The 54,577-nt window shown below is 70.8% G+C and carries 57 protein-coding genes and 1 pseudogene (1 of these 58 cut by a window edge); 35 read left to right on the top strand and 23 right to left on the bottom strand.

Features of this window, described 5'->3' with window-relative positions; all coding sequences use genetic code 11:
- On the bottom strand, positions 1 to 722 hold the 5' portion of the coding sequence (thrS, locus tag MKK54_RS18025; RefSeq protein ID WP_244012680.1) for a threonine--tRNA ligase. 1,306 nt of this gene lie to the left of the window's left edge; 722 of the gene's 2,028 nt are visible here — the first part of the coding sequence; its start codon is at positions 720 to 722; its stop codon lies off the left edge, out of view.
- 366 nt (positions 723 to 1,088) lie between these two features.
- On the opposite strand from thrS, the gene MKK54_RS18020 reads away from it, so the two are divergent.
- Positions 1,089 to 2,513: a 2-hydroxycarboxylate transporter family protein gene (locus MKK54_RS18020; RefSeq protein ID WP_244012678.1), complete on the top strand. Its 1,425-nt coding sequence runs from the start codon at positions 1,089 to 1,091 to the stop codon at positions 2,511 to 2,513.
- On the opposite strand, the gene yidD is transcribed toward MKK54_RS18020, so the two are convergent.
- Complete coding sequence (gene yidD, locus MKK54_RS18015; protein WP_244012676.1) at positions 2,458 to 2,838, bottom strand: membrane protein insertion efficiency factor YidD; 381 nt, start codon at positions 2,836 to 2,838, stop codon at positions 2,458 to 2,460. The genes MKK54_RS18020 and yidD overlap by 56 nt on opposite strands.
- Positions 2,839 to 2,842: 4 nt before the next feature.
- Positions 2,843 to 3,286 carry an iron-sulfur cluster assembly scaffold protein gene (locus MKK54_RS18010; protein WP_244012674.1) on the bottom strand — a complete coding sequence of 148 codons (444 nt, stop codon included), beginning with the start codon at positions 3,284 to 3,286 and terminating at the stop codon, positions 2,843 to 2,845.
- A gap of 264 nt (positions 3,287 to 3,550) precedes the next feature.
- Here MKK54_RS18010 and folE point away from each other — a divergent pair, with 264 nt between their 5' ends.
- From folE to MKK54_RS17995, 3 genes are all read left to right on the top strand, one after another.
- On the top strand, positions 3,551 to 4,402 hold the full coding sequence (gene folE, locus MKK54_RS18005) for a GTP cyclohydrolase I FolE (RefSeq protein ID WP_244012672.1): 852 nt from the start codon (positions 3,551 to 3,553) through the stop codon (positions 4,400 to 4,402).
- Positions 4,403 to 4,412: 10 nt separating this feature from the next.
- The gene (gene hisI / locus MKK54_RS18000) at positions 4,413 to 4,829 is read left to right on the top strand and encodes a phosphoribosyl-AMP cyclohydrolase (RefSeq protein WP_244012669.1); all 417 of its coding nucleotides are present in this window, start codon (positions 4,413 to 4,415) and stop codon (positions 4,827 to 4,829) included.
- Between the two features lie 96 nt (positions 4,830 to 4,925).
- On the top strand, positions 4,926 to 5,972 hold the full coding sequence (locus MKK54_RS17995) for a patatin-like phospholipase family protein (RefSeq protein WP_409564205.1): 1,047 nt from the start codon (positions 4,926 to 4,928) through the stop codon (positions 5,970 to 5,972).
- Between the two features lie 36 nt (positions 5,973 to 6,008).
- Here the strand turns inward: MKK54_RS17995 and MKK54_RS17990 are convergent, their stop codons facing one another.
- Both MKK54_RS17990 and MKK54_RS17985 read right to left on the bottom strand, forming a co-directional pair.
- Positions 6,009 to 6,440: a CBS domain-containing protein gene (locus tag MKK54_RS17990; protein WP_244012667.1), complete on the bottom strand. Its 432-nt coding sequence runs from the start codon at positions 6,438 to 6,440 to the stop codon at positions 6,009 to 6,011.
- Positions 6,441 to 6,620: 180 nt separating this feature from the next.
- A complete protein-coding gene (locus MKK54_RS17985) occupies positions 6,621 to 7,436 on the bottom strand; it encodes a rhomboid family intramembrane serine protease (protein ID WP_244012665.1) in 816 nt (271 codons plus the stop codon).
- 347 nt (positions 7,437 to 7,783) lie between these two features.
- Between MKK54_RS17985 and MKK54_RS17980 the strand changes: the two genes are divergently transcribed.
- Together MKK54_RS17980 and MKK54_RS17975 are read left to right on the top strand one after the other, a co-directional pair.
- The gene (locus MKK54_RS17980; RefSeq protein ID WP_244012663.1) at positions 7,784 to 8,386 is read left to right on the top strand and encodes a PAS domain-containing protein; all 603 of its coding nucleotides are present in this window, start codon (positions 7,784 to 7,786) and stop codon (positions 8,384 to 8,386) included.
- 130 nt (positions 8,387 to 8,516) lie between these two features.
- Positions 8,517 to 9,143 carry a PilZ domain-containing protein gene (locus tag MKK54_RS17975; protein ID WP_244012661.1) on the top strand — a complete coding sequence of 209 codons (627 nt, stop codon included), beginning with the start codon at positions 8,517 to 8,519 and terminating at the stop codon, positions 9,141 to 9,143.
- Between the two features lie 10 nt (positions 9,144 to 9,153).
- Here MKK54_RS17975 and MKK54_RS17970 read toward each other — a convergent pair whose 3' ends face one another.
- Positions 9,154 to 10,428 carry a deoxyguanosinetriphosphate triphosphohydrolase gene (locus tag MKK54_RS17970; RefSeq protein ID WP_244012659.1) on the bottom strand — a complete coding sequence of 425 codons (1,275 nt, stop codon included), beginning with the start codon at positions 10,426 to 10,428 and terminating at the stop codon, positions 9,154 to 9,156.
- Positions 10,429 to 10,615: 187 nt separating this feature from the next.
- Between MKK54_RS17970 and erpA the strand changes: the two genes are divergently transcribed.
- Both erpA and MKK54_RS17960 read left to right on the top strand, forming a co-directional pair.
- Positions 10,616 to 10,942, top strand: a complete 327-nt coding sequence (gene erpA / locus MKK54_RS17965; protein ID WP_244012656.1) for an iron-sulfur cluster insertion protein ErpA — start codon at positions 10,616 to 10,618, stop codon at positions 10,940 to 10,942.
- A gap of 129 nt (positions 10,943 to 11,071) precedes the next feature.
- Complete coding sequence (locus MKK54_RS17960; RefSeq protein ID WP_244012653.1) at positions 11,072 to 12,892, top strand: hypothetical protein; 1,821 nt, start codon at positions 11,072 to 11,074, stop codon at positions 12,890 to 12,892.
- Positions 12,893 to 12,929: 37 nt separating this feature from the next.
- Here the strand turns inward: MKK54_RS17960 and MKK54_RS17955 are convergent, their stop codons facing one another.
- From MKK54_RS17955 to MKK54_RS17940, 4 genes are all read right to left on the bottom strand, one after another.
- Positions 12,930 to 13,643 (bottom strand): amino acid racemase, encoded by a 714-nt coding sequence (locus MKK54_RS17955; protein ID WP_313898396.1) that lies wholly within the window; start codon positions 13,641 to 13,643, stop codon positions 12,930 to 12,932.
- Positions 13,644 to 13,719: 76 nt separating this feature from the next.
- Complete coding sequence (locus MKK54_RS17950) at positions 13,720 to 14,616, bottom strand: LysR family transcriptional regulator (RefSeq protein ID WP_244012651.1); 897 nt, start codon at positions 14,614 to 14,616, stop codon at positions 13,720 to 13,722.
- Between the two features lie 16 nt (positions 14,617 to 14,632).
- Positions 14,633 to 15,784 (bottom strand): ribonuclease D, encoded by a 1,152-nt coding sequence (gene rnd / locus MKK54_RS17945; protein ID WP_244012649.1) that lies wholly within the window; start codon positions 15,782 to 15,784, stop codon positions 14,633 to 14,635.
- 104 nt (positions 15,785 to 15,888) lie between these two features.
- Entirely contained in the window at positions 15,889 to 16,245 is a 357-nt protein-coding gene (locus MKK54_RS17940) for a hypothetical protein (RefSeq protein WP_244012648.1), read from the bottom strand.
- 272 nt (positions 16,246 to 16,517) lie between these two features.
- Here MKK54_RS17940 and aspS point away from each other — a divergent pair, with 272 nt between their 5' ends.
- From aspS to MKK54_RS17915, 5 genes are all read left to right on the top strand, one after another.
- Positions 16,518 to 18,332 carry an aspartate--tRNA ligase gene (gene aspS, locus MKK54_RS17935; protein WP_244012724.1) on the top strand — a complete coding sequence of 605 codons (1,815 nt, stop codon included), beginning with the start codon at positions 16,518 to 16,520 and terminating at the stop codon, positions 18,330 to 18,332.
- 127 nt (positions 18,333 to 18,459) lie between these two features.
- Positions 18,460 to 19,332, top strand: a complete 873-nt coding sequence (locus MKK54_RS17930; RefSeq protein WP_244012647.1) for a glycosyltransferase family 2 protein — start codon at positions 18,460 to 18,462, stop codon at positions 19,330 to 19,332.
- A complete protein-coding gene (locus MKK54_RS17925; RefSeq protein ID WP_244012646.1) occupies positions 19,329 to 19,646 on the top strand; it encodes a hypothetical protein in 318 nt (105 codons plus the stop codon). The genes MKK54_RS17930 and MKK54_RS17925 overlap by 4 nt, the downstream gene beginning before the upstream one ends.
- Before the next feature lie 120 nt (positions 19,647 to 19,766).
- Positions 19,767 to 20,759, top strand: a complete 993-nt coding sequence (locus MKK54_RS17920) for a hypothetical protein (RefSeq protein WP_244012645.1) — start codon at positions 19,767 to 19,769, stop codon at positions 20,757 to 20,759.
- A complete protein-coding gene (locus tag MKK54_RS17915; protein ID WP_244012644.1) occupies positions 20,756 to 21,451 on the top strand; it encodes a hypothetical protein in 696 nt (231 codons plus the stop codon). The genes MKK54_RS17920 and MKK54_RS17915 overlap by 4 nt, the downstream gene beginning before the upstream one ends.
- A 3-nt stretch (positions 21,452 to 21,454) precedes the next feature.
- On the opposite strand, the gene MKK54_RS17910 is transcribed toward MKK54_RS17915, so the two are convergent.
- Complete coding sequence (locus MKK54_RS17910) at positions 21,455 to 21,709, bottom strand: DUF3297 family protein (protein WP_243913194.1); 255 nt, start codon at positions 21,707 to 21,709, stop codon at positions 21,455 to 21,457.
- A gap of 392 nt (positions 21,710 to 22,101) precedes the next feature.
- Between MKK54_RS17910 and MKK54_RS17905 the strand changes: the two genes are divergently transcribed.
- From MKK54_RS17905 to MKK54_RS17890, 4 genes are all read left to right on the top strand, one after another.
- Positions 22,102 to 24,435 (top strand): NADP-dependent malic enzyme, encoded by a 2,334-nt coding sequence (locus tag MKK54_RS17905; RefSeq protein ID WP_279597422.1) that lies wholly within the window; start codon positions 22,102 to 22,104, stop codon positions 24,433 to 24,435.
- A gap of 158 nt (positions 24,436 to 24,593) precedes the next feature.
- Positions 24,594 to 25,568: a phosphogluconate dehydrogenase (NAD(+)-dependent, decarboxylating) gene (gene gnd, locus MKK54_RS17900; RefSeq protein WP_244012643.1), complete on the top strand. Its 975-nt coding sequence runs from the start codon at positions 24,594 to 24,596 to the stop codon at positions 25,566 to 25,568.
- 84 nt (positions 25,569 to 25,652) lie between these two features.
- Positions 25,653 to 26,381: a 6-phosphogluconolactonase gene (pgl, locus tag MKK54_RS17895; RefSeq protein ID WP_244012642.1), complete on the top strand. Its 729-nt coding sequence runs from the start codon at positions 25,653 to 25,655 to the stop codon at positions 26,379 to 26,381.
- 214 nt (positions 26,382 to 26,595) lie between these two features.
- The gene (locus tag MKK54_RS17890; RefSeq protein ID WP_244012641.1) at positions 26,596 to 27,006 is read left to right on the top strand and encodes a hypothetical protein; all 411 of its coding nucleotides are present in this window, start codon (positions 26,596 to 26,598) and stop codon (positions 27,004 to 27,006) included.
- Between the two features lie 85 nt (positions 27,007 to 27,091).
- Here the strand turns inward: MKK54_RS17890 and MKK54_RS17885 are convergent, their stop codons facing one another.
- From MKK54_RS17885 to oxlT, 3 genes are all read right to left on the bottom strand, one after another.
- On the bottom strand, positions 27,092 to 27,259 hold the full coding sequence (locus MKK54_RS17885; RefSeq protein WP_244012640.1) for a hypothetical protein: 168 nt from the start codon (positions 27,257 to 27,259) through the stop codon (positions 27,092 to 27,094).
- A 160-nt stretch (positions 27,260 to 27,419) separates the two neighbouring features.
- Positions 27,420 to 27,617: a hypothetical protein gene (locus MKK54_RS17880; RefSeq protein ID WP_244012639.1), complete on the bottom strand. Its 198-nt coding sequence runs from the start codon at positions 27,615 to 27,617 to the stop codon at positions 27,420 to 27,422.
- Between the two features lie 173 nt (positions 27,618 to 27,790).
- Entirely contained in the window at positions 27,791 to 29,089 is a 1,299-nt protein-coding gene (gene oxlT / locus MKK54_RS17875; RefSeq protein ID WP_279597421.1) for an oxalate/formate MFS antiporter, read from the bottom strand.
- Positions 29,090 to 29,692: 603 nt separating this feature from the next.
- Here oxlT and MKK54_RS17870 point away from each other — a divergent pair.
- The 7 genes from MKK54_RS17870 to MKK54_RS17840 all read left to right on the top strand — a co-directional run bounded on the left by MKK54_RS17870 (position 29,693) and on the right by MKK54_RS17840 (position 34,534).
- Complete coding sequence (locus tag MKK54_RS17870; protein ID WP_244012638.1) at positions 29,693 to 29,848, top strand: hypothetical protein; 156 nt, start codon at positions 29,693 to 29,695, stop codon at positions 29,846 to 29,848.
- Positions 29,849 to 29,947: 99 nt separating this feature from the next.
- Positions 29,948 to 30,142 (top strand): CsbD family protein, encoded by a 195-nt coding sequence (locus MKK54_RS17865; RefSeq protein WP_244012637.1) that lies wholly within the window; start codon positions 29,948 to 29,950, stop codon positions 30,140 to 30,142.
- A 61-nt stretch (positions 30,143 to 30,203) separates the two neighbouring features.
- Positions 30,204 to 30,704, top strand: coding sequence for a CsbD family protein (locus tag MKK54_RS17860; RefSeq protein ID WP_244012636.1), 501 nt, complete (start codon positions 30,204 to 30,206; stop codon positions 30,702 to 30,704).
- 87 nt (positions 30,705 to 30,791) lie between these two features.
- Positions 30,792 to 31,709 carry a PhnA-like protein gene (locus tag MKK54_RS17855; protein WP_244012634.1) on the top strand — a complete coding sequence of 306 codons (918 nt, stop codon included), beginning with the start codon at positions 30,792 to 30,794 and terminating at the stop codon, positions 31,707 to 31,709.
- A 243-nt stretch (positions 31,710 to 31,952) separates the two neighbouring features.
- Complete coding sequence (locus MKK54_RS17850; protein ID WP_244012632.1) at positions 31,953 to 32,336, top strand: CsbD family protein; 384 nt, start codon at positions 31,953 to 31,955, stop codon at positions 32,334 to 32,336.
- Positions 32,337 to 32,556: 220 nt separating this feature from the next.
- Entirely contained in the window at positions 32,557 to 33,966 is a 1,410-nt protein-coding gene (locus MKK54_RS17845) for a TAXI family TRAP transporter solute-binding subunit (protein ID WP_244012630.1), read from the top strand.
- 55 nt (positions 33,967 to 34,021) lie between these two features.
- Entirely contained in the window at positions 34,022 to 34,534 is a 513-nt protein-coding gene (locus MKK54_RS17840) for a YidB family protein (protein WP_244012628.1), read from the top strand.
- Positions 34,535 to 34,571: 37 nt separating this feature from the next.
- Here the strand turns inward: MKK54_RS17840 and MKK54_RS17835 are convergent, their stop codons facing one another.
- On the bottom strand, positions 34,572 to 35,657 hold the full coding sequence (locus tag MKK54_RS17835; RefSeq protein ID WP_244012626.1) for a 2'-deoxycytidine 5'-triphosphate deaminase: 1,086 nt from the start codon (positions 35,655 to 35,657) through the stop codon (positions 34,572 to 34,574).
- A gap of 112 nt (positions 35,658 to 35,769) precedes the next feature.
- Positions 35,770 to 36,201, bottom strand: coding sequence for a hypothetical protein (locus MKK54_RS17830; protein ID WP_244012624.1), 432 nt, complete (start codon positions 36,199 to 36,201; stop codon positions 35,770 to 35,772).
- Between the two features lie 160 nt (positions 36,202 to 36,361).
- Between MKK54_RS17830 and apaG the strand changes: the two genes are divergently transcribed.
- The 4 genes and pseudogenes from apaG to MKK54_RS24550 all read left to right on the top strand — a co-directional run.
- Entirely contained in the window at positions 36,362 to 36,754 is a 393-nt protein-coding gene (gene apaG / locus MKK54_RS17825; RefSeq protein WP_244012622.1) for a Co2+/Mg2+ efflux protein ApaG, read from the top strand.
- A gap of 4 nt (positions 36,755 to 36,758) precedes the next feature.
- Entirely contained in the window at positions 36,759 to 37,931 is a 1,173-nt protein-coding gene (argE, locus tag MKK54_RS17820) for an acetylornithine deacetylase (protein WP_244012620.1), read from the top strand.
- Entirely contained in the window at positions 37,928 to 38,512 is a 585-nt protein-coding gene (gene speG, locus MKK54_RS17815; protein WP_244012618.1) for a spermidine N1-acetyltransferase, read from the top strand. The genes argE and speG overlap by 4 nt, the downstream gene beginning before the upstream one ends.
- Before the next feature lie 23 nt (positions 38,513 to 38,535).
- Positions 38,536 to 38,691: pseudogene (locus tag MKK54_RS24550) on the top strand (glyoxalase superfamily protein); the annotation flags it as partial.
- 69 nt (positions 38,692 to 38,760) lie between these two features.
- Here the strand turns inward: MKK54_RS24550 and MKK54_RS17805 are convergent.
- The 3 genes from MKK54_RS17805 to MKK54_RS17795 all read right to left on the bottom strand — a co-directional run bounded on the left by MKK54_RS17805 (position 38,761) and on the right by MKK54_RS17795 (position 42,300).
- The gene (locus MKK54_RS17805; RefSeq protein ID WP_244012616.1) at positions 38,761 to 39,789 is read right to left on the bottom strand and encodes an Hsp33 family molecular chaperone; all 1,029 of its coding nucleotides are present in this window, start codon (positions 39,787 to 39,789) and stop codon (positions 38,761 to 38,763) included.
- A gap of 310 nt (positions 39,790 to 40,099) precedes the next feature.
- A complete protein-coding gene (gene argF / locus MKK54_RS17800) occupies positions 40,100 to 41,053 on the bottom strand; it encodes an ornithine carbamoyltransferase (RefSeq protein WP_244012614.1) in 954 nt (317 codons plus the stop codon).
- A 53-nt stretch (positions 41,054 to 41,106) separates the two neighbouring features.
- Positions 41,107 to 42,300, bottom strand: coding sequence for an aspartate aminotransferase family protein (locus MKK54_RS17795; protein WP_244012612.1), 1,194 nt, complete (start codon positions 42,298 to 42,300; stop codon positions 41,107 to 41,109).
- 283 nt (positions 42,301 to 42,583) lie between these two features.
- Between MKK54_RS17795 and MKK54_RS17790 the strand changes: the two genes are divergently transcribed.
- From MKK54_RS17790 to MKK54_RS17770, 5 genes are all read left to right on the top strand, one after another.
- Positions 42,584 to 43,057, top strand: coding sequence for a RidA family protein (locus MKK54_RS17790; RefSeq protein WP_244012610.1), 474 nt, complete (start codon positions 42,584 to 42,586; stop codon positions 43,055 to 43,057).
- Positions 43,054 to 43,818: a glycerophosphodiester phosphodiesterase family protein gene (locus tag MKK54_RS17785; RefSeq protein WP_244012608.1), complete on the top strand. Its 765-nt coding sequence runs from the start codon at positions 43,054 to 43,056 to the stop codon at positions 43,816 to 43,818. Before MKK54_RS17790 ends, MKK54_RS17785 begins: the two co-directional genes overlap by 4 nt.
- A gap of 88 nt (positions 43,819 to 43,906) precedes the next feature.
- Positions 43,907 to 45,244 (top strand): GNAT family N-acetyltransferase, encoded by a 1,338-nt coding sequence (locus MKK54_RS17780; RefSeq protein ID WP_244012606.1) that lies wholly within the window; start codon positions 43,907 to 43,909, stop codon positions 45,242 to 45,244.
- Positions 45,241 to 46,401, top strand: coding sequence for a M20 aminoacylase family protein (locus MKK54_RS17775; RefSeq protein WP_244012604.1), 1,161 nt, complete (start codon positions 45,241 to 45,243; stop codon positions 46,399 to 46,401). Before MKK54_RS17780 ends, MKK54_RS17775 begins: the two co-directional genes overlap by 4 nt.
- A 63-nt stretch (positions 46,402 to 46,464) precedes the next feature.
- Entirely contained in the window at positions 46,465 to 46,959 is a 495-nt protein-coding gene (locus MKK54_RS17770) for a glutathione peroxidase (protein ID WP_244012601.1), read from the top strand.
- A 3-nt stretch (positions 46,960 to 46,962) separates the two neighbouring features.
- Here MKK54_RS17770 and MKK54_RS17765 read toward each other — a convergent pair whose 3' ends face one another.
- Positions 46,963 to 47,925 carry a cation diffusion facilitator family transporter gene (locus tag MKK54_RS17765; RefSeq protein ID WP_244012599.1) on the bottom strand — a complete coding sequence of 321 codons (963 nt, stop codon included), beginning with the start codon at positions 47,923 to 47,925 and terminating at the stop codon, positions 46,963 to 46,965.
- A gap of 207 nt (positions 47,926 to 48,132) precedes the next feature.
- Between MKK54_RS17765 and MKK54_RS17760 the strand changes: the two genes are divergently transcribed.
- Positions 48,133 to 48,579 carry an HIT family protein gene (locus MKK54_RS17760; RefSeq protein ID WP_244012596.1) on the top strand — a complete coding sequence of 149 codons (447 nt, stop codon included), beginning with the start codon at positions 48,133 to 48,135 and terminating at the stop codon, positions 48,577 to 48,579.
- A 10-nt stretch (positions 48,580 to 48,589) separates the two neighbouring features.
- On the opposite strand, the gene MKK54_RS17755 is transcribed toward MKK54_RS17760, so the two are convergent.
- The 3 genes from MKK54_RS17755 to MKK54_RS17745 form a co-directional block, all read right to left on the bottom strand.
- Positions 48,590 to 49,006: a PilZ domain-containing protein gene (locus MKK54_RS17755; RefSeq protein ID WP_244012718.1), complete on the bottom strand. Its 417-nt coding sequence runs from the start codon at positions 49,004 to 49,006 to the stop codon at positions 48,590 to 48,592.
- Positions 49,007 to 49,193: 187 nt separating this feature from the next.
- Positions 49,194 to 49,421, bottom strand: coding sequence for a hypothetical protein (locus tag MKK54_RS17750; protein ID WP_244012594.1), 228 nt, complete (start codon positions 49,419 to 49,421; stop codon positions 49,194 to 49,196).
- A 67-nt stretch (positions 49,422 to 49,488) separates the two neighbouring features.
- Entirely contained in the window at positions 49,489 to 51,558 is a 2,070-nt protein-coding gene (locus MKK54_RS17745) for an NAD(+) synthase (RefSeq protein ID WP_244012716.1), read from the bottom strand.
- Positions 51,559 to 51,904: 346 nt separating this feature from the next.
- Here MKK54_RS17745 and MKK54_RS17740 point away from each other — a divergent pair.
- Positions 51,905 to 54,577: DNA translocase FtsK (locus MKK54_RS17740; protein ID WP_244012592.1), on the top strand; the 2,673-nt coding region annotated here is incomplete at its 3' end.

The raw sequence follows: 54,577 nt of genomic DNA, 5'->3' as shown, positions 1-54,577 counted from the left end.
CGCTCGGCCTCCTCCAGGCGGTGCAGGTAGGCGTCGAGATCCTCCTTCGTGGCCCAGGCGGTGCCGTAGATGCGCGTCAGCATCGGGTTGTTGGAATCGCCCCGCCAATAGGCGCCCGCCACCTTCATCAGCTTGAAGGCGGTGCCGACCTTGCCCGTGGAGGTCATGTGCGGGCCGCGGCACAGGTCGAACCAGTCGCCCTGGCGATAGACCTTCAGGTCTTCGCCGGGCGGGATCGCGTCCACGAGCTCGACCTTGTAGGCCTCGCCCTTCTCCGCGAAGAGCGCGCGGATGTCGTCGCGCGTCCAGACTTCCTTGGTGAAGGGGGCGTCACGCGCGATGAGTTCGCGCATCTTCGCCTCGATCTTCGGGAAATCCTCCGGCGTGAAGGGCTCGTCGCGGGCGAAGTCGTAGTAGAACCCATTCTCGATGACCGGGCCGATGGTGACCTGCGTGCCCGGCCACAGGGCCTGCACGGCCTCCGCCAGCACGTGGGCGCAATCGTGCCGGATCAGCTCCAGGCTGCGCGGGTCGGCGCGGTCGAGGAACTCGATGCGGGCATCCTGCTCGACGAGGTCGTCGAGGTCCCGCACGATGCCGTCCAGCGCCATCGCGACGGTGCGCTTGGCCAGCGACTTGGCGATGCCCTCGACGATGGCGCGGCCGGTGATCGCGGCGTCGTAGCTGCGGGTGTTCCCGTCGGGAAAGGTCAGGATCGGCATGGCCGAGAGGCTCCTTGCGGCTCACTCCTGCGTACGCGGCAGGTAAGCGGGTTCATGGTCAGCGGGGTCGCGATGGGCGGCATGCGCCGCATCGGCGCCGTTTAGACCCATTCGCAGCGTGAAGGAACGCGAAACCGGGCCGGATCGCCCCGCCGCCGTGACCGGCGATCTTGTCCTGACAATCCCGCGCGATCCTCAATCACCGCGTCGCGCGAGGGCCGTCGATGAATTGACAAGGTGGACCTGAAACCACTGATGCTGTGGATGGCCTTGCGCGCTGCACGGCCAGAACCAAGAAAACATCCACCAAATCAGAACAAGAGCCGGCCCCTCGGGGCACAAGGGCTTTCGCCGGGAGAAGAAGACATGCCGAGCCCAGTCCAGACGGCGCACCCCGAGGGCATCGCGATCACCACGACGGCCCATGTTCCCGGTGTCCCCGTTCCCGGCGCCCACGCTCCGGGAGCGCGGGGCCAGCCGCGACGGTTCTGGCCCCACGGCTGGTGGCGGCTCGTGGACATCCAGATCGGCATCATCCCCCTGCCGGTCTATCTCATCCTGGTGGCGCTGCTCTGGGTGCTGACCTCCGAGGGCGAGATCCGCTCGGACGCGCCGACGATGATCGCCGTCCTGGTGCTCGGCGGCTTCACCTGCGCGGAGATCGGCAAGCGCCTGCCGGTCCTGCGCCAGATCGGGGCGGGGGCGATCTTCGCCACCTTCATCCCCTCGGCCCTGGTCTACTACGCGCTGATCCCGGGTCCGATCGTCAAGGCGATCACGGATTTCACCAAGTTCACCAACTTCCTCTACCTCTACATCGCGGCGATCATCGTCGGCAGCATCCTGGGCATGGACCGGGCGGTGCTGATCAAGGGCTTCCTCAAGATCTTCGTCCCCCTCGGGCTCGGTTCACTCGCGGCCGGCTGCGTCGGCACTCTGGTGGGCACGCTGCTCGGGCTCGGCGCGCACCACACCTACTTCTTCATCGTCGTGCCGATCATGGCCGGCGGCGTGGGCGAGGGCGCGATTCCCCTCTCCATCGGCTACGGGGCGATCCTCGGAATCCCGCAGGGCGACGTCTTCGCCCAGGTGCTGCCGCCGGTGATGCTGGGCAGCCTCACGGCGATCATCCTGGCCGGCACCCTGAACTGGGTCGGCAAGCGCCGCCCGCACCTCACCGGCGAGGGCCGCCTGCAGCCCGACACCGAGAACGACATGGAGGCGGGAACGCCCGTGGAGACCGGCCCGATCGACGCCGCCACCGTGGCGGCGGCCGGCCTGACGGCGGTGACGCTCTACCTGCTCGGCGTGATGTGCCACCATCTCACCGGCCTGCCCGCGCCCGTGGCCATGCTGTTCCTGGCGGTGCTGGCCAAGCTCGCCAGCGCGGTCTCGCCCCGGCTCCAGGCCGGCGGCTTCATCGTCTACAAGTTCGTGCAGGTCGGCATGACCTACCCGCTGCTCTTCGCGATCGGCGTCTCGCTGACGCCCTGGGACAAGCTGGTGGCGGCCTTCACGATCCCGAACCTCATCACCATCGTGGCGACCGTCGTCACCCTGATGGCGACGGGCTACGTCGTCGGGCGCCGCCTCGGAATGTACCCGATCGAAGCCGCCATCGTGAACGCCTGCCACAGCGGCCAGGGCGGCACCGGCGACGTCGCCATCCTCACCGCCGCCAACCGGATGTCGCTGATGCCCTTCGCCCAGATCGCCACCCGCATCGGCGGCGCGCTCACGGTGACGGGGACGCTGGTGTTCCTGAAGTGGATCTCCGCGGCCCCGATCTAGGCAGGGCGCCCTCCCCGACCACCTCGCACGCGAACGGCGAGGGTGGGGCATTCACGCCGCGCCAGCGTCCGTAGAGCCAGGGACGAAACCATCGGGCCCGGGCCGGCAGCGCCTCGGGCACGAGGTCGATGCCGTGGGTGCCGAGGGGGCCGCAGCGGCAGATCCGCGAAAACCCGATCCAGCCGCCCGCCCAGAGACCGTGCCGCTGGATCGCCTCGTCGGTGTAGGTCGAGCAGGAGGGCCAGTGCCGGCACTGGCGGCCGATCAGGCTCGACAGGGTGAGCTGGTAGGCGCGAATCGCCCCGTGGGCGACGCGTCGGATCACGACCCTACTCGGCCGCCACCGCGCCCGCCTCGATCCGGTCGAGGGCCTCCACCACCGCGTCGAAGGTCAGGAGCGTCGAGGCGTGGCGGGCCTTGAAGTCGCGCACCGGCTCCAGCACGGCCAGATCCGCCCACGTGCCCGAGGGCGCCGGTCCGTTCTCCTTGAGCATCCGCCGCATCGCGGCGCGCACCTCGCGCAACTCCCCGGCGCTGGCGCCGACCACGTGCCGGGCCATCAGCGAGGACGAGGCCTGCCCCAGGGCGCAGGCCTTCACCGTATGGGCGAAGTCGGTCACCGTGCCGTCCGCCACCGCGAGATCCACCGTGACGGTGGAGCCGCAGAGCTTCGAATGCGCCGTGGCGCTGGCATCCGGGGCGGCCAGGCGTCCGAGGCGCGGGATGTCGGCGGCCAGTTCGAGGATGCGGCGGTTGTAGATGTCGTCGAGCATGGGAGTGCGTTCCGCCTGAGATCCTGCTTCGCGAGCCGCCGAGGCCGGCCGGAACACCGGAAGGGTGGCCGGCTTCCGATCCCGGAGGTCCGATCCGCGCGGCCCGCATTGCGCGACGGCGCGATAACGACGATATAGGCGCCGACGCACCGTTTCGCGAGGAGGCGGCTCGTCGACCCGTGCCGCGCCCACGGCCAGGGTCGCGCCACGGCAGACGGCACCGTCCGGGCATCGGCCGATCCCCCACGGCCCCATGGTTCGACGATGTACGCAAAGCCTGACAGCCACCCGATGACGACCCGGATCGCCCGGGCGGAAGATGCCATGGATGCCGCGCTCAAGTCCCTCTCCTACCGCCTGACCGAGACGGAGGATTCCGGGATGGACACGACTCGACAGAACGGCGCCCTCGGCGCGATGCGCAACGACAACGCCCAGGCGCCCGTGCCGGCCGCCCCGGCGGCCGGGCACGGTCCGGAGATCGCGCCCGAGATCGCGCCCCTGCCCGCCTCCGCCCAGCGCGTGCCCGACGCCATCGCCACCGGCCGTCCGAGCCGCGAGGAGGCCGAGGCCGCCGTGCGCACGCTCCTGCGCTGGGCCGGGGACGACCCGAGCCGCGAGGGCCTGCGCGACACGCCCGCCCGCGTGGTCAAGGCCTACGGCCAGATCTTCGGCGGCTACGGCCAGGATGCCGACGCGCTGCTCGAGCGGGTCTTCGAGGAGGTCGAGGGCTACTCGGACATCGTGCTGGTGCGCGACATCCCGTTCTACTCCCATTGCGAGCACCACATGGTGCCGTTCATGGGCCTGGCGCACATCGCCTACTACCCGACCAAGGGCGTGGTCGGCCTCTCGAAGCTCGCCCGCGTGGTCGACACCTTCGCCCGCCGCCTCCAGACCCAGGAGACGATGACGGCGCAGATCGCCGACGTGATCGAGAGCATCCTGAAGCCGCGCGGCATCGCCGTGATGGTGGAGGCCGAGCATCTCTGCATGGCGATGCGCGGCGTGCAGAAGGCCGGCGTCTCCACCATCACGACCCAGTTCCGGGGCGCCTTCCGGAACGACGCCAACGAGCAGGTCCGCTTCCTGACCCTCGTGCGCAACAAGTCGTGAGACCGGCCCTTTGACGACCGCCTTCCCCGAGCCGGGCAGCCGGGCCGAGGTCGAGGAAGGGGCGCTCTTCACGCCCCGCTTCGATGCGCACGGCCTCGTCTCCTGCATCGCCGTCGACGCGGTCGACGGGCGCGTTCTCATGCTCGCCCACATGAACGCCGAATCGCTCGCGCGCACGCTCGAGACCGGCGAGGCCTGGTACTGGTCGCGTTCCCGGGGCGAGCTCTGGCACAAGGGGGCCACCAGCGGGCAGATCCAGCGCGTCGTCGAGATGCGGGTCGATTGCGACCAGGATGCCATCCTCATCCGCGTCGCGGTCGGGGGCGATGGCGGCTGCTGCCACACCGGGCGGCGGGCCTGCTTCTATCGACGCGTCGATCTCGACCCGTCGACCGGGCGGGCGACCCTGCATCCCGCCGATGCCTGAGGCCCGCGCGATGCGGACGTGTCCGGCGGGATTCCCGCTCCGCCCGATCCCGCATCACGAGCGACGCCCGCGTCGTCCCGGCCCTTCTCCGTGTCGGTGATGTGGGACGGCCTGTCACCGGGGCGCACATCCCAGGTCGAGGTCCGGCAGGTCGCGCCGTCGCGCGCGCGCTTCCCCGCGGGCGCCGTCGAGCCCGTGACCCTGCCGCAGGCGCCCGGCCCCCGCATCGGCCTCGCGCTCGGCGGCGGCTCGGCCCGGGGCTGGTCGCAGATCGGAGTGATCGAGGTGCTGGAGGAGGCCGGCATCCATCCGGCCGTCGTGGCAGGCTGCTCCATCGGCGCGGTGGTGGGCGGCTGCTACGCGGCGGGCCAGCTCGGCCTGCTCAAGAGCTTCGCCCTGTCGCTGACCCGGCGCAGCGTCATGGGCCTCCTCGACCTCCGGCTCCGCTCCGGCCTGATCGCCGGCGACCGGCTGAAGCGGCGCCTGCAGCACGACCTGGCCGACCGCCGCATCGAGGGATTGCCGGTCCGCTTCGCCAGCGTCGCCACGGACCTGCACAGCGGCGAGGAGGTCTGGCTCACCCGCGGCTGCCTGGTGGAGGCCCTGCGCGCCTCCTACGCCCTGCCGGGCATCTTTCCGCCGGTGCGCTGCGGCGGGCGTCTCCTCCTGGACGGGACCCTGGTCAACCCCGTCCCGGTGACGATCGCCCGGGCGCTCGGCGCCGATCTCGTGATCTGCGTCAACCTCAACGGCGATCCGCGCCCCGGCGGCCTGCGCGAGGCCGCGCCACCCGCACGGATCACGGCCGAGCCGGCGGCCTCGCCCGCCGCCCGCCGGCCCCGGCGCTGGATCCTGCGCCGCCCGGGCCGGCGCGCGCCGGCCCCGGAGCCGGGCCCGAACGGCCTCGCCACGCCGGGCATGGCGCGGGTGATGCTCGACGCCTTCAACATCACGCAGGACCGGATCTCGCGGGCGCGCCTCGCCGGCGACCCGCCCGACATCGCCATCGTGCCGCGCCTGGCGGAGATGGGTCTGTTCGAGTTCCACCGCGCGGCGGAGGGCATCGCCCTCGGCCGCGAGGCGGCCCGCGCCGCCCTGCCGCAGATCCGCGGCCTCGTGGCGGCGGCGGCCGCGCGGACCTGAAGCCCGGGGTCGGATCGGGGCTTCAGGCCGATGCGGTCAGGCCATGGTGATGTAGTCGCGCATCGCCTGGTGCTCGGCCTCGACGGCCTCGATCCGGCGCTTGACCACGTCGCCGATCGAGATGAGGCCGGCCAGGCGCTCGTCCTCGACCACGGGCACGTGGCGGAAGCGGCCGTCGGTCATGAGGTGCATCACCTCCTCGATGCTGGACGCGCGGGTGCAGGTGGTGACCTGGGCGGTCATGTGCTCGGAGACCAGCGCGTCGAGGGCGTTGCCGCCCTTGGCGGCGAGGGCCCGCATGATGTCGCGCTCGGACAGGATGCCGAGCACCGCGCCGTCCGCATCGCTGACGACGACGGCGCCGATGCGCTTCTCGGCTAGGAGGTGGATGGCCTCGTCGAGGGTCCGCTGGGGCTCCACCGTGACGACGGAGCGGCCCTTCTCGGCGAGGATGCGAGCAACGGTCATAGGCTTGTCCTTCCCTTGGTGTTCGCACGTCGAACCGGGCGGCCCATCGCGGCGGGGTGCCCGGCTCGGTCTGTGGCGATACTGTGGCGCCCGCGCCCGCATGGCAAGATCTCGCCGATCTAAGGCGTGCGGAACGCAAGATAATTCAGAATTCGGGCCCTGACCGGAGGCGCCGGCCGCTCAGCGCCGATGGCGATCGATCAGCGGCAGCAGGAAGAAGCCGGCGACGAAGCCCCCGAGATGCGCGTCCCAGGCGACCGAGGCCGTCTCCGCGCCCAGAGGCAGGGCGATGATCCCGAACAGGAAGTTGGTCACGAGCCAGATCGCGAGGAACATCACCGCCGTGCGGTTGCGCATCAGTTCCGGGATCGTCTGGAGCGGCGGGGCGGCGGGCACCTGCCAGGGCTGGCCTCCGGCATGGACGGGGGGCGGACGGAACACGAAGCGCGCGGCCGCCGCCATCAGGGCCGAGACGCCGGCCGAGGCGCCGATCAGGGGGGCGGTGCTCAACGGATCCAGGAGCACGTGCAGGATGGCGCCCGCCACCGCGCCCACGAGGGCGATGAGGCCGTAGCGCCAGGGTCCGTAGCGCCTGGCCACCGGCGAGCCGAAGGCGGCGAGCCAGACGGTGTTGAAGAGGACATGCATCCACGAGCCGTGCAGCAGCGCATAGGTCGCGAAGGTCCAGGGCTTCGCGGCGGGCTCGGCCACCACGTAGCGGGCGAAGGCCTGGCGCGCCTCGACGACGTCGGGATCGCCCGCCAGGGTCGCGGCTGCCTTGAGCAGAGCCTCGGCGCGGGCGGGATCGAGGGCCACGCTCCAGCGCCCCGGGATCAGCGCGAGTTCGATGAGGGCGGTGATGTCCCAGGTGTCGGGCAGCACGAATGCCCGCAGGGCGTGGAGGCCCACGAGCACCCCGATCGACGCCGTGACCACGCCCGGCATGTTGAAGATCGGAACGCGGTTCTGCGGCGGCAGGTCGGGGGTGGCATCCATCGCGGCACCATGTCGGCGCCGGGTGCGGGGCGGCAACCCCCCGGCCGGCGCGAAATCCACCGGGCACACGAAAAAAGCCACGCATCCCCGGCTCGGCCCGCAACGCAGGAGCGGGCGGAGCCGCGCGTCCTCCCGAGAAGCCAGGGCCGCCGGGACGATGTGAAAACTTGGCGGTGGACAACCCACCCGCCGTGTTAACCTTGACGGAAACTTAACGGCGCGCGGAAAGGGCGGGCGGCATAGGCTGTGCCCCGAATCCGACCAACGCCCTTCGCGGGTGGCCAGGGCCACGCCGGGGGTCCGAATTCGAGACGGTCCGGCGACGGGCCGTGCCAATGTGGGACACCATGAAGCATCCGACCAGCCGCATGCTCCACAGCTACTGGGATCGGCTGCGCCGCGCGCGCGCCGCGCCCGAGCGCAGCGAGATCGAGCCCGGCGAGATCCGCAATCTCCTGGCCGACAGCCTGATCCTCGAGATCGACATGCGCCGCTCGGCCGCCTCGGTCCGCTTGGCCGGAACCCATGTCTGCGCCCTGTTCGGGCGCGAGTTGAGGGGACGCTCCTTCGCGGAGCTCTGGGGGGCTCCCGAGGCCGATCCGTGGCGGCTGGTCGAGGCCGTGGCCCTCGATACGGTGGGCGTCGTGGCGGGATTGCGCGGCACCACGGAGCGGGCGGAGGTGGTCGACCTCGAACTGCTCCTGCTGCCGCTCCGCCACCATGGCGAGACCCAGTCGCGCGTCCTCGGGGCCCTCAGCCCGGCCTGCGTGCCGCAATGGCTGGGGATTCGGCCGGTGACGCGGCTGCAGACGACCTCCATGCGCATCCTCGGTCACGAATCCGCCCCCCGCGACGCCGAGGCGACCCTGCGCGACCTGCCGGAGCCGGCCAACGACACCGTGCCCCTCCGGCGCGGCCACCTTCTCGTCCATCCGGGCGGCCGGGTCTGAAACGGCGTGCCTTCCGGACACGCCCGCTCAACTTATCCGCGATTCCGGAGGCGCGCGGGCAAAACTTTCGTAACCCCGCTGGGCTATGTCTGCGAGCGAATGAAGCCTTGAGACGAGACGACCCCACTCCATGATCGAGGCCATCGCACGTTCCGCCCCAAGGCCGCACCGGGAGGGGCGGGCGTCGGATCTACGCCGGCACCAGCGCGTCAAGGTCTCGATGCTCGGGCGCTACATGCTGTCGGACCGGCGGGAATACCCGTGTCAGACCGTCGACATGTCCCCCGGTGGCGTTCGCCTCACCTGCGCCGTCCTCGGTGAACTCGAGGAGCGCGTGGTCCTCTACCTCGAGCAGATCGGTCGGATCGAGGGGACCATCGCGCGCCTTCTGCCGGGGGGGTTCGCCGTCCGGCTCATCGCCACGCCGCGCAAGCGCGACAAGATCGCCTCGCAGCTGACGTGGCTCGCCAACCGCGACAGTCTCGGGCTGCCCGAGGGCCGGACCCACGAGCGCCTCACGCCCCATGTCACGGCCATCGTCCTGCGCCTCGAGAGCGGCCGCGAGGTCGCCGCCCGCATCATCGACATCTCGATGTCGGGCGTCGCCCTCTCGACCGCGACGACACCGCCGCTCGGCGTGAGCGTGATGGTCGGGCGCACCCCGGGCCGGGTGGTGCGCTACTTCGAGGGCGGCATCGGCGTGCAGTTCATGCTGCCGATCTCCCCCGACCTGTTCCACGAGGGACTGACGCTCTGACCCGGCCGGCCTACGGCTCGGTCAAGGGCAGGCCCCGGCTGTTCGGGCTCCAGTGCAGGTCCGGCGTCGTCGCGAACAGGCGCTTGTGGGCGAGCGCCGCGTAGGTGTCGGTCATTCCGGCGATGTAGTCGGCGACCCGGCGGGCGACGCGGCCCGCCTCCGCGCCCTCCAGTCCCGCCGACCATTCCTCCGGCATCGCGCCGGGCTCGGCCGTGAACCGGGCGAACAGGTCGGCCACGATGACGTTGGCCTTGGCCCGAACGGCGAGCACGCCGGGGTGGCGATACATCCGGGCGAACAGGAAGGTCTTGATCTCGGCATCGGCCCGCGCGATTGCGTCGGAGAACGCGATCACGGGTGCCTTCGCCGCCCGGATATCGGCCACCGAGTCGGGGTTCAGCACCGCGATGCGCCGGGTGCTCTCCGCGATCACGTCCTCCACGAACCGGGTGATGACGCGGCGCGCCAGCTCGTGAATCCTTCGCGACGCCTCCAGATTCGGGTAGTGGCGGTCGATCTCGTCGAGCACGTCGCGCAGGAAGGGGACCTCGGTGAGGTCCGCGAGATCGAACAGGCCGGCGCGCAGGCCGTCGTCGAGGTCGTGGCTGTCATAGGCGATGTCGTCGGCGAGCGCCGCGGCCTGCGCCTCGGGGCCGGCGAAGCGCGCGAGTTCGAGGCCGTTGAGGGCGTCGTATTCGAGGATCGCCGCCGGGATGCCGCGCTCTGCCCAGCGCGGGGTCGGGCGGCCATCGGGCTCCAGCAGCGGGCCGTTGTGCTTGACGAGGCCTTCCAGCGTCTCCCAGGCGAGGTTGAGCCCGTCGAAGCCGGCGTAGCGCCGCTCCAGCCGGGTGACGATGCGCAGGGCCTGGGCGTTGTGATCGAATCCGCCGTGGGTCGCCATGCAGGCGTCGAGGGTGTCCTCCCCCGTGTGTCCGAAGCAGGTGTGGCCGAGGTCGTGGCTGAGGGCCAGCGCCTCCGCCAGATCCTCGTCGAGCCCCAGCGCCCGGGCCAGCGCCCGGGCGATCTGGCTCACCTCCAGGGTGTGGGTGAGCCGCGTCCGGTAGTGGTCGCCCTCGTGGTGGACGAAGACCTGGGTCTTGTGCTTGAGCCGCCGGAAGGCCGAGGAATGGATGATGCGGTCGCGGTCGCGCTGGAAGTCGCTGCGCGTCGGCGAGACCGCCTCCGGGATCAGGCGCCCGCGGGTTAGCGCCGGATCGGTGGCGTAGGGCGCCCGCCAGCGCTCCCCGCGCGGCCGCTCCCCGGCCCCCTGCCCCGCTCGCGTCATCGGCTCCCGCCCCCTGCCCTGCTCACCGATGTCCCGCTCCCCTGGCGCCCGCCGCGTTGCGGCATCCCGTCCCGACGCATATCTTGTGTTCCGGAGTGGTCCCGGCAATCGACGCTCCGCGATATCCCGCCGCGATATCCCGGCCGCCGGCGGACCTAAGGCAATCGACGGATCGAAGAGCAGCACGATGGCCGACATCACCCTGACGCCCCGCGCCGCCAAGCGCATCAACGAGATCATGGGGGCCGAGCCCCCCGGCGCCTCCCTGCGCATCAGCGTGAACGGCGGCGGTTGCTCGGGCTTCTCCTACGCCTTCGACATCACGCGCGCACGGGCCGACGACGACGTCGCGATCGAGCGCGACGGGGCCACCGTCCTCGTCGATCCGATGTCGCTCGAATACATGAGCGGCTCCACCATCGATTTCGTGAACGACCTCATCGGGCAGTCCTTCAAGATCGAGAACCCCCAGGCCACCGCCTCCTGTGGCTGCGGAACCTCGTTCTCGCTGTGAGCGATCGGGGTGGGTCGCGGGGGCCCGGCACCGTGATTGCCACGCGCGTGAAACTGCGGCACGGATGAGCCCCTTCGTCCGACAGTCCTCGCCCGACAGCGCTCTCCCGTCAGCCATCCGGATAAGCCCATGACCTGCTCCAAAGGCCGCCCCCTCCGCGCGTGGGCGACCGGCGCCTCGGCCTGCGTCCTCGTCCTCCTCGGAGCGGGCCTCGCCGTGCAGCCCCGCCCGGTCCAGGCCCAGGAGGCGGCCTCGGCGGTGCAGGACGTGACCCTGCAGGACGTGACGCTGACCTTCGGCGACACGGTGCTGCGGGCGCCCCGCATCACCGCGAGCGGCACGCGCCTCTCGAAGGACGAGCTCGCGGCGCTGCTGACATCCGGCCCCGGCGAGGCCTGGCCGGCGCGCCTCGTCCGGCTCGACGCCGCGAGCCTCGCGATCCCCGAATTGCGGGTGGAGCGCACCGGCCCCGCCGCGTCGAATCCGGTGGTCGTCTACCGCGACGTGGTGGCCCGCGACGTCCGCGCCGGACGCATCGCCGAGCTGACCGCCACGGGCGCCTCGATCCTCGTCGCGGCTGGCCCGCAGAGGGGAACGGGCACCTATGGCCGCCTGCGGGCGACGGATCTCGACCTCGCCGTGCTGGCGCGCCTCTACGGCGAGCCGGGCGACGGCAAGAGCGCCCTGCAGCGGGTCTATGCCGGCTTCTCCGCCGAGGACGTCGCCTATGTCGATGCGCGCGGCACCGCCGTCACCATCGCGCGGATCGAGGGGCACGACCTCAGCGGGCGCCAGATCCCGGCGACCTGGACCGGGGCGCTCCAGGCCTTCACGGGCGTCGACTACGACACGGTCACACCCGCCGAGCGCTCCCGCCTGATGACCCTGGGCGCCGACCTCGCCGAGGCGGTCTCGATCGGCACCCTGGAGGCCACCGGCCTCATCGTCCAGGAGGCCAAGCCCCGCGACGGGTTCCGCCTCGGCATCGCCCGGATGGGGCTGACGAGCGCGGGCGCCGCGCTCGACGACATCACGTTTTCGGGCAGCGACGGCGCCAAGGCCCACCTCGCCCGCCTCTCCCTCGGCGGCTTCTCCCTGAGCCCGACCATCGCGGCCCTGCGCAAGCTCGCCGCCCTGACGACCGCGCCCTCGGATGCCGATTTGCGCCTGCTGACGCCGTCCCTCGGTACCCTGGCCCTGAAGGATCTCAGCCTCGACCTTCCCGCCGAGCCGCAGGGCCCGCGCGACCCGGCCGACCCGAAGGCGCCGGCCGCGCCGACGCATGTCGGCCTGCGCGACGGCTCGATGAACTTCGCCGCCCCTCGGGACGGTGTGCCGACCGCCGGGCGCCTCAGCCTGTCGGGCCTGACCCTGCCGGCCTCGGCGGTGGCGGGCGTGCCGGGGCTCGGTTCGCTCGGTCTCTACGGCTACAGCGACCTCGACCTCGCCCTGGTGGCCGACACCTCCTGGAACGAGGCCACCCGCGAGCTGAAGCTCGGCGAGGTCTCGGTCTCGGGCAAGGACATGGGCAGCGTGCGCCTCAACGGCATGATCGGCGGCATCGGCCCGGAGGTGTTCAACCCGGACGTGACCATCTCGAGCTTCGCCATGCTCTCGGCCACCGCCAAGGCGCTGGATCTCACCATCGAGAATACCGGCCTGTTCGACCGCTTCATCGCCGCGCAATCGAAGGTGCTCAGCCTCAAGCCCGAGGAGCTGAAGCAGGAATACGTCACCGCGAGCGTCTTCGGCGTGCCCGCCATCCTCGGCAATTCGGTGGGCGCCAAGGCGATCGGCGCGGCCATGGGCCAGTTCGTGACCAAGCCCGGCACCCTCTCGCTCAGCCTGCGGCCCAAGAACGGCACCGGCATCGGCATGCTTGAATTCGGCGCGGCCCCGACCCCGGCGGCCCTGCTCGACCGGCTCGACGTCAACGCCAAGGCCAACTGACGCGGGCCGACCGACGCGGGCCGACCGCCGGACGGTTCTATGCCGCCCGGCTTGCCGGCTCGATGGCGGACGCCACGCAGGCCCGTGCCAGGGCCTGCGTCGCGTCGAGGAGCAGCGGGCGCAGAGGCACGGGCGGTTCGGCCAGGGCGACCGGGATCTCGGTGCAGGCCAGCACCACCTGCCGGCACCCGCTCGCGACGAGGGCTTCGGCCTGCGCCCGCAGGAGATCCCGCGCTTCCGCGCAGGCGCCCGCCTTGACGCGGCGGATCGCCCGCATCACCGAGCTTTGGTCCTCGGGGGTGCGGCAGGTGAATCCGAACCGGGCCAGACGCTGCGGGTAGATCCCGGACAGCAGGGTGCCGTCCGTGGCGAGCAGGCCGATCGATCCGCCCCCGATCCCCTTGCGGGCGAGGGCCTCGGCCACCGCGTCGACGATGTGCAGGATCGGCACGGGCGTCAGGGCCTGGAGTGCGCCGTGCCAGTGGTGGGCGGTGTTGCAGGGCATTGCGATGCGGGTCGCGCCGGCCGCTTCGAGCCGGCGCAGGGCGGTCGTCATCGCCGGCAGCGGATCCGGTCCCCGGCCGAGGATCGCGCTGGTCCGGTCGGGGATGTCGGAGGCCTGCGCGACCATGACGCCGAGATGGTCCTGATCGCGCGCGGCCGGCGTGGCCTCCACGAGCTTCTTCAGGAAATCCACCGTCGCCATCGGCCCCATGCCGCCGAGCACGCCCAGCACCGTCGTTCCCGTCACCGCAACCCTCCCGCGCTCTCGCTGCGGCAGGCATGCGTCGATCCGGGCCCCGGGGCCAATGCCGTCTTGGAACGCCCTATGCGGGTTCGGAATACCCGAGGCCGGCGGCCGACCAGATCGCCGCGACGGCCGCGCGCGCTCTCGGGCCATGCGCCTTCGCGCCGTTGCGGTAGAGCCGGATTTCCAGCGGAAGCTCCGCTCCCGCCTCGACGAGGCGGCCTTCGGCCAGGTCGCGGACCACCAGGCTGCGGGGCACGAAGGCGAGGCCATGCCCTTCCAGGGCCATGCATCTCAGGGCCTCGGCCATCGGGTTGGCATGCGCCACGGGCCCCAGCGGCCGGCCCGGTTCGGCCTGCGCGAACAGGCTGACGCGCCCGAGGAAGGAGTCGCGGCCATAGACCAGCCGCGTGACCGGCCCGCCCGCGTCGCCTGCGCGCAGGTCCGGGCTCAGCACGGGCACCAGGGCGTCCGCGCCCACGACCCGGTGCGGGTAGATCTCCGGGTCGAGGGGGATCGGCACGCCGGGGTGATGGAAGGTCAGGAGGAAATCCGATCCTCCCTCCACCAGGGCCTGGAGGCAATCGTGGAAGTCGGCCGGCAGGAGCCGCGTCCCGATCGGGCCGGTCCGGGCGGCGATGGCCCGGAACCAGGCCGGAAAGAAGGTCAGCGCCAGGGTGTGGAGCCCGGCGATCCGCACCAGGGGTTCGGCGGAGTCGAGGCCCGAGCGCAGATCCGCCCGGGCGCCGAGGAGCACCCGCACGCTCTCCTCGGCGGTGTCGCGGAAGCGACGGCCCTCCGGCGTCAGCGTGGTCGGGTAGGTGCTGCGGTCGACGAGGTCGACGCCGAGCCAGAGTTCCAGGGCGCGGATGCGCCGGCTGAAGGCCGACTGGGTGACGTGGCGCGCCTCCGCCGAGCGCGAGAAGCTCCGGGTCTGGGCGAGGCTGAGGAAGTCCTCCAGCCACTTCAGTTCCACGGGTGCGCCTCTCCGATCAGACCAGTTCGCGCACCACCACGCGCCCGCGTTCGGCCGAGAGGGCGAGGCGTCCGCTCTTGAGGGCGAGCGCCTTCTCGCCGAACAGGGTGCGGCGCCAGCCGTGCAGCACCGGCACGTCGGCCGCGTCGTCCTCCGCGATGGCCTCGAGGTCGTCCACCGTGGCGATGATCTTCGGGGCCACCCCTTCCGTCTCGCACACGGCCTTGAGCAGGACCTTGAGCAACTCGACGAGGGCGCCGTTGCCGCCGCGGCTGCGGCTGCGTTCGGGCGGCGCGATGTCGGAGAGGTCGCGGGCGAAGCCCCGCTCCACCGCCGCGAGGATGTCGGTGCCGGTGCGCGAGCGCTCGAAGCCCGCCGGGATCGAGCGCAGGCGGCCCAGCGCCTCGACGCTGCGCGGGGCCGAGGTCGCCACGTCGATGACCGCCTCGTCCTTGAGGATGCGCCCGCGCGGCACGTTGCGGCTCTGCGCCTCGCGCTCGCGCCAGGCGGCGACCTCCATCAGCACGGCGATCTCGCGGGGCTTGCGCATCCGCCCCGCCAGGCGGCGCCAGGCCGAGCCGGGATCGGCCCTGTAGGTCTCCGGCGAGGTCAGGACGTTCATCTCCTCGTCGAGCCACTCGCCGCGATCGGTGGAGAGAAGCTGTCCGGCCAGCACCTCGTAGACCTTCACGAGATGCGTCACGTCGGACAGGGCGTAGCTGAGCTGCGCGTCGGAGAGGGGCCGGCGCGACCAGTCGGTGAAGCGCGAGGATTTGTCGACCTTGGCCTTGGCGACGTCGTTGACCAGCTGCTCGTAGGAAACCGAATCGCCGTAGCCGCAGACCATCGCGGCGACCTGGGTGTCGAAGAACGGCTGCGGCAGCAGCCCGCCCAGGAGCCAGATGATCTCGAGGTCCTGGCGGGCGGAGTGGAACACCTTGACCACGCCCTCGTCCGCCATCAGCGCGAAGAACGGCGCGAGGTCGAGGTCGGGAGCCAGGGGGTCCACGAGCACGCCCGACCCGTCCGGCGCCGCCATCTGGATCAGGCAGAGCTTGGGATAGTAGGTGGTCTCGCGCATGAACTCCGTGTCGACGGTCACGAAGGGATGCGCGGAGAGGCGGGTGCAGGCCTCGGCCAGGGCCGGCGTGGTAGCGATCAGATCCATGAATCGGCTATACCGAAGGTTCTCGCCCCAGGCGAGGGATGCCGGCGCAAGTCCCCGGAAATCCAGTCCCCGGAAACCCCGTGCCTGTCCCCGGGGCGGGTTTCTCAGGCCGCGACGGGGTTCGGCATCCGCTTGCGGTCGGCCCGAGCCAGGGACCTGCGCAGGGCTGCGCGCTCCCGGCGCTGCGTCTCCGCTCGGGCGAGGAGCCAGTCGAGGATGCCGGCCTCGATCCGCGTGGCGCTGCCCGGATCGGTGAGGCGGCGGATGCGGTCGGCGCGAAAACCCCGATAGCCGCCGCGCGCCCGATCGATCCCCCCGAGCAGGGTCCGGCCCGGTCCGAGCTTCAGTTCGCGCGCCTCGACCCGCCGGGTGCTCCAGGCTCCGCGCGAATCCTCGTAGGCGATCTCGAAGGTGCCTTCGAGGGGCAGGACGCGCCATCGGCCCTCCTGCCGCTCGCTCATCCCGGTGCGGCAAGCGGGCTCGGACGCATCCGTGGCCGCCTGCCTCAGAATGTCGAAAAAAGCGTTGGAATTCATAGGCCTGATATGGGGACGGACGGGCGTTTCCGGAAGTGTTTCGCGGCGCCGTCGCGAGGCCGCGAAAGCCCTTCCGGCGCCCTTCGCGCATGTCCCGCGCGCGCCGCCTCGCCTTGACTTCGCACCCCTCCCGTGAATGGTGCGCCGCTCAATCCCGAGAGCCCGCCAGGCCCCAGCCCGCTATGTCCCAGCCCGCCATGCACCGTTACCGGACCCATACCTGCGGGGCGCTCCGTCCGTCCGACGTCGGCGAGAGCGTCCGCCTCTCCGGCTGGTGCCACCGCATCCGCGACCATGGCGGCGTGCTGTTCATCGATCTGCGCGACCATTACGGCCTGACGCAATGCGTGGTGGATTCGGACTCGAAGGCCTTCCAGGCCGCAAACGCGGCGCGCTCGGAATGGGTCATCCGCATCGACGGCCGGGTCCGCACCCGCCCCGCCGGCACCGAGAACCCCGACCTGCCCACCGGCACGGTGGAGGTCTATATCGACGACCTCGAGGTGCTCGGGCCGGCGGGCGAACTGCCGATGCCGGTCTTCGGCGACCACGATTACCCGGAGGAGACGCGGCTCAAGTACCGCTTCCTCGATCTGCGCCGCGAGAAGCTGCACGCCAACATCATGAAGCGCGGGGCGATCATCGACAGCCTGCGCCGCCGGATGCGCGACGGCGGCTTCTTCGAGTTCCAGACGCCGATCCTCACCGCCTCCAGCCCGGAGGGCGCGCGCGACTACCTCGTGCCGTCCCGCGTGCATCCGGGCAAGTTCTACGCCCTGCCGCAGGCCCCGCAGCAGTTCAAGCAGCTGACGATGATCGCGGGCTTCGACCGCTACTTCCAGATCGCCCCGTGTTTTCGCGACGAGGATGCCCGCGCCGACCGCTCGCCCGGCGAGTTCTACCAGCTCGACATCGAGATGAGCTTCGTCACGCAGGAAGACGTGTTCCAGGCGGTGGAGCCGGTCCTGCGCAGCGTCTTCGAGGAATTCGCCGAGGGCAAGCGCGTCACCGGGACCTTCCCGCGCATCCCCTACGCCGAGGCGATGCTGAAATACGGCGTCGACAAGCCGGACCTGCGCAACCCGCTCGTCATCGCGGACGTGACGGCGGAGTTCGCCCGCGAAGAGGTCGCGTTCAAGGCCTTCAAGGGCGTGATCGCGTCCGGCGGCGTGGTCCGGGCGATCCCCGCGACGGGGGCCGCCGCCCAACCGCGCTCGTTCTTTGACAAGCTCAACGATTTCGCCCGCGCCGAGGGGGCGCCGGGCCTCGGCTACATCGTCTTCGAGGAGGTCGACGGCACGCTGACCGGCAAGGGCCCGATCGCCAAGTTCATTCCGGCCGAGGTCCAGGCCCTCATCCGCGAGAAGACCGGCACGCAGGCCGGCGACGCGGTGTTCTTCTCCGCCGGCACCGAGGCCAAGGCGGCCGCCCTCGCCGGCAAGGCCCGCATCCGCATCGGCGACGAGCTCGGCCTGTCGGACAAGGACCAGTACGCGTTCTGCTGGATCACCGACTTCCCGATGTACGAGTGGAACGAGGACGAGAAGCGGATCGACTTCTCGCACAACCCGTTCTCGATGCCGAACTTCGACCGGGAGGCGTTCCTCGCCCTCGACCCGGCGGATGCCGAGACCATCCTGAACATCAAGGCGTTCCAGTACGACATCGTCTGCAACGGCACCGAGCTGTCGTCTGGCGCGATCCGCAACCATCGTCCGGACGTGATGGAGAAGGCCTTCGGAATCGCCGGCTACGGCGTCGAGGTGCTCGAGGAAAAATTCGGCGGCATGCTCAACGCGCTCAAGCTCGGCGCGCCCCCGCACGGCGGCATCGCGCCGGGGATCGACCGCATCGTGATGCTGCTCTGCGGCGAGCAGAACCTGCGCGAGGTCGTGCTGTTCCCCATGAACCAGCGCGCCGAGGATCTCATGATGGGGGCCCCGGCCGAGGCGACGCCGAAGCAGTTGCGCGAGCTTCACATCCGCCTCAACCTGCCTGAGAAGGGCGCCTGAGGCGCCACGGGCGCGGGCCCCTCGCGGGGCCGCGTTCCGGGCCGGAGCCTGTGACCGCAAGTCGATTCCGAACGCTCTATCCGCAAGTCCTCGCCGCAAAAGTCCTCGCCGCAATTTCCCGCAGCCCGTGCCGAGCCTCCTCGCCATCGTCGTGGCACATGACAGCGCCGAGAGCCTGCCGCCGTGCCTGTCCGCCCTCGCGGCCGAGCACGTGCCGGCCCTCGTGGTGGACAACGCGAGCCGGGATGCCTCGGTGGCCGTGGCCCGCGCGGCCGGGGCCGACGTGGTGGAGAACGCCCGCAACGAGGGCTATGGCCGGGCCGGCAACATCGGCGTGCGGGCGGCCGCGCGCGCCGAGCGCGTCCTGATCCTCAATCCCGACGTGATCCTGCGGCCGGGTGCCGTCGACGCGCTGCTGGCCGCCGCGCGTGCCTACCCGGATGCGGGGCTGCTCGCGCCGCGGCTCACCGAGCCGGACGGACGCCTGTTCTTCCAGCCGCGCTCCCTGCTGTCGCCCTATCTCGCGAACCCGAGGGGCCGGCGCGCCCTGCCGGAGGGCGATGTCTGCGTGCCCTTCCTCTCCGGTGCCTGCCTGCTGGTGCGGCGCGATCTCTTCCTGGCTCTCGGCGGCTTCGACCCCGAGATCTTCCTGTTCTACGAGGACGACGACCTCTGCCGCCGGGTGGCGGATGCGGGCCATGCCCTCGTGCATGTCCACGCCGCGCAGGCCGTGCACGGGCGCGGACGCTCCTGCCGGCCGGAGCCCGGCCGGGTGTTCCGCACGCGCTGGCACCAAGCCTGGTCGCGGGCCTACGTCGCACGGAAATACGGCCTGCCCGATCCGAGTCCGGGACTGCTCGCGGTCAACCTGCCGAAGGCGGCCCTGGCCGGCCTCGCGCTCCGGCGTCGGCGCTACGAGCGCTACGCGGGCTCCGCCGCCGGCGCCCTCGCGGCCCTGCGCGGCCGCAGCGCCCTCGCCCGCGAGGGTCTGGCGCCGTGACGACGCTCACGCCCGTCGAGGCGATCGCGCGCGCCGTCGACCTCCTCGTCGCGCGAGGGTTTGCTGTGGTCGCCCGCAACACGCGGGGCGACAGCGTCTACCTCAAGCCCGAGGCCTGCGCCTTCGCCCTGCGGGTCTCGAACCATGCCCGCACCCCGAAGCAGCGCCGCAACCACCCGGACGCCATCACCAGCCTCGTCCTGCGCGACCCGACCTCGGAGGCGGCGCTCGCGGAGCAGGTCGCCGTGGCGGTGCGGAATTTCGCCGGTGAGCGGGCAAAGCGCGAGCGGGTGCTCGGGGTGAGCCCGGACTGACCCAACGGGGTCCTGAATATAGAGCCATGTTAGGTTTTTATTGATATTCTGGCGGTTTCGTGAGACAGATGGGCCGGTCGCTCGATCTCTCCGGAGCACCGCCCAACTCGTTGTCAGGCCATGTCGTTGTCTGGCCGTCAGAGCGCGGAACGCGCGAAACTTCCCTATGACCTCGCAGCCCTGAGAGTCGAAGTCGGACTCCTCCGCGTCGAGCATCGCCTCTCCCGGGCCTACGACCCCGATCAGCCCCGAACGCCGGCTGGTCAGACCGGGGCCGGGCAATGGACCTCTGGAGACGACGGGCAGGACGTCGTCGCCGATGATGGCTCGCGGGTGCTCTCGCTGCGGATTCGCAGCCAGCCCTCCGAGACCTGGGACGAGCAGCACACAGTCATCGCGCCGGACGGCACCCGGACGCTCTTCGAGATGGAGGGGCGAACCCAGACCGTCCGCGATGGCGAGACCGGAGAGATCCTGTCGCGCGGTACTCTGACTGCCTCGGGCGTGCAGTCCGAAGCTTTTGTCCAGACAGTCCGGTCTCCGATGCGGGGACCATCAAGGGGCGCTGCGGCCGTCGACGCAGCGTTGGCTTTGCTGGGCGTGCTGTCTCAGAGGAGCGGCTCGGCGATCTTCGTCGCGCCAGCAAGCGAGTACAAGCGTGGTGGTGCGTCGTCCTCCGAAGCAATCTGGGTCGGGGAAGTGGAGCGACCGGATTTGGACCTCGCCTGCCCTCGCCACGGTGAGGTGCAATCCCTGCTGGATAGAACGATGGCAAGCGTCACATCATCTGGAATATATCTGACACCGCAGGCTGTAGGTACGCGTGTTCACGCTCTCATGGCCGAAGATGTCAATGCGCGCGAAGACCCTACCTTCGTTGCTGAAATTTCATATGGCAGGAGTACAATAGGCACTGCTTATCATGGTCAGATTGACAGCATTAGGCTTGATATTCTTGAAAATACAGAGCCCTCCACGGTTTGTATCTATGATCCAAAAACGGGGAAGACGGGAATGAAGCCGAGAACGGCGATCGACTATGCAGCGGCCGCGATGCGAAATTTCCCGCATGCCAAGCGTTTCATCCTCTTGGAGGTGAGGCCAAGCCGATGACGACTGCGCGCCAGGCAGGAACCATCTTTCGTCCGCTGGCCAGCCGCCATGCCGACTTTGCCTATGTCGGCGGACGCGAACTCTGGCTCAGACCGATTCGCCATACGATGTCGCGCGTCTTCGTGGATCGCTCGTATGACCGTGATGTCTTCCGCATCGGGTGGGCGATTCTTCCGGCATTCGTCCCGACACCAAACCTGTTCGGGGTGATCGGGCGATGCTCAGCGTGGCTCTATCCTTCGTCTCAAGGCGGGTCTCCATACTGGCACTGGTCCGATCTCCCCATGGTGGAGACCGCGTTTCCGGTGATCGAGACAGAAGCCCTACCGCTCCTCCGGTCGCTCGATAGCCTGGAACGATGGGCGACCTTTTACCGTGAGACGTTCGACATCGCCCTGACCGGCTTCCCGGAGCAGCGCCTCATCCTCGACATTGCCCTCGGCGACCTCGAGGCCGCACGCAGTTTGTTGGAGACACTCCTTCTGCACTTCCGGGAGACCGCAGGTTCGCACGCGCCGATCCACCAGTACATGCGAAGCCTGATCATGCCCGTGGCCGAACCGCTCCTGGCCGGAGACCGGGCCGCGCTCGCGAGCATCCTCCACGGCTGGGAGGCGGACAACATCCGCGGCACGAAGATCGAGCCCTACTGGGAGCCGACGCCGTTCCCGCTGGAGGCGGCGTCAGCCTGAGCCTCAGCCCTCAGCCGGTGCGTCATCCCGAAAGTACGGCTCGACGGGGCCCTTCAGCTTCACCGTCATCGGATTGCCGGCGCGGTCCAGGGTCTTGCCGGCCGAGAGGCGGACCCAGCCCTCGCTGACGCAGTATTCCTCGACATTGGTCTTCTCGACCCCCTTGAAACGGATGCCGATGCCGCGCTCGAGCATCTTCTCGTCGTAGAACGGGCTGTTGGGATTCACCGCGAGGCGGTCGGGAGGCGTGTCGGACATCGGCGCGGACCTTGGGGCGTTTTCGAGTCGTGTGGCGAGGCGTTTGAACGCAAGCCGGTACGGGATTGCCGGTACGGGATTCGGGCCGGCGCCGCAACGCCGACCCTCCGGACAGGGGGGACGCGGAACCCGAGCCCGCCCGGGATGGAACAAAACCCTCCGATCGTCAGCGTCGGGACGCGATCCGGGCGCGACAGCGGCGGCCAGCCGTAGGAGTTTGTGCCGATGGGGAGACCGGTCCGTACGGCGGGCGGGCACGGTCGATCCGGGACTCCTGGCGCGGGTTGCGCCCATCCGGCAGCCGGTGCAACAGGAGCCCCAGCCAATATCCCGCCGATGATGGGAGACGCGCTCCGACGCAGGAACGGCGCGCAATCCTAAGGAGGACGACCATGGGCGACAACATGTCCGACGATCTCAAGTCGGGAGCGCTCGTCTACCATCGATTGCCGCGACCCGGGAAACTGGAGATCCAGGCGACGAAGCCGCTCGGCAACCAGCGCGACCTGGCGCTGGCCTACTCGCCCGGCGTCGCCGCCGCCTGCATGGCGATCCACGAGGATCCGCAGGAGGCCGCCACCCTCACCATCCGCCAGAACCTCGTCGCGGTGCTCACCAACGGCACGGCCGTGCTGGGCCTCGGCGATATCGGGCCGCTCGCCTCGAAGCCCGTGATGGAGGGCAAGGCCGTCCTCTTCAAGAAGTTCGCCGGCATCGACGTGTTCGACATCGAGGTCGCCCAGAACGAGGTCTCCAAGCTCGTCGACGTGGTCTGCGCCCTGGAGCCGACCTTCGGCGGCATCAACCTCGAGGACATCAAGGCGCCCGAGTGCTTCGAGGTCGAGGAGCAGTGCCGGGCCCGGATGAACATCCCGGTCTTCCACGACGACCAGCACGGCACCGCCATCATCGTGGCGGCCGCCGTCCTCAACGGCCTCGAACTCGCCGGCAAGCAGCTCTCCGACGTCCGCATCGTCACCTCGGGCGCGGGCGCCGCCGCGCTCGCCTGCCTCAACCTGCTCGTCTCGCTCGGCGCGCGCGTCGAGAACATCACGGTCACCGACATCAAGGGCGTGGTCTACAAGGGCCGGGCCGAGCTGATGGACCGCTGGAAGGACGTCTACGCGCAGGAGACGCAAGCGCGCACCCTCGCGGAGGTGATCGCGGGCGCCGACGTGTTCATCGGCCTCTCGGCCGGCGGCGTGCTCAAGCCCGAATACCTGGAGAAGATGGCCGACAAGCCGCTGATCATGGCGCTGGCCAACCCCTACCCCGAGATCATGCCGGATCTGGCGCAGGAGAAGCGCCCCGACGCGATGATCTGCACGGGGCGCTCGGACTTCCCCAACCAGGTCAACAACGTCCTCTGCTTCCCCTACATCTTCCGGGGCGCGCTCGATGTCGGCGCCACCTCGATCAACGAGGAGATGAAGCAGGCCGCCGTGAAGGCGATCGCGGCGCTCGCCCGCGAGACGCCCTCCGACGTGGTCGCCCGCGCCTATGGCGGCGAGGCCCGGCCGTTCGGCCCGCGCTCGCTGATCCCGAGCCCGTTCGACCCGCGCCTGATCCTGCGCATCGCCCCCGCCGTGGCCCAGGCCGCGATGGATTCCGGCGTCGCCGGCCGGCCGCTGGAGAACATCCAGGCCTATACCGACAGCCTCGACCGCTTCGTCCACCGCTCGGGCTTCATCATGAAGCCGATCTTCACCAAGGCCAAGGAGAACCCCAAGCGGGTCATCTACACCGAGGGCGAGGACGAGCGCGTGCTGCGCGCCGCCCAGGCGATCTGCGAGGACAAGGTCGCCCGGCCGATCCTGGTCGGCCGCCCGCGCGTCATCGAGACCCGGATCAAGCGCTTCGGCCTCTCGCTCAAGCAGGGCGTCGATTTCGACCTGATCGATCCCGAGGACGATCCGCGCTACCGCGACTACGTCGCCACCTACCTGGAGGCCGCCGGACGGCGCGGCATCACGCCGGACGCCGCCCGCACGCTGGTGCGCACCAACAACACCGTGATCGGCGCCGTCGCGGTGCGGCGCGGCGAGGCGGACGCGCTGATCTGCGGCCTCGAGGGCCGCTTCGAGACCCGTCTGCGGGTGATCCGCGACGTGATCGGCCTCGCCCCCGGCGTGCTCGATTTCGCCGCCATGAGCCTGATCGTCACCAAGGAGGGCGCCTACTTCCTCGCCGACACGCATGTGCGGCCCGATCCCAGCGCCGAGGAGATCGCCGACGTCGCCGTGGCCTGCGCCGAGCACGTCCGCCGCTTCGGCCTGACCCCGAAGATCGCGCTGCTCAGCCACTCGGATTTCGGCCAGTCGGATTCGCGCTCGGCGGTGAAGATGCGCACCGCGCTGGGCCTGATCCGGGAGCGCCGCGCCGACCTCGAGGTGGATGGCGAGATGCAGGCCGATTCCGCCCTGTCGGAGATGATCCGCGACCGGGTGATGCCGGCCTCGCGGCTCAAGGGCGCGGCCAACGTGCTGATCCTGCCGAACCTGGACGCGGCCAACATCGCCTTCCAGTTCGCCAAGGTGCTGGCCGACGCGCTGCCCGTGGGGCCGCTGCTGATCGGCCCGGCCAAGCCCGCCCACATCCTGTCGCCCTCGGTCACCGCGCGCGGCATCGTGAACGTCACGGCCGCCGCCGTGGTCGAGGCGCAGGCGGCCGAGATCGGCACCGGGGCCGCGCTGGCCGAACCCGGCGCGGGCCCGACCTCGGCGTGACGGGGCCTGCGTGAAACGCAGGGCGAGGCGGCCGAATCGCCGCCTCGCCTGGCCGAGCCAAATGCGGTAGCCCTGCTCGGGAAGCGGGCGCGCGAGGGCCGGCCCAGGTACCATCGGGTACGCCGTCCGGCACGCCGTCGCGGGTACGGAGATCACGGATGCAACTCGGCATGATCGGCCTCGGCCGGATGGGCGGCAACATCGTCCGCCGCCTGCTGCGGGATGGACACACGGCGGTCGTCTTCGACCGGAACGCGGAGGCCGTGTCGGCCCTGGTGGCCGAGGGCGCGGTGGGCGCGGCGAGCCTCGAGGAATTCGTCTCCAAGCTCAGCGCCCCCCGCGCCGCCTGGGTGATGCTCCCGGCCGGCGCCATCACCGAGGCCACGGTGAAGAGCCTCGGCGGCCTGATGGAGGCGGACGACTGCATCATCGACGGCGGCAATTCCTTCTACCAGGACGACATCCGCCGGGCCGCCGCGCTCAAGGGCGCCGGCATCCACTACGTCGATGTCGGTACCTCCGGCGGCGTCTGGGGCCTGGAGCGCGGCTACTGCATGATGATCGGTGGCGATGACGCCGCCCTGGAGCGCCTCGACCCGATCTTCAGAACCCTGGCGCCGGGCGTCGGCACCATCCCCAGGACCCCCGGCCGCGAGGGCCGCGACGCGCGCGCGGAATCGGGCTACGTCCACGCCGGACCGAGCGGGGCGGGCCACTTCGTCAAGATGGTCCATAACGGCATCGAGTACGGCCTGATGCAGGCCTATGCGGAGGGCTTCGACATCCTCCGGCACGCCAATTCGGAGGATCTGCCCGAAGCCCGGCGCTTCGACCTCAACATCGGCGACATCGCCGAGGTCTGGCGGCGCGGCAGCGTGGTCTCGTCCTGGCTCCTCGACCTCACGGCGGGGGCCCTGGCACAGGACGAGCACCTCGAGGACTTCTCCGGCTTCGTCGCCGATTCCGGCGAGGGGCGCTGGACCCTGAACGCGGCCATCGAGGAATCCGTGCCGGCCAACGTGCTCTCGGCGGCCCTCTATGCCCGCTTCCGCTCGCGCGAGGAGGCGTCCTACGCCGACAAGCTGCTCTCGGCGATGCGCAAGGGCTTCGGCGGCCACCAGGAGCCGAAATAGCCCGCGGGGGTTGTTCGTTCATCGCCGGGAGGACCCTGCCCCGTCGATGAACTGTCCTCCATCCGCCTTCGAGGTGCCGCGCCGATGATCCCCCTCCCCGAGAGCGCCGAGATCCTACCCGATGCCGACGCGGTGGCGGAGGCCGCCGCCGAGCGCCTCGTCGCCCTGTGCCAATCCGCGCCGCGTTCCGCCATCGCGGTCTGCCTCGCCGGCGGCTCGACGCCCAAGCGCCTCTATGCGCGGCTCGGCCGGCCGGATTGCCGTGAGCGTCTGCCCTGGGAGCGCCTGCACTGGTTCTTCGGCGACGACCGCTTGGTGCCGTGGACGGATGCGGCCAGCAACGTCCGCATGGCACGGGAGGCCTTCGGCGATGCGCCGATCCCGGAGGGGCATCTCCACGGCATGGAAACGGGCGGGACGCCCGAGGCGGGTGCGCGCGCCTATGCGCAGACCCTGCGCGGCTTCTACGGCGCGTCGATCCTCGACCCGGCCAGGCCCCTGTTCGACCTCGTCCTGCTCGGCCTCGGCGAGGACGGGCACACCGCCTCGCTGTTTCCCGGCAAGCCGGCCCTGCGCGAGCGGGAGGCCTGGGCGGCGCCCGTGCCGGAGGCGGGGCTGGCGCCTTTCGTGCCGCGCATCACGCTGACCTTTCCGGCCCTCGCCTCGGCCCGCGAGACCCTGTTCCTGGTGACGGGGGCCGGCAAGCAGGAGCCCCTGCGCCGCCTCGCGCGGGGCGAAGACTTGCCGGCCGGACAGGTCCGCAGTGTCGGCGCCCTCGTCTGGCTCGTTGATCGAGACGCGGTGGGCGTCTGAACTGCGAAGCGCTCAGTAATGCGCGCGTGTCTTCGCCGGTGACTTGACAAAAGATGTTGCCAAATCCGGCGGACTGGGGAAACCTTTCGGGATCGCCGGAATCTCCCGGCCCTCGTGACGTGACGCCATGGGCGTGGATTCCTTCATCGGCCTGCCCCTGCTCCCCGCTCCGCGACGGCGGTGGCGCCGGGCGTCCCGACATCGGATCGGCCCCTTGCGCAGCGTCGCCGAGGCCGCGCCTCATCCGATCCTCAGCGGCATCCGCTCGGGCATCGTCGCCGGCCTCGCCATCGTGGCCGTGCTCAGCCTGCCCGTGCTGCTCGTCCTCGGCGCGAAGGCTCCGGCCCCCGTCGCGTTCGAGCCGGCGGCCCGGGTCTGGGCCGAACCCACGGTCGCCCCGGTGGGTCCCCCGATCGTGGCCGCCCTCGCCGAGCCGAGTCCGGCCCGGACCGAGCCGGCGGTTGCGAGCACCGGCGGAGCGCGGTCGTCCCTCGGCGTCGATCTGATCCCCGTCCTCGACGACGAGAGCGGAGACCTCTCGCTGGAGGAGCCGCGCGCACCGATCGCGAAGACCGTGCGCCCGAGCCGCGGACAGCCGGTGCCGCGCGCTCCCAGGGTTCCCTGACGCGGGCTAGGGCTGATTTCAACGGTGATCGTTCGTTTCGTCGAGCCGTCCTGCGGCCGAGACGGCGATGATCCGAAAGGTCGGTTCAGGCCGCGCGCCGATCCGTGGCCCGGCTGTTGTCGTTGAGCGCGACGAACATCCCGGCCGACCCGGTATCCGGAAGCACCGTTCCCGCTTCGGCATCGTCGGTCAGGAGGGCCAGCATCGGTCCGATGGCGATGGCGGCCAGGCCGAGAATGAACAGGGCGATCATGATGGGGCCTCGATGCAGGTGCGAAATCACTTTATCGCAGCGCACAACGAGGCTTGGTATACGGTATACCGCAGTGCGGCCGTGCCATCGCCGCATGGCTCGGCGATCGATGGCCGGTGCTCCGCGTTCCGAGCACTCCGAACGACGAAGGGTGACGACGTCAGCGGTGGGCGGGATCGGTGAGCGTCGGCAGCAGCGGAAGCAGATAATAGCCGCTCGCGAGCAGAATGGCCGAGAGGACGAGTCCCAGGGACGAGACATAGACCACGGTGAAGACATCGCGGTTGAAGTCGGCCGTCCGCAGCACGATTCCCGCGAAGGGTATGCTCACCAAGGCGATGAGGAGCGAGACGACCATCTCGAAACCCTGTGGCTGGTGGAGGGCGACCGAGAGGAGGCGGGTGCCGCCCGGCTCGGTGGTCCGGGTGTCGTGCCCGCCGAAACGCGTCGCGATGATCGGCGGGTCGCGGTGAGCGGGCGAAGCGGATTCGGGCTCGACCCCGGCGCCGGGCGCCGGGGTCGAGCGTGGCGTCAGGCGTGCGCCAGCACGCCGGCGGGCTGGACTGATCCTTGCGCGGCGTGGTGCCGCTTGAGCATCGGGCGGAGCACGGCGATGGCGAGGAAGGCCGCCACGAGGTCCATCACCGCCACCGTGTAGAGCACCGTGGCCCAGGTGCCGGTGGCCTGCATGAGCAGGTTGCCCACGGGGACGAACAGGGCCGCGAAGCCCTTCGCACAGTAGAGCACGCCGTAGATCTTGCCGATGTGCTTGGAGCCGAAGGTGTCGGCCGCGGTGGCGCTGAACAGGGAGTAGACCTCGCCCCAGGCCAGGAACACGATTCCGGAGAGGATCACGAAGGCCCACGGGTTGGTGCCGAAATAGCCCAGCGCCACGATGCCGATCCCCTCCATCGTGAAGGCGATGAACATCGTCTTCTCGCGCCCGATCCGGTCGGAGACGTAGCCGAAGAGCGGACGCGAGATGCCGTTCATGACCCGGTCGAGCATCAGCGCGAAGGGCAAGGCGGCCATGGCGAAGAAGTACAGGTTGACCTGGAATTCCTTGACGCCGAGATCCTGCGCGATGACGCCGAGCTGGGCCACCGCCATCAGGCCGCCGGTGACCGTGCAGGTGAACATCAGCAGCATCACCCAGAACACCGGCGTGCGCAGGGCCTCGCGCAGGGTGTAGTCGCGCCGGGTCTGCAGGACCTTGGTGGAGAAGGTGACCTCACCCTTGGCCGGGCCACGCAGGCCGATGGCCGCCAGCATGATGATGCCGCCCTGGATCAACCCGAAGGTGAAGAAGGCCTGGGCGTAGCTGCCCTGCGCGATCATGTTGGCGATCGGGATGATGGTCAGGGCCGAGCCCGCGCCGTAGCCGCCCGCCGTCAGGCCGACCGCCAGGCCGCGCTTGTCCGGAAACCACTTCAGCGCGTTGTTGATGCAGGTGGCGTAGACGCAGCCGACACCGATGCCGCCCGCGACCGAACCGGCATAGAAGCCCGTGAGCGAGGTGGCGTAGGAGTTGATGATCCAGGCGAGACCCGTCATCAGGCCGCCGAACATGACCACGCGGCTCGGGCCGTACTTGTCGATGAAGTAACCCTCGATCGGGGTCAGCCAGGTCTGGACCACGACGAAGATCGTGAAGGCGACCTGGATCGCGGCGCGATCCCATCCGAAGGTCTTCTGAATTTCGGGAACAAAGAGCGTCCAGGCATATTGGATATTCGCGGCCGCAACCATGCAGGCGACGCCAAGGACGAGTTGCAGCCATCGGTTGGCGGTCGGTTTCGCCGTCGGGGGTGCAGCAGCGGACATCGCCATGGGTTCTCTCCCTCAATCTGCTTATGGCTTGGTGGCGTCAGGTTGAAATTGAACTATTCTGCAACTCGGCGTCCTGAAGGCGCGCTGGCACGCGCTGATGCCGGTTTCAAGACTGCGCGCATGTATTATTTGGTATACCAGATATGCGTGCAAGAAGAATAATTCACGTTTGGCGGTCCATTTTTTTGGATTAAACGCGCCGCCCACTTCGTCCATCTCGCCTGGTTCGCTGGCCGTGCGAGGCGGCCCATGGTCCGCAAGACCCTCGGACGAATCCATCGCGGACCCGATCGGCGGAGTCGTCCGCGCGCATGGCCATCGCCGGCGACGAAGCCTCTCCCCGATCTCGCGTCATGGTTCCGACGCGCCGCGCGTTTCGGGCGCGCGGGGGTTCACGGGCACCGTCCGGATGGGATTTCGATTCGGATCGCGACGGGCCGGCCCCGTGGCGCACGGGATGCGCGTGGGCCCGCGCTGAGCAATCACGTTCACGTCAATGATCCAGATATACCAATCGATCGGGCTTCACGGGCGGAACCGCGATCCGGCACGGCTGTTACGAGCTGGACCATAACGGGTCGCAACCGACCCTGGGGAGCCGCAGTGACACTCGCCTACGCCAACGGCGCCGCCCTCGCGATGCGCGGCGCTGAGATCTGCGCGCTCCTGTCCTGCGGGACATCACCGAGCGCCGGATCCGGGATCCGCTCCGGGCTCGGCGACGACCACGACGGCTTTCCGACCCGGGTGGATCGATGAAAATTACCCAGCATACTGGTACGTTTGCATCATTGATCAGCGCGCGGGAGGCGCCACCTGAGACAAGGATGCGTGAGGCTCAGGCATTCAGAGGCACCCATGAGCGAGCCCAAATCCACGGTCACGACCAGGAATGCGACGGCGGATGCCCTCGAGGGCTCGATCAAGGAAGCCATCGGCAAGTTGATCGGTGACGGAAAGGTCGAGGCCGAGGGCAGAGCGCAGCAATCGATGTCAGTCGAGAAGGCATCACCGAAGTCCGACGTGAAATCGAAGCCCAGGCCCAAGCCGTAGCTTCGGCGGCACGTCACGCGAGACCCAGAATTTCTTTCGAGCTGAGAACAGGAGACACATCATGGTCGATACGAATCGGATCACCGGCGCCGCCAAGGAACTCGGCGGCAAGATCCAGGGCGCGGTCGGCGACCTGACCGGCTCGAACCGCAATTCCGTCGAGGGCCGGGCGCGCGAGGTCCAGGGCACCGCCGAGAACCTCTACGGGCAGGCCAAGGATGCGGTCCGCGATGCCGCCGACCATGCGGTGGACGCCGCCCGCGACGTCGGGGACCGCGTGCGGAATGCGGTCGACGACGTCGACGGCCGCGAGGTCAGGGATCGCGCCCGCCAGGCCCGGGACGCCGCCGGCGAGACCTACGAGCGCGCCGAGCGCTCCGTCCGGCATGCCGGCCGCGAGGCCTACGATTACGCCGAGGACGCCTACGAGAACGGCGGCCGGTACCTGCGCCAGGGCGGTCGCGAGGTGACTCATCAGGTCGCCGAGCACCCCATTGCCGCGCTGCTCGTCGCCGGCCTCCTCGGCTACGGCCTCGGCCTGCTCATCCACGGCCGCGACTGATCCGCCGCCCGTCACCCCTCAAAACCTTTCACCCCCTCGGACCCGCCGAATTCCTCGGACGACCGACGACCCCCGGAGCTTTGTCACGTGGCCTCGACTTCCAGCATTCCCGCCGCACCCATCGGTGCGAGCGACACCCGTACCGTCCTTCTGAACCAGGTGTCGTGGGGTGCCATCTTCGCCGGCGCCGTCACCGCCCTGGTGACCCAGGTCATCCTCAACATGGTCGGTGTCGGCGTCGGCCTGTCCAGCGTCGGGCCGGTGGCCGCCGATAACCCGGCCGCCTCGACCCTCTCGATGAGCGCCGGCGTCTGGTTCATCGCCTCCGGCGTCGTCGCGGCGCTGGCCGGCGGCTTCATCGCCGGCCGCCTCTCGGGCAAGCCCATCGCGGGTGCCGCCGGCCTGCACGGCCTCGTCTCTTGGGCCGTGACCACCCTCGTCGTCCTGTACCTGCTCACCTCCGCGGTCGGCGGCATCGTCGGCGGCGCCTTCTCGGGCGTGACCAGCACCCTCGGGGGAGCCGGTTCGCTCGTCGGCGGCACCGTGCAGACCGCCGCGCAGGCCGCGGCCCCGTCGCTGTCCAAGATCTCGAACCCCCTCGACGGGATCGAGCAGTCGGTGCGCCAGCAGGCCGCCGGCCAGGACCCGCAGGCCGCCAAGGACGCCGCCGTCGCCGCCATCCGCGCCCTCTTCACGGGCGACCCGGCCCAGAAGGCCCAGGCCGAGAACCGCGCCGCCGACGCGCTGGCCAAGGCGCAGGGCATCCCGGTCGATCAGGCAAAGACGCAGATCCAGGACTACCGCAAGCAGTACGAGGAGGCCGTCGCCACCGCCAAGCAGAAGGCCGAGGTCGCGGCCGTCGCGGCCAAATCCGCCGCCACCCAGGGTGCCTTCTACGGCGCGCTCGCGCTCATCCTCGGTGCCCTCGCGGGCTTCCTCGGCGGCCGCATCGGCGCGCCGAAGCTCGTCACCCTGACCGAGCGCTACGACGCCCGCCGCGCCTGAGCCATCGCGTCCCGACATCCACCGGCCGGTCGTCCCGATCGGCCGGCCATGGCCCCCTAAATCCGGGGCGCATCCCATGAGCAGCACCACTGACACGCCGATGGGACGCGCCGACGAGGCCTCCGGCAACCTCAAGGAGGGCGCCGGCAAGGTCTCCGGCAAGCCTTGATTCCCGTTCCGGGGACCGCCGCTCGCGGTCCCCGGAACCCTTCGAACCGAAACTCAGATCCAGGAGGTTTTCCCATGAATCGCGACCAGTTCCGGGGCGCGTCCCGTCATCTGAAGGGCCGTGCGCAGACCGCCCTCGGCGGCGTCACCGGCGATCCGGCCCGTCAGGTCCGTGGCGCCGTGAATCAGGTGGCCGGTGGCGCGCAATACGCCTACGGACGCGCCCGCGACCGCGCGGACGACCTCGCCGAGGACGGCCGTCACCTCGCCCACGTGGTGCGGGATCGCGCCGACGGCCTGATCGAGGACGGCCGGGACCTGGCCCGCGACGCCCGCAAGCGCGGCGAGACCTATGGCCGTCAGGCCGTCCGTTACGCTGACGACAACCGCAAATCCGCTCTGCTCGGCCTCGCCGCAATCGCCTTCGCGGTCGGCTGGCTCTCCCGCCCCAAGCGCTGAGGCCCCGCGTTCCGGAGAGGTCGCATGATCCGCAAGCTCCTCATCGCCTTCGTGCTTCCCAAGGTCGTCGCCCTGATCGGCCGCCGCTTCGGCGGCCGGGCCGCGACGCCGCGCCGGTCCCCTTGACCGTCGCGCCGGACGCGCCGCTCCGCTCGACCTCCGGGCCTGTCGATCCCGGCAGGCCCGGCTCCCGGCGCAACCTGGAGCGGACACCCGATCCATGACGTTCGCCAGGCTCCTCTTGCGCCCCGAATTCGTCTTCCTCCTCCTCGCCGTGCTGCTCGGGATCGGGGCCGCCGGGGCCTACTGGATCTCGCGGGCGACCGTCCTCACCATCGCGGTCGCTCCGAAGGACGGGACCGAGCCGGCGCTGATCCAGGCCTACGCGGAAGCCTTGGCCAAGCGGCACAAGGAAGTCCGCCTCAAGATCCTGTCCTTCGACGACGTCCGCGACAGCGCCGCGGCCCTGCGGGCGGGGCGCGCCGACCTCGCCGTCGTGCGCCCGGACATCGACCTGCCCGACAACGGCCTGACCCTGGCGATCCTGCGCGACCAGGCCATGATCATCGCCTCGCCCGAACCGTCGGGCCTGACGCGCTTTCCGGACCTCGACCGCAAGCGGCTCGCGATCCTCGCCCACCGCGATGCCGACCAGGCGCTGATCAAGGCGATGCTCGAGCATTACGGGCTCACGCTCCTGGACGGCGACCCGGGGGGCGCGTTGCCGCCGCGCCATGTCGCCCTCGTGGAGATGACGGAGGCGGACCTTCCCAAGGCCTTCGCGACCAGGCGCGTCGATGCCGTGGTCTCGGTCATCGCCCCGACGGCCCCGACGGCGCAGCGCATCGTCGGCATCGTCCAGGCGGCCAGCAGGACCCGGAAGGTGGCCTTCGTCGATGTCGAGAACACGGATGCCATCATCGCGCGCCTGCCGCGCCTGCAATCCGTGACCATGCCGGCCGAAACCTTCGGCGGCAGCCCCAAGGTCCCGGGCGAGGACGTCCACACGATCGGCGCCTCCTATCGCCTGATGGCGCGGGCCAATCTCTCGCGCTCCATCGCGGCGGACGTGACCCAGCACCTGTTCGAACTGCGCAGCGGCATGGCCAACGCGACCGTGGCCGCCGACTACATGCAGGCTCCGAGCTACGACACGACGGCGGCCGCCACCAGCGCGCGGCTCCCCATCCATCCCGGCGCCATCGACTTCTTCGAGCGCGAGCAGCAGGGCTTCATCGAGCGCTACGAGACCTGGATCTATCTCGTGGCCTTCCTCGGCGGCGGCATCGGCTCGGCCGTGGCCTGGATCGGCCAGCGGCTGTCGCGACTTCGGCGCGAGCGGATCGAGGAGGCCACCGACCGTCTCCTGGAGATCCGCCAGGAGGCGCAGGGGCGCGCCGACCCCGCGCGCCTGGAGGGCCTCGCCCGCGAGATCGACGATCTGGCCGGGGAGATCGCCAAGCACGCGCTGGAGCGACCCACGGAGGCCCGGACCCTCTCGGCCGCCTCCATCGCCCTCGACGCCGCGCGCTCCACGGTCAAGCGCGCCCTGGCGACCGGACACCACGCCGCCGATCCTCCCGGATCGGCCGGGCGCACGCCATCGACGGAGGCCGCCGCGGCGGGCTGACGGCGAGACCCCGGATGTTTCATCCGGCCATTCCCCAACCCGATGAGGACACGCGATGAGCAAGGGCTATCCCTCGATGACGGCACTGCTGGGTCTGCTGGCGGTGGCCGGCTACCAGAACCGCGACAAGCTCGCCGAACTCCTGAAGGGCCATGGGTCGGACCACGGTTCGGAGCATGGGCCGGAGACCGGATCGTCCACGGTTCCGCGAATCCCGAGCACCGCCTCGACGGCGCCGGGCGGCACCGGCGCTTCGGGCCATCCGTTGGGCAATCTTCTGGGCGGCGTCGGCACGGCCGGCATCGGCGGCCTGATCGCCAGCGGCCTCAGCGAGCTCGTCGACCACTTCACCCGGAGCGGGCACGGCGAGACGGCGACCTCGTGGGTGAACCAGGGTCCGAACCGCGCCATCCCCGAGGCCGACCTGGAGCGCGCCATCGGCTCCGAGACCCTGGACCATCTCACGCAGCAGACGGGCCTCAGCCGCGCCGCCCTGCTCGCGCGCCTGTCGCGCGACCTGCCCTCGGCCATCGACCGCTACGCCAGCGACGGCCGCCAGCCGGCCTGACCGCTCGCGTCGCGATCGCGGGTGCCGGTCCCGGCATTCAGGCGAAGTGCTTCGACAGCTTCAGCCCCTGGGCCTGATAGTTCGAGCCGGCGCCCGACCCGTAGAGCGTGGCCGGGCGCTCGGCCATCCGCTCGTAGACGAGGCGGCCGACGATCTGCCCGTCCTCGAGCAGGAAGGGCACGTCGCGCGAGCGGACTTCGAGCACCGCCCGCGCGCCCGAGCCTCCCGCCCCGGCGAAGCCGAAGCCCGGATCGAAGAAGCCGGCGTAATGCACCCGGAATTCGCCCACCAGCGGATCGAAGGGCACCATCTCGGCGGCGAAGTCGGGCGGGACCTGCACGGCCTCCTTCGAGGCGAGGATGTAGAACTGGCCGGGATCGAGGATCAGCCCGCCCGATCCGTCGGCCGGCAGCATTTCCCAGAAATCGGCGATCCGGTGCCGGCCCGGCGCATCGACGTCGACGAGGCCGGTATGGCGCTTGGCGCGATAGCCGATCAGGCCGTCGAAGCCCGAAAGGTCGATGGAGACGGCGATCCCGCCCTGGAACGACGGATTCTGCGCGTTGACCAGGGGGGTCGCGGCATGGAGCGCGGCGAGGTCGCCGTCGCCGAGCCGCGGTTCACCCCGGCGAAAGCGGATCTGCGAGAGGCGCGAGCCGGTGCGGACCTTCACCGGGAAGGTGCGCGGCGAGATCTCGGCGTAGAGCCGGCCCTGATAGCCGGCCTCGACCTGATCGAAGGCCGCGCCCCGATCGGTGATGACGCGGGTGAACACGTCGATGCGCCCGGTCGAACTCTTGGGGTTCGCGCTGGCCGAAAGATCCGGCGGCAGCGCCAGGGCCTCCTGCAGTTCGGCGATGTAGACGCAGCCGGTCTCCAGCACCGCGCCCCGGGTCAGGTCCATCTCGTGCAGCACGAAGGCCTCGATGCAGGCGGCCACGCTGCGGGCGCCGGGCAGGAAGCTGGTGCGCACCCGGAAGACGCGGGCGCCGAGGCGCAGGTCGAGGCTCGCGGGCTGGATCTGGTCCGGCGCGAAGGGGCTGTCCGGCAGGATCGCGCCGGCCTCGGCGAGACGGGCGATGCCCTGCGCGGCGAGGATGCCGGAATCCGGAATGTCGTGCATCGCGTGCGGCGTCCCTCGTCGCTTCCAGCCGGCGCTCGACCCGGCACCCCTCCGCATCGGGGAAGACAGGCGGCGTTCGCGGCCATTCTGCGCCCCGGCGCCTAAGGCCCCGTTAAGCCTCCGGTTCCTGCCGCCTGGTCAGGACGACGCGCGCCAGGGCGAGGCGCGCGATCGCCCCCATGGCGATCAGGCCGGCCAGGGCGCTGGCCAGGAGCGGAAAACCCATCGGCCAGAGGGCGAGGGCCGTGGCGAACAGGGCCGCGGCGAGGCCGGTTCCGGGCCGCAGCGGCAGGACGAGGGATGGGGGGCCGGCCATGCGCGGCACGCGCAGGCCGCGCCGGGCCATCAGGGCGCCGGCCGCGCGGGCGAGCCCGTCGAGGAAGAGGGCCGCCGCCAGGGCCGCCGCCGCCCAGGCGTTGCGCTCCGGCGCGGTCCAGGCGAAGGCGCCCGCCAGGGCCGCGATGGCCGCCGGCCCGAGCAGGGTACGGGTGACGTCCCGGGTGATCCGAAGGGCGGGAATGCGCGAAACGGTCTCGTCGACCAAGACAGTCAGGACCTCGGGTTCGGGCGGGCACCCCCGCATGCGTCATGCCCGCATTCGTCACGATTGACGCGGTTTTGCGAGGGCCGTACCACGGCGGCCTGGGCTTGTCGCGAACTCAACGCGCCCGGGTTCAGGTCCGGCCAGGGAGGCAATGACGGCGATGTACAAGGCTCAGACACGCGGAATCAGCGTGACGGTGATGCCACGCTTCGTCGAGGAGGAATCGTCTCCGGCCGAGAGCCGCTACTTCTTCGCCTACACCGTCGAGATCGTGAACAACGGCTCCGAGCAGGTGCAGCTGCGCTCGCGCCATTGGCGCATCGTGGACGGGCGCGGGGAGACCCAGGAGGTGCGCGGCGCCGGCGTCGTCGGCAAGCAGCCGGTGCTCGAGCCGGGCGAGTCCTTCAGCTACACCAGCGGCTGCCCGCTCACCACGCCGGACGGCCTGATGGCCGGCAGCTACACCATGGCGACCAATGCCGGTGAGAGCTTCGAGGCCGAGATTCCCGCCTTCTCCCTCGATTCCCCCCACGTCCGCCGCAGCGTCCATTAACGTCATGTCCGGTGAAGGCCCGCGCCCGGCGACGCTCGACCTGCTGTCGCGGCTCGTGGCCTTCGACACCGAGAGTTCGAAGTCGAACCTCGCGCTCATCGATTGGGTCGCCGACCATCTCGCCGGCCTCGGGGTCGCTTCGCTCCGCCTGCCCAACGCGGCCGGCGACAAGGCGGCCCTGTTCGCCACCATCGGCCCCCCGGTCGACGGCGGCATCGTGCTCTCCGGCCATACCGACGTGGTGCCGGTGACGGGCCAGACCTGGAGCGGCGATCCCTTCACCCTCCGGGTGGCGGACGGGCGCGCCTACGGGCGGGGCGCCGTCGATATGAAGGGCTTCTGCGCGCTGGCCCTGGCGGCGATCCCGGATTTTCTGGCCGCCGGCCTCAAGCGCCCGATCCATATCCTCCTGTCCTACGACGAGGAGACCACCTGCCTCGGCGTCGCCGACACCATCGCGCGCTTCGGCGCCGACCTGCCGCGCCCGGGCGCGGTGATCGTCGGCGAGCCCACCGACCTCGAGGTCGCGGACGCGCACAAGAGCATCGTCACCTACCTCACCACGGTGCACGGGCACGAGGCGCATTCGGCCAAGCCCATGCTCGGCGCGAACGCCGTGATGGCGGCGGCCGATCTCGTCTCGGAACTGAACCGCATCGCCGACGCGATGATCGCGCGGGGCGACGCCTCCGGACGCTTCGACCCGCCCGCCACCACCGTGCATGTCGGCACGATCTCGGGCGGCACGGCGCGCAACATCCTGCCCAAGGTCTGTACCTTCCACTGGGAGTTCCGTGGCCTGCCCGACCTCGACATGGGCGAGATCCCGGCCCTGTTCGAGGCCAAGGTTCGAAGCGTGCTGCGCGACCGCTTGAACCGCTACGGCGATTACGGACGCATCGAGACGCTGGAGGAGGTCTCGGTGCCGGGGCTCGCGCCCGAGCCCGGCTCGATGGCCGAGCGCCTGGCGCTGCGGGTCGCGGGGCGCAATCACACGATCTCGGTGCCCTACGCCACGGAGGCCGGGCGCTTCCAGGTCGCGGGCATCCCGACCGTGGTCTGCGGCCCCGGTTCCATCGATCAGGCGCACCAGCCCGACGAGTACATCACCCTGGCGGCCCTCACGGCCGGCGAGGCCTTCATGGATCGCCTCATCGCGGAATGCCTCGAACCATGACCGCCTTCACAGCCAGGACCATCGCGGCGGACGGCCCGGTGAAGCTGCGCCCGCTGGAGCGGGAAGACCTGATGTTCGTGCATCAGCTCAACAACAACGACAGCATCATGCGCTACTGGTTCGAGGAGGCCTATGAGTCCTTCGCCGAACTGGCGCAGCTCTACGAGCGCAACATCCACAACCAGACCGAGCGGCGCTTCATCATCGCCAATTCCGAGGGCGCGCCCGCCGGCCTCGTCGAGCTCGTGGAGATCAACCACCTGCACCGGCGCTGCGAATTCCAGATCGCGATCCACCCGGCCTTCCAGGGCCAGGGCTACGCGCCCCGCGCCACCCGCATCGCCATGGACTACGCCTTCAGCGTCCTCAACATCCACAAGCTCTACCTGCACGTGGACAAGGACAATGCCCGCGCGGTGCGCATCTACGAGCGCTGCGGGTTCGTGCCCGAGGGCATCCTGAAGGACGAGTTCTTCGTCAACGGCAAGTACCGCGACGCGGTGCGGATGTGCCTGTTCCAGCCCGCCTACCTCGCCCGCCGGGGCGGCGGCGATATCGCGGATCCGGTCCTGAAGGCTTGACGATCCGGGGCGTGAACGCCCGGATGGCGCGTGCGCACGACACGATGGACGGGGGGCGCCATTATGAGCGGGAACTGGCGGCCAGGAACTATCCCTGTGGCAAGCCCGGAATCGAGGATCTGCCCTCGGGCCTCGTGATGACGGTCACCGACCCTTTCGGCAACCGCATCCGGTTCCGCGAGGAGAAGGAGAAGCCTGCGCCCGCGGATTCCGTCCCGGCCAGGGGTGAGGCCCCGGGCCGGCCGCGCTCAGGCCTCCGCCCGCGCCTTCACCTCTGTTTCCACCGCCGCCGGATCGAGGTCGTAGCGGCGCGAGCAGAATTCGCAGGTGATGCCGATGCGGCCATCGTCGGCGATCATGTCCCGGCGCTCCTGGGGCGAGAACGAGGCGATCATGCCCATCACCCGCTCGGGCGAGCAGCGGCACCGCTCGTGTACGCCTTGCGCCTCGAACACCCGCACGCCGCGCTCGTGGAACAGGCGGTAGAGCAGGCGCTCGGCCGAGACCTCGGGGTCGACGAGCTCGTGGTCCTCGATGGTGGCGACGAGGCTGCGGGCCTCGACCCAGGCATCGTCCTCGGGCACGCCCTGCGCGTCGAGATGGACGTGGCCCTCCGGGATGTCGCCCGGCGGCAGGTCGGCGAGGCGCGCCCGGTCGATGGATTGGGGCAGGAACTGCACCAAGAGGCCGCCGGCCCGGTAGGTCGTCGCGCCGCCCGCGTATTGCTCGGCCACCGCGAGGCGGACCTGCGTCGGGATCTGCTCGGACTGGCGGAAATACTGGTGCGCCGCCTCTTCCAGGCTCTGGCCCTCGAGGGCGACGACGCCCTGGTAGCGGCTGCTGGTCGGCCCCTGGTCGATGGTCATGGCCAGATGCCCCTGGCCGATCAGGTCCCCGTCCCGCAGCGGTCCGGCGCCGAGGGCCTCGACCCGTGCGGTGTCGAAGCGCGCGGTGGCGCGCAGGCGGTCGGGGGCCTCGAAATCGACCACGATCATCTCGACCGGACCGTCGGTCTTGGTCTGGAGCTGGAAACGGCCCTCGAACTTCAGCGACGAGCCGAGCAGGACGGTGAGGGCGGCGGCCTCGCCGAGCAGGCGCGCCACGGCGTCGGGATAGCCGTGGCGGCGCAGGATGGTGTCGACGGACGGGCCGAGGCGGACCACGCGGCCGCGCACGTCCAGGGCCTCGACGGCGAAGGGCAGCACCACGTCGTCGTCGCCCTCGATGGCGGGCGGCGCGTGTCCGGGGGTGGGTCCAGAGGTCGTTCCAGAGGTCATGGCGTCTCCGATCGGGCTCGACGAACGCGAGGGCCGGGCCAGGGGCATCCCGGCCCCGCGCGGGCGGCAGGGGCAAGGCGACAGGCCGGGGGGATCGCGCCGACGGGCCTCGGCGCCGCACCGGCTGGAGCGGCCGCGTTCGTCGCGACGGCCGCACCCGACCCTCAGGGAAGGATGACCCCTATATAGGACGGCGGCCGCGCCCGCGCGACGGGCGCGCGCGGACTCTTCGTGAGCCCGAAGCCCGTGTCGGTCTCGCCGAGGTTCGGCGGACGCCCACGGTTCGCGTCGAGGCCCGGGCTTGCGGCCCTCAGAGGCCGTTCGCCCGCAGGCACCAGGCCAGGATGCCCTTCTGCGCGTGCAGGCGGTTCTCGGCCTCGTCGAAGATCACCGATTGCGGACCGTCGATCACCTCGGCCGTGACCTCCTCGCCGCGATGGGCGGGCAGGCAGTGCATGAAGATCGCGTCCTTGGCCGCGGCCGCCATCAGCCGGGCATCGACCCGGTAGGGCACGAGCAGGTTGTGCCGGTGCTGGTCGTCCTCGTCGCCCATCGAGACCCAGCAATCGGTCACCACCGCATCCGCCCCGTCCACGGCCTCGTAGGCGTCGGTGGTGACGTTGAGGGTGGCGCCTTCGGCCCGCGCCCAGTCGAGCAGCGGCTGGGGCGTCGACAGTTCGGGCGGGGCGGCGATGTTGAGGGTGAAGCCGAAGCGCGCGGCGGCGTGGACCCAGGAGGCCAGCACGTTGTTGGCGTCCCCCGACCACGCGACGGTGCGGCCCTTGATCGGCCCGCGATGCTCCTCGAAGGTCAGGAGGTCGGCCATGATCTGGCACGGATGCGAGACCTTGGTCAGGGCGTTGATCACCGGCACGGTGGCGTACTCGGCCAGTTCCAGCATGAGGCCGTGGTCGAGGATGCGGATCATGATCGCGTCGACGTAGCGCGAGAGCACGCGGGCGGTGTCGCCCACGGTCTCGCCCCGGCCGAGCTGCATCTCGCTGCCGGTCAGCATCAGGGTCTCGCCGCCGAGTTCGCGCATGCCGACGTCGAACGACACGCGGGTGCGCGTCGAGGGCCGGTCGAACACCATCGCCAGGGTCTTGCCGATGAGCGGGCGGTCCTCGGCCAGTTCCCCCTTGCGGCGGCGCGCCTTGATGCGGGCGGCGGCGTCCAGCACCGCGCGCAGCTCGGAGCCCGAGAAATCCTTGAGGTCGAGGAAGTGGCGGGTCCCGTCTCCGGTCCCGTTCAGGGTCGTGGTCATCGGTCCGTTCTTTGTGTGCGTGTTCCCGGTCAGGGCCGTCAGGGGTTCCGGTGTCACTCGGCCGCCCCCCGCAGGCGCGTCTCGAGCCGGCTCGCGGTGGCCTCGAGGCGGCGGGCCGCTTCCGCCACGTCCGCCTCCGTGACGATCAGCGGCGGCAGCAGGCGCACGACGTTGTCGCCCGCCGGGATGACCAGCAGGTGCGCGTCCCGCGCGGCGGCCGCGAACTCGGCGTTGAGCACGTTCAGCTTGAGGCCCAGCATCAGCCCCTCGCCGCGGATCTCGGCGATCACGTCGGGGTGGCGGTCCAGCACCGCGGCGAGGCGCTGCTTGAGGCTGAGGCCCATCGCCAGCACATGGTCGAGGAAGCCGTCGGCCAGCACCACGTCGAGCACCGCGTTGCCCACCGCCATTGCGAGCGGATTGCCGCCGAAGGTGGTGCCGTGGGTGCCGGCCGTCATGCCGCGCGCGGCCTCCGCCGTGGCGAGGCAGACGCCGAGCGGGAAGCCGCCCCCGATGCCCTTGGCCGCGCTCATGATGTCGGGGGTGATCCCCGACCATTCGTGCGCGAACAGCTTGCCGGTGCGCCCGACGCCGGTCTGGACCTCGTCCATGACGAGGAGGATGCCGTGCTGGTCGCAGAGGGCGCGCAGGCGGCGCAGGTCGCCGTGCGGGATCACCCGCACGCCGCCCTCGCCCTGGATCGGCTCGATCATCAGCGCGGCGGTCTCGGGTCCGATGGCGGCCTCGAGCGCGGCGAAATCGCCGGTGGGCACCTGATCGAAGCCGTCGACCTTCGGGCCGAATCCCTCAATGTACTTGGCCTGGCCGCCGGCCGCGATGGTCGCCAGCGTCCGCCCGTGGAAGGCGCCCTCGAAGGTGATGATCCGGAAGCGCTCCGGATGGCCGCCCGCCGCATGGTACTTGCGCGCCATCTTGATGGCGGCCTCGTTGGCCTCGGCGCCCGAATTGGCGAAGAAGGCCACGTCCGCGAAGGTCGCGTCAACGAGGCGCCGGCCCAGCCGCTCGCCGTCCGGGATCTCGAACAGGTTCGAGGTGTGCCAGAGCTTCTGCGCCTGGGTGGTCAGGGCCTCCACGAGGTGCGGATGGGCGTGGCCGAGGGCGTTCACCGCGATGCCGGCGCCGAAATCGAGATATCGCTCGCCCCCGCGCGCCACGAGCCATGCGCCCTCGCCGCGCTCGAAAGCGATGGGGGCCCGGGCATAGGTCGGCAGAAGGGCGGATGTCACGATCCCGTCTTCCCGTCTCTCGCGGGCACGCGAGGACCGCGACCGCATCAAATGAAAGTGCCGCCTCGGATGGGGCGGCACGCGCGCGATTACTAGAGAAAAGCTCAATTCTGTCAACGACGGAGGGCCTTCACATCCCCGACATGCCTTTCGTTTAGGCTGATCCGGGACGGCGTGCGCACCGCCTTGCGCCCTTCTCCCGGAAGTGCTCAGAGCCGCGTCACCCCGCGGGACGATCCTGAATCGGACGCGCCCGCATCCCATAGGAAGGAACGCACCCCCGATGAGCACCGTCAACGAACGCCTCGAAGCCCTCGGCCTGACCCTGCCCAAGGCGGCGGCCCCGGTCGCGAACTACGTGCCCTTCGTGCGCAGCGGCAACCTCGTGGTGATCTCGGGCCAGATCTGCTTCGGCCCCGACGGCACGCTCGCCGACGCCCACAAGGGCAAGCTCGGGGCGGAGGTCTCGGTGGAGGCGGGCGTCGCGGCCGCCAGGCTCTGCGCCCTCAACGTGCTGGCGCAGGTGCGGGCGGCGGTGGGCGACCTCGACCACGGCGTCGTGCAGTGCATCCGCCTCGGCGGCTTCATCAACGCGGTCCCGACCTTCGCGGGGCTCGCCGGCATCATGAACGGCGCCTCCGACCTCATGGTCGAGATCCTGGGCGACCGCGGTCGCCACGCCCGCTCCACCGTGGGTGTCGCCGAACTGCCCCTCGACGCGGCCGTCGAGGTCGAGGCGATGTTCGAGGTCAAATGAGCCCGCACGGGAGCCTCAACGCCCCCGCCTGGCTCACCGCCCGGCCCGTCGCCCATCGCGGCCTGCACGACCGGGCGGGCGGGGTGCCGGAGAACACCCTCGCCGCCGCCGAGGCCGCGATTCGGGGCGGCTACGCCATCGAGTGCGACGTGCAACTCAGCGCCGACGGCGAGGCGATGGTGTTCCACGACGAGACCCTGGGCCGCCTGACGACGGCGCGGGACGCCGTCGGCGCGCGGCCGGCCGCCGCCCTCTCGGCCCTCGCGGTGGCGGGCAGCCCGGAATGCATCCCGACCCTGCCGGCCTACCTCGCCCGGATCGGCGGGCGCACGCCTCTCGTGATCGAGGTGAAGTCGCGCTACACCGGCGACCTGCGCCTGACGGAGCGCGTGGCGGACCTGATCGCGGCCTATGACGGCCCCGTGGCGGTGAAGTCCTTCGATCCGCACCTCGTGGCCGCCCTGCGCGGCCTTGCGCCGACGGTTCCGCGCGGCATCGTCGCCGAGACGCGCCAGGACGATCCGGCCTATGCGGCGCTGGCGCCGAGCCTGCGGCGATCCCTGTCCGACCTGCTGCATTTCGACGAGACCCGGCCCGACTTCCTGTCCTGGCGGGTGGACGACCTGCCCTGCGCGCCGACCGTGCTGTGCCGGCTCCTGGGGGGGCGGCCGGTGATGACCTGGACCGTGCGCAACCCCGACCAGCGCCGCCTGGCCGAAGCCCATGCCGACCAGATGGTGTTCGAGGGATTCCGGCCGTGAGCGGCGAGGCCTGAGCGAAGGCCTGCGACGGCGCGCGGCCCCGCGCCGCCCTTGGCCCACCTGCCCCCGGGGACTAGATTGCCCGGCAATGAACAGTCCCGGCGAAACACCCCTTCCCGGCGAAGCCCCCGGTGCTCCGGCCGAGGCCGTGACGGAACTGCAGGTGCGCGCGGTGCCGGGCCTGGCCGGCATCGCCGCCGCCGAGTGGGATGCCTGCGCCACCTCGGCCGAGACCCTCTCGGGCGGCGACGAGACCCACAACCCCTTCATCTCGCACGCCTTCCTCTCGTCGCTGGAGGATTCCGGCTGCGTCTCGCGAAAAGTCGGCTGGCTTCCGCTCCACGTGGCGGTGGAGCGCGAGGGACGCCTCGTCGGGGTGGCGCCCTGCTACCTGAAATCCCACAGCCAGGGCGAGTACGTGTTCGACCACGGCTGGGCGGATGCCTACGAGCGCGCCGGGGGCAGCTACTACCCGAAGCTTCAGGTCAGCGTGCCGTTCACCCCCGTCACCGGCCCGCGTTTCCTCATCGCCCCGGGGGGCGACGTGAACGAGGCCGCCTCCGCGATCGTCGCGGGTCTGCGGGCGCTGCGCGCCGAGACCCGGGCCTCCTCGATCCACGTCACCTTCATGCAGGAACGCGAGTGGGACCAGGCCGGGGCGCTCGGGTTCCTCCAGCGCGTCGACCAGCAATTCCACTGGGACAATGCGGATTACAGGACCTTCGAGGATTTCCTCGGGGCCTTGGCGTCGCGCAAGCGCAAGGCGATCCGGCGCGAGCGCCGCGATGCCCTCGGCCCCGGCATCACCATCGAGCACGTCACCGGCGCCGACCTGACGCCCGCCCATTGGGACGCGTTCTACGCGTTCTACGCCGATACCGGCGCGCGCAAATGGGGCCGGCCCTACCTCAACCGCGCGTTCTTCCGGCTGCTCGGCGAGCGCATGCCCGAGCGGGTGCTCCTGGTGATGGCCCGGCGCGAGGGCCGCTACATCGCCGGCGCCATCAACCTCATCGGCGACGTCGCGCTCTACGGCCGGAACTGGGGCTGCGTCGAGGACCATCCCTTCCTGCATTTCGAGGTCTGCTACTATCAGGCCATCGACTTCGCGATCGCGCGCGGGTTGAAGCGCGTGGAGGCCGGCGCCCAAGGCGAGCACAAGCTCGCGCGCGGCTACCGGCCGGTCCTCATGCACTCGGCCCATGACATCGCCGACCCGGCCCTGCGCCGCGCGGTGGCCGATTACCTGACGCGCGAGCGCGAGCACGTGATCGAGGCCGCCGAAGTCCTGGACACGCTGACCCCGTTCCGGCGCGAACCCGACGCGCCTCCGGCACCCGACTTGCCTGGGCCCGACTTGCCCGATGCGGCGCCGGAGGCGACACCCTCCGGACCCGAGACACCGAAGCCGAAGGAAACGCCGTGAGCCCCATCGATCGCATCCAGAGCTTCGCCGAGGACCTCGTGGCCATCCGCCGCGATTTCCACGCCCACCCCGAACTGGGCTTCGAGGAGGTGCGCACCTCCGGCATCGTCGCCGAGGAACTCGCGCGCTACGGCGTCACCGTCCATCGCGGCATCGGCGGCACCGGCGTGGTCGGTGTGCTGGAAGGGCGCGGCGGTTCGGGCCGGCGCATCGGCTTGCGCGCCGACATGGACGCGCTGCCGATCGAGGAGGAGACCAACCTGCCCTACCGCTCGACCGTGCCGGGCAAGATGCACGCCTGCGGGCATGACGGGCACACCACGATGCTGCTCGGCGCCGCGCGCTACCTCGCCGAGACCCGCGACTTCGACGGCACGGCGCTGTTCGTGTTCCAGCCCGCCGAGGAGGGCCAGGGCGGCGCCCGCGCGATGATCGCCGACGGCTTGTTCGAGAAATTCCCCTGCGACGAGATCTACGCGATCCACAACCAGCCCAACGGGCCGCACGGAAAGATCAAGATCAGGCCCGGCCCCGCCATGGCGGCGGCGGATTTCTTCGACATCCGCATCACCGGGCGCGGCGCGCACGCCGCCCAGCCGCAGCAGGGCATCGACCCGATCGTCGTGGGCTCCACCCTGGTCCAGGCGCTGCAATCGATCGTCTCGCGTAACGTCGATCCGCTCAAGAGCGCGGTTCTCTCCGTGACGCAGTTCCACGCGGGCGCCGCCTACAACGTCATCCCGGAGGGCGCCCACATCACCGGGACGGTGCGGACCTTCGACGCGGACCTGCGCAAGCTCGTCTCCGCCCGCATCCGCGAGATCGCCAAGGGCATCGCCGCCGCCTACGGCGCCACCATCGACGTCGAGATCCGCGACGTGTTCTCGGTGCTGACGAACAGCCCCGAGCACGCGGCGGCGGCGGCCGAGATCGGGCGCGAATTGCTCGGCCCCGAGGGCGTGGACGACACCTCGCGGCCGCGCATGGGCAGCGAGGATTTCGCCGACATGGTGGCGCGGGTGCCCGGGGCCTATGCGTGGCTCGGCGCGACGCCCGGCCCCGGCTTGCACAACGCGAGCTACGACTTCGACGACAGCATCATTCCGATCGGCTCGGCCTTCCTCGCCCGCCTCGTCGAGCGGCGCACCGCCGCCTGACACGCCCGGCCCGGTTGGCGGGGCCCCGACCCCGCCACGCCGCGCCCGATGAGACCCGCCCCCATGAACACCCTGCACGACCTGATCCCGAGGGCCGCTGACGGCGCGCCCTACCCCCTGGCCCGGCACCGGGGCCAGGTCGTCCTCATCGTCAACACCGCCTCGAAATGCGGCTTCACGCGCCACTACGCGGGGCTGGAGGCGCTCTGGCGCCGCCATCGCGCGGAGGGCCTCGTGGTGCTCGGCTTCCCCTGCAACCAGTTCGGCGCCCAGGAGCCGGGGGATGCCGCCGAGATCGCCGCCTTCTGCAGCCTGACCTACGATGTCAGCTTCCCGGTCCTCGCCAAGGTCGCGGTGAACGGCCCTACGGCCGATCCGGTCTTCGCCCACCTGACGCGGGCCAAGGCCGGCCTTCTCGGCAGCCGGGCGATCAAGTGGAACTTCACCAAGTTCCTCGTCGGCCGCGACGGCCGGGTGATCGCGCGCTACGCGCCGTCGACCAAGCCCGAGGCCCTGGAGGGGGCGATCGCCGCGGCCCTGGCCGAGCCCGCGCCCTGAAGCTCAGGCGGGGACGGGACGGGCCGTGGCGCTCGCCCGGGCCTGAACCTCGATGAACACCCGCGTCACGTCGGGGCTGCGCGCCTTCAGCCGGGCCTCGACGCGCGCGACCATGGCCTCGATCTCCCCGGCGCTGAGGTCGTCGTCCATGTCGAGGCTGACGTTCACGAGGACGTCGGACGGGCCGAGATGCTGGGTCAGCACGGCGTTGACGTGATGCACGCCCGCCTCTCCCCGCACCACCGCGCGGATCGCCGCGACGAGTTCGGGATCGGCCGCCTCGCCGATGAGCAGGCCGTGCGTCTCGATCATCAGGAAGACCGCCATGCCGACCAGGATCAGGCCGATGCCGATGGAGGACCAGCCGTCCAGCGACGGCATGTCGAGGACGCGCGCCAGGATCACGCCGGCCAGCGCCACCACGAGACCCATCAGGGCCGCCACGTCCTCCGCCAGGACCGTGAACAGGGCCGGGTCCTTCGAGCGCCGGATGGCGGCGAGCGGCGGCCGGCTGCCCTTCTCGGACCAGAAGGCCTTCAGGGCGACGAAGCAGGAATAGCCCTCGGCCAGCACCGCGAAGCCCAGGATCGCCACGTTCACCCAGAAGCCGGAGACGTGGTGCCCGAAGAGCATGGCGTCGGCCGCAGGCTCCGGATGCCGGAGCTTGTGGATGCCCTCGTAGATCGCGAAGGCGCCCCCGCCCAGGAAGATGAACAGCGCGACGATGAAGGCGTAGAAATAGACCTCGCGGCCGTAGCCGAAGGGATGCGTCGCCGTCGCCGGGCGCCCGGCCCGCTTCAGGCCGATCAGGAGCAGGATCTGGTTGGTGGTGTCGACCACCGAGTGGACCCCCTCCGCCATCATGGCCGAACTGCCCGTGAGGAAGGCGCCGACGAACTTGGCCGCCGCGATGGCGAGGTTGGCGCCCGCGGCGGTGTAGATGGCGCTGGTGCTCTCGTGGGCCATGCGGGACGGGTCTCTCGGCGGGATGGGGCACGGGGGAGCGCCCGGGCGTCGCCGCCCGGTCGCGAAGCGCATCCAACGCGCGGGGCGCGGTCATGGTTCTGGCAAGGGGGCAAGGGGGTTCTGGCAAGGCGGCCCGGGTGTGGACGCGGCCCGCATGCCTGTGCATCGTGCGCGCCGATCGCCCGACCCCCATCCGGAGCCCGCCGCATGACCCCGACGCACGAAGCGCCCGCCTACGACCCCGACAACGTGTTCGCGAAGATCCTGCGCGGGGAGATCCCGGCGGCGCGGGTCTACGAGGATGCCGACACCCTCGCGTTCATGGATGTGATGCCCCAGGGGGAGGGGCACACCCTGGTGATCCCGAAGGCGCCCGCGCGCGGGCTGCTCGATGCCGACCCGGCCTCGCTCGCCGCCGTGGCGCGGACGGTGCAGCGCGTCGCCGGCGCGGTGAAGGCGGCCTTCTCGGCCGACGGCCTCACGGTGTTCCAGTACAACGAGCCGGCGGGCGGGCAGACGGTGTTCCACCTCCACGTCCACATCCTGCCGCGCTTCGAGGGCGTGCCGCTGCAGCGGCACGGCGGCGGCATGGCGGACCAGGCGGTCCTGGCGGAGCACGCCGCGCGCATCCGGGCGGCGCTGGCGGCCGGGTGAGAATGCCGGTTCAGGCCGCGCCGACCGGCGGGCTGGCGAGAAGCCGGCGCAGGGCGGCGTTCTCGGCCTCGAGCTCACCGATCCGGCGGACCAGCGCCAGCATGGCGGCGCCGTCATCCGCCGGCGCCGTCGCGGCCTGCGCAGGGGCCGGCGCGGCCGGCGCCGATGCCGTCGCGGTCTCGTCCACGAAGTTGACGCCGATGCCGTCGGCCCGGCGCCAGCACAGGGCGGCGCGGTAGGTCCTGTCCTTCTGCGGAATGTAGAGCTCGAAGCTCTCGGGCAGGGTCGAGGTCTCGGTCAGGTCCAGGCGCGCGCCGGAGGCGGACAGGTCCCGCACCAGGCAATCCATGCTCGAGGCGCCCTTGTTGAAGAGGATCCGCCCTCTGAGGAACGTCCTCTGCCGAACTTCACTGCGATGCTCCGACATGGCCTGCTGCTCCGACATGGGGCGGTCCCTGGCTCCGGTTTCCCCACGAGGCCGCACCGTGGCACGCCGCCTCTTAAGGAATGATCGCCACGATGCGCGACTCGGGGGAAGCAACCACGAGCCCTGGCGCAAAGATTCGGCCAAGGGTTCGTCTAAGGGGTCGTCCAAGGGATTCAGTGTCCGGTCTTCAGTGAAAGCGGAGATCCATGGTCTGGAACAGGTAGAAGCCGTTGAAGCGGACCGCCGTTTCGGCCGCGCGGTCGTCGAAATCCGACGGCGCATCGCCCGGGCTGCCGAGTTTGCCCCCGAAGGCCCAGCGGCCATTGCCGAGAAAGGGCGGCACCGCGCGGCTCTCGGGCACGGCGCAGCACAGGCCTTCGACGCTCCTGAAGCAGAAAACGTTGTAATTCTGCATCGGTCAATCTCCGATTCGCCCCACTCAAGCTACGCCCTATGGAGCCAATCGGACAGCACTGTGTCGATCACGTCTCCGGAACGTTGCGCGCCCATTCGTCGAGCCAGGGCCCGGCATGGCCGTCGGAGGGCGCCCGCCAGTCGCCGCGCGGGGAGAGGGCGCCCCCGGCCGAGACCTTCGGGCCGTTGGGCAGGGCCGAGCGCTTGAACTGGCTGAAGCCGAAGAAGCGCCTCAGGAACACGCCGAGCCAGCGGCGGATCTCGGCCAGATCGTAGGCACCGCGCTCGGCCTCCGGAAAGTCCGGCGGCCAGACGCCCGCGCCCGCATCGCCCCAGGCATGCAGCGCCAGGAAGGCGATCTTCGAGGGGGGAAATCCGTAGCGGAGCGTATAGAACAGGTTGAAGTCCTGGAGCGCGTAGGGGCCGATCACACCTTGCGTGCTCTGGGGCGTGGCTCCGGGCTCCACCGGCACGAGTTCCGGCGAGATCTCGGTGTCGAGGATCGCGCCGAGGGTCGCGCCGACCTCCGGCGCGAATTGTCCGGTGCCGATCACCCAGCGGATGAGGTGCTGGATCAGGGTCTTGGGCACGCCGGCGTTGACGCCGTAATGGCTCATCTGGTCGCCGACGCCGTAGGTGCACCAGCCGAGCGCCAGTTCCGACAGGTCGCCGGTGCCGATCACGATGGCGCCGTTCTGGTTGGCGAGCCGGAACAGGTAATCGGTCCGCAGGCCGGCCTGCACGTTCTCGAAGGTGACGTCGTAGACCGGCTCGCCGCGCCCGAACGGGTGGTCCATCCCGGTGAGCATCACCCGCGCGGCCTCGCGGATGTCGATCTCGCGGGCCGTGGTGCCGAGAGCCGCCATCAGCGCGTGGGCGTTGGCCTTGGTGCCCTCGGAGGTCGCGAAGCCCGGCAGCGTGTAGGCCAGGATGTTCTCGCGCGGCAGGCCGAGCCGGTCCAGCGCCTTGGCCACCACGATGAGGGCGTGGGTGGAATCGAGGCCGCCGGAGACGCCGATGACGACCCGCTTCGTCCCCGTCGCTTCCAGGCGCTGGGCGAGGCCCGCCACCTGGATGTTGTAGGCCTCGTAGCAATCCTGCGCGAGGCGGCCCGGATCGGCGGGCACGAAGGGGAAGCGCTCCAGGCGGCGCATCAGGCCGAGATCGCCGGCCGGCGGATCGAGCCGGAACGGGACCCGGCGATGGGCGAGGGCCCGGTCTCGACCGGAATCGTCGAAGCTGCCGGCCTGAAGCCGTTCCTGCGCCAGGAGGCCGAGATCGACGTCCGCGAGCGTCATCACGGGCTCGGCCGAGAAGCGCGGGCCTTCCGCGAGGCGTACGCCGCACTCGTCGATGCTGGTCTGCCCGTCCCAGGACAGGTCGGTGGTGGATTCGCCCGTGCCGGCCGCCGCGTAGACGTAGGCGCAGAGGCAGCGCATCGAGGCCGCGCGCGTGAGCAGGGCGCGGGATTCCGCCCGGCCCACCGTGATCGGGCTGCCCGACAGGTTGGCGAGGATCGTGGCGCCGGCGAGCGCCGCGTCGGTGCCGGGGGAGGCGGGGACCCAGAGATCCTCGCAGACCTCGATGCCGAGGACGAGGCCCGGCACGTCCTCGGCCGGGAACAGGAGGTCGGTGCCGAACGGCGCCTCGAGCCCCGCGACCCGGATGGTCTCGGACCCGATCCCGGCCCCGGAGGCGAAGTGGCGCTTCTCGTAGAATTCCCGGTAGTTCGGCAGGAAGCTCTTGGGGACCACGCCGAGGAGCCGGCCCCGATGGATGGCCAGCGCGCAATTGTAGAGCCGGTGGCCCCAGCGCAGCGGCGCGCCGACCACCAGGACGGGCCGGAGCGCGGCCGAATCCGCGACGAGGCGGGCGATGGCCGCCTCCACCGCGTCGAGCACGGTGATCTGAAGGAACAGGTCCTCGATGGCGTAGGCCGAGACGCAGAGTTCGGGAAACACCGCCACCGCCGCGCCGGCCGCGTCGCACGCGGCCGCGAGCGCCAGGATCGCCGCGGCGTTGCGGGCGGGATCGGCGGGATGGCTGCGCGTGGTGCAGGCGGCCACGCGGGCGAAGCCGTGCCGGTAGAGGGAGCGGAAGTCGGGGGCGGCCGAGGGGGCGGCCGATGCCTGGGGCACCGATGCGTCGGGCGCCAGGGGATGGGGCGCCGAGGGATGGGACAAGGGGCAGAGCTCCGGGCTGGTCGGGCCCGCACCTTAACCCTTGCCGTCCTCCGCCTCCAGCGAGGGGTGAGGGGTGCGGGGATGGCGCGCCGGGCCCGGGGTCGGATCAAGCGTCTGTTAACGACGATGCCGCTAACTCGTGCCTGACCCGCGCCGCTCCCGGCGGCGGACCCGTATCGAGTACATCCGGCCAATCATGCGCGCATCGGGACGGCTCCCCTACTCCCATCGTGATCCTTCGCGCCCCGTTCGCGGCGGCGACCGCCTCGGCTTGTCGATCGGCGCCCTGGCGCACCGGTTGATGAATCTCCGTGCCACCCTGTCCCGGCGCCTCGCCGGCCCGCCGCAGCGGCCGGACTACACCGTGGCCGCCACCCGCCCGACCCCGAGCTGGATGACGAGCCCGCAGGCCCTGGTCGGGCGTGGCGAGTTCGGGCGCGGCGAGTTCGGCCGGGGTGAGGTCGGTTTGGCCTTCCGCCCCGCGCCCGCCATCCAGGCCTGGCCCGCCCAGGTCTTCGACGACCGCGCCACCCTCGACATGATCCCGAGCCGCGCGGCCCCGGCCGCCCGCCTCGACGACGGGCTGATGGAGGGCGAGACGCCCGCCCCCCGCGTGCTGATCCGGACGCCGCGCCGGCCCGCCGCGATCATCCCCGAACAGGGCGAGGCGCCCACCTACGCCGCCCCCCCGGCGATGCCCGAGGCGGGGCCGGCCGTGCGCTACACCCGCACCCCCGATCCGGTGCTGCACGAGCGGCGCCAGCGCGCGCTCGATGCCGAGCGCGCCGCCCGCGCCCAGGCCCATGCGGAGGCGGAGGCCGAGGCGCTGCGTCTCCAGGCCGAGCAGGAGGCGATCCGCGCCGAGGCCGAGGCCCGCGAGCGCGCCGCTCAGGAAGCCCAGGCCGAGGCCGAAGCCCTGGCCGCGCGGGTGCCCGAGCCCCTCTGGCGCCAGCCCTTCGTCGCGCCTCCCGGCGTGCGCTTCTTCCGCAGCCCCGACCGCCGCCAGGGCCGCCCCGCGGCGGATGCCTCCGCGCCGCCCGTCGAGCAAGCGCCGCCCGTCGAGACGGCGCCGGAGCCGATGGCCGTGGAAAGGCCCACGGTCCCCGACGATCGCGACTGGTCGGACGTGCCGGATTGGTCGGAGGTCCATGCCTGGTTCGACGGCCGCGACGGCGCCGCCCTCGATGCCTGGTCGGCGATCCAGGCCGAGGCCGCGCCCCTGCCCGCCCCCGAGCCCGTCGTCGCGGTCGCCGAGATCGTGGAGGCCGCTTCGGTCGCGCCGGTCCCGGCCTACCGCCTCGAACATCTGGTCCGGTTCGAGCCCTTCGGCCCGCCGCGTCCCGTCGAGGGCCAGGACAATGCGCAGGACAATGCGTTGGGTCAGGACAACGCCCTCCCGGCGCCCACCCGTCCGGCCCCGCTGCACGCCATGGCGGCCCGCGCGGCGATCCGCGCCGGCCGGCCGGCGCTGCCCGCCCCGGTCGCGGAGCAGGCCCTGCCCGCCGACGCGACGCCCGCCGCGTCGGTTCCGGCCCCCTCCCCTGCCGTCCCGGACGCGATGCGGTTCGTGCCCGTCGCGCCCTTCATCCCGGCGCCGCGCGCCGAGGCCCCGGCCTTCGTGCCGACCGCGATTCCGGCCCGTCCGGTGCTCCTGCGCAACCCCAAGGGAACGCCGAGCGCCCAGGAGGCCGCCGAGCCCGAATCCGCACCGGCCGAGATCGTCGAGGCCGAGGCGCCCGTGCTCCAGGCCGACATCGCCGTGGAGGCGCCGGCCGCGATCCCGGCGCCCGCCGTCAACATGCCGCGCGCGATCCTGCCCGAGCGTCCGCTTCTCATCCCGGCCGGCCGGCACGTGCCGATGTCCTTCGTGGAGAACGCGGATTACGAGCATCCCTCCCTCGAACTCCTGGCCGAGCCGCCGCTGAACGAGACCGAGGAGGTGGACGCGGACGTGCTGGAGCAGAACGCCCTCAACCTCCAGCAGACGGTTCAGGATTTCGGCGTGCGCGGCGACATCCTCGCGGTGCGGCCCGGTCCCGTCGTGACGCTCTACGAACTGGAGCCGGCGCCCGGCACCAAGTCGAGCCGCGTGATCTCGCTGTCGGACGACATCGCCCGCTCGATGTCGGCGGTCTCGGCCCGCGTCGCGGTCGTGCCCGGCCGCAACGTCATCGGCATCGAGTTGCCCAACGACACCCGCGAGACCGTGTACCTGCGCGAACTCCTCGCCTCGGCCGATTTCGGGATGAGCAAGCACAAGCTCGCCCTGTGCCTGGGCAAGAACATCGGCGGCGAGCCGATCATCGCCGATCTCGCCAAGATGCCCCACCTGCTGGTGGCGGGCACCACGGGCTCGGGCAAGTCGGTGGCGATCAACACCATGATCCTGTCGCTCCTCTACCGGATGAAGCCGGAGGAGTGCCGCCTGATCATGGTCGACCCCAAGATGCTGGAACTGTCGGTCTATGACGGCATCCCGCACCTGCTCTCGCCCGTCGTGATCGACCCGAAGAAGGCGGTGATCGCCCTCAAATGGGCCGTGCGCGAGATGGAGGAGCGCTACAAGAAGATGTCCAAGATCGCCGTGCGCAACATCGACGGCTACAACGCGCGCATGGCGGAGGCCCGGGCCAAGGGCGAGGTGATCACCCGCGAGATCCATACGGGCTTCAACCGCGAGACCGGTCAGGCCGTCTACGAGACGGAGGAGATGGACCTCTCGGCGCTGCCCTACATCGTGATCGTGGTCGACGAGATGGCCGACCTGATGATGGTGGCGGGCAAGGACATCGAGGGCGCGATCCAGCGCCTGGCCCAGATGGCGCGCGCGGCGGGCATCCACCTGATCATGGCCACGCAGCGTCCGTCGGTGGACGTGATCACGGGCACGATCAAGGCGAACTTCCCGACCCGGATCTCCTTCCAGGTGACCAGCAAGATCGACAGCCGCACGATCCTGGGCGAGATGGGCGCC

It is taken from the genome of Methylobacterium sp. J-068, assembly GCF_022829445.1.
Taxonomy (GTDB): Bacteria; Pseudomonadota; Alphaproteobacteria; order Rhizobiales; family Beijerinckiaceae; genus Methylobacterium.
Note: the sequence above shows the minus strand (reverse complement) of the source record. Positions and strands in the feature narration are given on the sequence as shown.

What these genes read in the sequence shown, in the direction of transcription:
- MKK54_RS17860 (WP_244012636.1), top strand. Translation starts at nt 30,204, where the DNA reads ATGGTCGATACGAATCGGATCACCGGCGCCGCCAAGGAACTCGGCGGC.
- MKK54_RS17980 (WP_244012663.1), top strand. Translation starts at nt 7,784, where the DNA reads ATGAAGCATCCGACCAGCCGCATGCTCCACAGCTACTGGGATCGGCTG.
- MKK54_RS17960 (WP_244012653.1), top strand. Translation starts at nt 11,072, where the DNA reads ATGACCTGCTCCAAAGGCCGCCCCCTCCGCGCGTGGGCGACCGGCGCC.
- MKK54_RS17845 (WP_244012630.1), top strand. Translation starts at nt 32,557, where the DNA reads ATGACGTTCGCCAGGCTCCTCTTGCGCCCCGAATTCGTCTTCCTCCTC.
- MKK54_RS17905 (WP_279597422.1), top strand. Translation starts at nt 22,102, where the DNA reads ATGGGCGACAACATGTCCGACGATCTCAAGTCGGGAGCGCTCGTCTAC.
- argF (WP_244012614.1), bottom strand. Translation starts at nt 41,053, where the DNA reads ATGACCACGACCCTGAACGGGACCGGAGACGGGACCCGCCACTTCCTC.
- MKK54_RS17840 (WP_244012628.1), top strand. Translation starts at nt 34,022, where the DNA reads ATGAGCAAGGGCTATCCCTCGATGACGGCACTGCTGGGTCTGCTGGCG.
- MKK54_RS17760 (WP_244012596.1), top strand. Translation starts at nt 48,133, where the DNA reads ATGACCCCGACGCACGAAGCGCCCGCCTACGACCCCGACAACGTGTTC.
- folE (WP_244012672.1), top strand. Translation starts at nt 3,551, where the DNA reads ATGTACGCAAAGCCTGACAGCCACCCGATGACGACCCGGATCGCCCGG.
- MKK54_RS17850 (WP_244012632.1), top strand. Translation starts at nt 31,953, where the DNA reads ATGAATCGCGACCAGTTCCGGGGCGCGTCCCGTCATCTGAAGGGCCGT.
- MKK54_RS17985 (WP_244012665.1), bottom strand. Translation starts at nt 7,436, where the DNA reads ATGGATGCCACCCCCGACCTGCCGCCGCAGAACCGCGTTCCGATCTTC.
- speG (WP_244012618.1), top strand. Translation starts at nt 37,928, where the DNA reads ATGACCGCCTTCACAGCCAGGACCATCGCGGCGGACGGCCCGGTGAAG.
- MKK54_RS17765 (WP_244012599.1), bottom strand. Translation starts at nt 47,925, where the DNA reads ATGGCCCACGAGAGCACCAGCGCCATCTACACCGCCGCGGGCGCCAAC.
- MKK54_RS17750 (WP_244012594.1), bottom strand. Translation starts at nt 49,421, where the DNA reads ATGCAGAATTACAACGTTTTCTGCTTCAGGAGCGTCGAAGGCCTGTGC.
- MKK54_RS17880 (WP_244012639.1), bottom strand. Translation starts at nt 27,617, where the DNA reads ATGGTCGTCTCGCTCCTCATCGCCTTGGTGAGCATACCCTTCGCGGGA.
- MKK54_RS17835 (WP_244012626.1), bottom strand. Translation starts at nt 35,657, where the DNA reads ATGCACGACATTCCGGATTCCGGCATCCTCGCCGCGCAGGGCATCGCC.
- aspS (WP_244012724.1), top strand. Translation starts at nt 16,518, where the DNA reads ATGCACCGTTACCGGACCCATACCTGCGGGGCGCTCCGTCCGTCCGAC.
- MKK54_RS18010 (WP_244012674.1), bottom strand. Translation starts at nt 3,286, where the DNA reads ATGCTCGACGACATCTACAACCGCCGCATCCTCGAACTGGCCGCCGAC.
- MKK54_RS17865 (WP_244012637.1), top strand. Translation starts at nt 29,948, where the DNA reads ATGAGCGAGCCCAAATCCACGGTCACGACCAGGAATGCGACGGCGGAT.
- MKK54_RS17790 (WP_244012610.1), top strand. Translation starts at nt 42,584, where the DNA reads ATGAGCACCGTCAACGAACGCCTCGAAGCCCTCGGCCTGACCCTGCCC.
- gnd (WP_244012643.1), top strand. Translation starts at nt 24,594, where the DNA reads ATGCAACTCGGCATGATCGGCCTCGGCCGGATGGGCGGCAACATCGTC.
- rnd (WP_244012649.1), bottom strand. Translation starts at nt 15,784, where the DNA reads ATGGATCTGATCGCTACCACGCCGGCCCTGGCCGAGGCCTGCACCCGC.
- MKK54_RS17805 (WP_244012616.1), bottom strand. Translation starts at nt 39,789, where the DNA reads ATGACCTCTGGAACGACCTCTGGACCCACCCCCGGACACGCGCCGCCC.
- MKK54_RS17780 (WP_244012606.1), top strand. Translation starts at nt 43,907, where the DNA reads ATGAACAGTCCCGGCGAAACACCCCTTCCCGGCGAAGCCCCCGGTGCT.
- MKK54_RS17990 (WP_244012667.1), bottom strand. Translation starts at nt 6,440, where the DNA reads ATGACCGTTGCTCGCATCCTCGCCGAGAAGGGCCGCTCCGTCGTCACG.
- oxlT (WP_279597421.1), bottom strand. Translation starts at nt 29,089, where the DNA reads ATGGCGATGTCCGCTGCTGCACCCCCGACGGCGAAACCGACCGCCAAC.
- pgl (WP_244012642.1), top strand. Translation starts at nt 25,653, where the DNA reads ATGATCCCCCTCCCCGAGAGCGCCGAGATCCTACCCGATGCCGACGCG.
- MKK54_RS17770 (WP_244012601.1), top strand. Translation starts at nt 46,465, where the DNA reads ATGAACACCCTGCACGACCTGATCCCGAGGGCCGCTGACGGCGCGCCC.
- argE (WP_244012620.1), top strand. Translation starts at nt 36,759, where the DNA reads ATGTCCGGTGAAGGCCCGCGCCCGGCGACGCTCGACCTGCTGTCGCGG.
- MKK54_RS18020 (WP_244012678.1), top strand. Translation starts at nt 1,089, where the DNA reads ATGCCGAGCCCAGTCCAGACGGCGCACCCCGAGGGCATCGCGATCACC.
- MKK54_RS17940 (WP_244012648.1), bottom strand. Translation starts at nt 16,245, where the DNA reads ATGAGCGAGCGGCAGGAGGGCCGATGGCGCGTCCTGCCCCTCGAAGGC.
- erpA (WP_244012656.1), top strand. Translation starts at nt 10,616, where the DNA reads ATGGCCGACATCACCCTGACGCCCCGCGCCGCCAAGCGCATCAACGAG.
- MKK54_RS17970 (WP_244012659.1), bottom strand. Translation starts at nt 10,428, where the DNA reads ATGACGCGAGCGGGGCAGGGGGCCGGGGAGCGGCCGCGCGGGGAGCGC.
- MKK54_RS17755 (WP_244012718.1), bottom strand. Translation starts at nt 49,006, where the DNA reads ATGTCGGAGCATCGCAGTGAAGTTCGGCAGAGGACGTTCCTCAGAGGG.
- MKK54_RS17915 (WP_244012644.1), top strand. Translation starts at nt 20,756, where the DNA reads ATGACGACTGCGCGCCAGGCAGGAACCATCTTTCGTCCGCTGGCCAGC.
- apaG (WP_244012622.1), top strand. Translation starts at nt 36,362, where the DNA reads ATGTACAAGGCTCAGACACGCGGAATCAGCGTGACGGTGATGCCACGC.
- MKK54_RS17785 (WP_244012608.1), top strand. Translation starts at nt 43,054, where the DNA reads ATGAGCCCGCACGGGAGCCTCAACGCCCCCGCCTGGCTCACCGCCCGG.
- MKK54_RS17910 (WP_243913194.1), bottom strand. Translation starts at nt 21,709, where the DNA reads ATGTCCGACACGCCTCCCGACCGCCTCGCGGTGAATCCCAACAGCCCG.
- MKK54_RS17885 (WP_244012640.1), bottom strand. Translation starts at nt 27,259, where the DNA reads ATGATCGCCCTGTTCATTCTCGGCCTGGCCGCCATCGCCATCGGACCG.
- MKK54_RS17975 (WP_244012661.1), top strand. Translation starts at nt 8,517, where the DNA reads ATGATCGAGGCCATCGCACGTTCCGCCCCAAGGCCGCACCGGGAGGGG.
- MKK54_RS17920 (WP_244012645.1), top strand. Translation starts at nt 19,767, where the DNA reads ATGTCGTTGTCTGGCCGTCAGAGCGCGGAACGCGCGAAACTTCCCTAT.